The sequence below is a fragment of the Diplocloster agilis genome (assembly GCF_019042275.1).
In the GTDB taxonomy this organism is placed as follows: domain Bacteria; phylum Bacillota; class Clostridia; order Lachnospirales; family Lachnospiraceae; genus Diplocloster; species Diplocloster agilis.
The window spans coordinates 115,056-172,726 of sequence record NZ_JAHQCW010000005.1 but is presented as its reverse complement, the minus strand read 5'-3'; the positions used below and the strand labels follow the sequence as shown (position 1 = coordinate 172,726).

General features: G+C 49.0%; 49 protein-coding genes (2 of these 49 cut by a window edge). 8 read left to right on the top strand and 41 right to left on the bottom strand.

Annotated elements, in window-relative coordinates:
* The 16 genes from KTH89_RS05035 to KTH89_RS04960 all read right to left on the bottom strand — a co-directional run.
* Positions 1-891: the 5' portion of a phosphoenolpyruvate carboxykinase (ATP) gene (locus KTH89_RS05035; RefSeq protein ID WP_158348806.1), read on the bottom strand. Its footprint begins 783 nt before the window's first position; only the first 891 of its 1,674 coding nucleotides appear in the window; its start codon is at positions 889-891; its stop codon lies beyond the left edge, outside the window.
* A 730-nt stretch (positions 892-1,621) separates the two neighbouring features.
* Positions 1,622-2,995, bottom strand: a complete 1,374-nt coding sequence (hydA, locus tag KTH89_RS05030) for a dihydropyrimidinase (RefSeq protein WP_238720912.1) — start codon at positions 2,993-2,995, stop codon at positions 1,622-1,624.
* 30 nt (positions 2,996-3,025) lie between these two features.
* Entirely contained in the window at positions 3,026-4,210 is a 1,185-nt protein-coding gene (locus KTH89_RS05025; protein ID WP_238720911.1) for an AI-2E family transporter, read from the bottom strand.
* Between the two features lie 200 nt (positions 4,211-4,410).
* On the bottom strand, positions 4,411-4,959 hold the full coding sequence (locus KTH89_RS05020) for a biotin transporter BioY (RefSeq protein ID WP_238720910.1): 549 nt from the start codon (positions 4,957-4,959) through the stop codon (positions 4,411-4,413).
* 218 nt (positions 4,960-5,177) lie between these two features.
* On the bottom strand, positions 5,178-5,435 hold the full coding sequence (locus KTH89_RS05015; RefSeq protein ID WP_238720909.1) for an HPr family phosphocarrier protein: 258 nt from the start codon (positions 5,433-5,435) through the stop codon (positions 5,178-5,180).
* Between the two features lie 267 nt (positions 5,436-5,702).
* Positions 5,703-6,251 carry a BMC domain-containing protein gene (locus KTH89_RS05010; RefSeq protein ID WP_158344880.1) on the bottom strand — a complete coding sequence of 183 codons (549 nt, stop codon included), beginning with the start codon at positions 6,249-6,251 and terminating at the stop codon, positions 5,703-5,705.
* Between the two features lie 16 nt (positions 6,252-6,267).
* Complete coding sequence (locus tag KTH89_RS05005; RefSeq protein WP_158344878.1) at positions 6,268-7,596, bottom strand: SLBB domain-containing protein; 1,329 nt, start codon at positions 7,594-7,596, stop codon at positions 6,268-6,270.
* A 15-nt stretch (positions 7,597-7,611) separates the two neighbouring features.
* Positions 7,612-7,890, bottom strand: a complete 279-nt coding sequence (locus KTH89_RS05000) for a EutN/CcmL family microcompartment protein (protein ID WP_158344876.1) — start codon at positions 7,888-7,890, stop codon at positions 7,612-7,614.
* A gap of 38 nt (positions 7,891-7,928) precedes the next feature.
* Positions 7,929-8,570: a phosphate propanoyltransferase gene (locus KTH89_RS04995; protein WP_238720908.1), complete on the bottom strand. Its 642-nt coding sequence runs from the start codon at positions 8,568-8,570 to the stop codon at positions 7,929-7,931.
* Between the two features lie 208 nt (positions 8,571-8,778).
* Positions 8,779-9,057: a BMC domain-containing protein gene (locus tag KTH89_RS04990; protein ID WP_158344894.1), complete on the bottom strand. Its 279-nt coding sequence runs from the start codon at positions 9,055-9,057 to the stop codon at positions 8,779-8,781.
* Positions 9,058-9,155: 98 nt separating this feature from the next.
* Positions 9,156-9,449 carry a BMC domain-containing protein gene (locus KTH89_RS04985; RefSeq protein WP_158344872.1) on the bottom strand — a complete coding sequence of 98 codons (294 nt, stop codon included), beginning with the start codon at positions 9,447-9,449 and terminating at the stop codon, positions 9,156-9,158.
* 18 nt (positions 9,450-9,467) lie between these two features.
* On the bottom strand, positions 9,468-9,746 hold the full coding sequence (locus tag KTH89_RS04980; RefSeq protein ID WP_158344870.1) for a BMC domain-containing protein: 279 nt from the start codon (positions 9,744-9,746) through the stop codon (positions 9,468-9,470).
* Positions 9,747-9,812: 66 nt separating this feature from the next.
* Entirely contained in the window at positions 9,813-10,121 is a 309-nt protein-coding gene (locus KTH89_RS04975; protein ID WP_158344868.1) for a BMC domain-containing protein, read from the bottom strand.
* Positions 10,122-10,135: 14 nt separating this feature from the next.
* Entirely contained in the window at positions 10,136-11,350 is a 1,215-nt protein-coding gene (locus tag KTH89_RS04970; RefSeq protein ID WP_158344866.1) for a zinc-dependent alcohol dehydrogenase, read from the bottom strand.
* Positions 11,351-11,367: 17 nt separating this feature from the next.
* A complete protein-coding gene (locus KTH89_RS04965; protein ID WP_158344864.1) occupies positions 11,368-12,798 on the bottom strand; it encodes an aldehyde dehydrogenase family protein in 1,431 nt (476 codons plus the stop codon).
* 35 nt (positions 12,799-12,833) lie between these two features.
* Complete coding sequence (locus KTH89_RS04960) at positions 12,834-13,640, bottom strand: class II aldolase/adducin family protein (protein ID WP_238720907.1); 807 nt, start codon at positions 13,638-13,640, stop codon at positions 12,834-12,836.
* A gap of 160 nt (positions 13,641-13,800) precedes the next feature.
* On the opposite strand from KTH89_RS04960, the gene KTH89_RS04955 reads away from it, so the two are divergent.
* Both KTH89_RS04955 and KTH89_RS04950 read left to right on the top strand, forming a co-directional pair.
* Entirely contained in the window at positions 13,801-15,264 is a 1,464-nt protein-coding gene (locus tag KTH89_RS04955) for an FAD-dependent oxidoreductase (protein ID WP_238720906.1), read from the top strand.
* A 111-nt stretch (positions 15,265-15,375) separates the two neighbouring features.
* Entirely contained in the window at positions 15,376-15,717 is a 342-nt protein-coding gene (locus tag KTH89_RS04950; protein WP_158344858.1) for a helix-turn-helix domain-containing protein, read from the top strand.
* A gap of 77 nt (positions 15,718-15,794) precedes the next feature.
* On the opposite strand, the gene KTH89_RS04945 is transcribed toward KTH89_RS04950, so the two are convergent.
* On the bottom strand, positions 15,795-16,562 hold the full coding sequence (locus tag KTH89_RS04945) for a LytR/AlgR family response regulator transcription factor (protein ID WP_238720905.1): 768 nt from the start codon (positions 16,560-16,562) through the stop codon (positions 15,795-15,797).
* 288 nt (positions 16,563-16,850) lie between these two features.
* Between KTH89_RS04945 and KTH89_RS04940 the strand changes: the two genes are divergently transcribed.
* On the top strand, positions 16,851-17,198 hold the full coding sequence (locus tag KTH89_RS04940) for a winged helix-turn-helix domain-containing protein (RefSeq protein ID WP_238720904.1): 348 nt from the start codon (positions 16,851-16,853) through the stop codon (positions 17,196-17,198).
* 104 nt (positions 17,199-17,302) lie between these two features.
* Here the strand turns inward: KTH89_RS04940 and ilvA are convergent, their stop codons facing one another.
* The 6 genes from ilvA to plsX all read right to left on the bottom strand — a co-directional run bounded on the left by ilvA (position 17,303) and on the right by plsX (position 26,053).
* The gene (gene ilvA, locus KTH89_RS04935; protein ID WP_158344852.1) at positions 17,303-18,514 is read right to left on the bottom strand and encodes a threonine ammonia-lyase; all 1,212 of its coding nucleotides are present in this window, start codon (positions 18,512-18,514) and stop codon (positions 17,303-17,305) included.
* 3 nt (positions 18,515-18,517) lie between these two features.
* Positions 18,518-19,459, bottom strand: coding sequence for a signal recognition particle-docking protein FtsY (gene ftsY / locus KTH89_RS04930; RefSeq protein ID WP_158344850.1), 942 nt, complete (start codon positions 19,457-19,459; stop codon positions 18,518-18,520).
* A 34-nt stretch (positions 19,460-19,493) separates the two neighbouring features.
* Positions 19,494-23,054, bottom strand: a complete 3,561-nt coding sequence (gene smc / locus KTH89_RS04925; RefSeq protein ID WP_238720903.1) for a chromosome segregation protein SMC — start codon at positions 23,052-23,054, stop codon at positions 19,494-19,496.
* Positions 23,055-23,061: 7 nt separating this feature from the next.
* Positions 23,062-23,754, bottom strand: coding sequence for a ribonuclease III (gene rnc / locus KTH89_RS04920; RefSeq protein WP_158344844.1), 693 nt, complete (start codon positions 23,752-23,754; stop codon positions 23,062-23,064).
* Between the two features lie 1,040 nt (positions 23,755-24,794).
* Positions 24,795-25,025, bottom strand: coding sequence for an acyl carrier protein (gene acpP / locus KTH89_RS04915; RefSeq protein WP_158344842.1), 231 nt, complete (start codon positions 25,023-25,025; stop codon positions 24,795-24,797).
* 5 nt (positions 25,026-25,030) lie between these two features.
* Positions 25,031-26,053: a phosphate acyltransferase PlsX gene (plsX, locus tag KTH89_RS04910; RefSeq protein WP_238720902.1), complete on the bottom strand. Its 1,023-nt coding sequence runs from the start codon at positions 26,051-26,053 to the stop codon at positions 25,031-25,033.
* A gap of 233 nt (positions 26,054-26,286) precedes the next feature.
* On the opposite strand from plsX, the gene KTH89_RS04905 reads away from it, so the two are divergent.
* Complete coding sequence (locus KTH89_RS04905; protein WP_158344838.1) at positions 26,287-26,616, top strand: winged helix-turn-helix transcriptional regulator; 330 nt, start codon at positions 26,287-26,289, stop codon at positions 26,614-26,616.
* A 107-nt stretch (positions 26,617-26,723) separates the two neighbouring features.
* Here KTH89_RS04905 and rpmF read toward each other — a convergent pair whose 3' ends face one another.
* The 5 genes from rpmF to KTH89_RS04880 all read right to left on the bottom strand — a co-directional run bounded on the left by rpmF (position 26,724) and on the right by KTH89_RS04880 (position 31,254).
* The gene (rpmF, locus tag KTH89_RS04900; RefSeq protein WP_158344836.1) at positions 26,724-26,903 is read right to left on the bottom strand and encodes a 50S ribosomal protein L32; all 180 of its coding nucleotides are present in this window, start codon (positions 26,901-26,903) and stop codon (positions 26,724-26,726) included.
* A gap of 27 nt (positions 26,904-26,930) precedes the next feature.
* Positions 26,931-27,452, bottom strand: a complete 522-nt coding sequence (locus tag KTH89_RS04895; RefSeq protein WP_238720901.1) for a YceD family protein — start codon at positions 27,450-27,452, stop codon at positions 26,931-26,933.
* A gap of 68 nt (positions 27,453-27,520) precedes the next feature.
* Positions 27,521-28,717 carry an acetate kinase gene (locus KTH89_RS04890; protein ID WP_158344832.1) on the bottom strand — a complete coding sequence of 399 codons (1,197 nt, stop codon included), beginning with the start codon at positions 28,715-28,717 and terminating at the stop codon, positions 27,521-27,523.
* Positions 28,718-28,813: 96 nt separating this feature from the next.
* Positions 28,814-29,806, bottom strand: coding sequence for a phosphate acetyltransferase (pta, locus tag KTH89_RS04885; protein ID WP_158344830.1), 993 nt, complete (start codon positions 29,804-29,806; stop codon positions 28,814-28,816).
* Between the two features lie 515 nt (positions 29,807-30,321).
* The gene (locus KTH89_RS04880) at positions 30,322-31,254 is read right to left on the bottom strand and encodes a helix-turn-helix transcriptional regulator (protein WP_238720900.1); all 933 of its coding nucleotides are present in this window, start codon (positions 31,252-31,254) and stop codon (positions 30,322-30,324) included.
* 116 nt (positions 31,255-31,370) lie between these two features.
* Here KTH89_RS04880 and KTH89_RS04875 point away from each other — a divergent pair, with 116 nt between their 5' ends.
* Positions 31,371-31,856, top strand: coding sequence for a cysteine hydrolase family protein (locus KTH89_RS04875; protein WP_158344826.1), 486 nt, complete (start codon positions 31,371-31,373; stop codon positions 31,854-31,856).
* Between the two features lie 65 nt (positions 31,857-31,921).
* Here the strand turns inward: KTH89_RS04875 and KTH89_RS04870 are convergent, their stop codons facing one another.
* From KTH89_RS04870 to KTH89_RS04815, 12 genes are all read right to left on the bottom strand, one after another.
* The gene (locus tag KTH89_RS04870; protein WP_158344825.1) at positions 31,922-32,380 is read right to left on the bottom strand and encodes a C-GCAxxG-C-C family protein; all 459 of its coding nucleotides are present in this window, start codon (positions 32,378-32,380) and stop codon (positions 31,922-31,924) included.
* Between the two features lie 63 nt (positions 32,381-32,443).
* On the bottom strand, positions 32,444-33,196 hold the full coding sequence (locus KTH89_RS04865) for a YdcF family protein (RefSeq protein ID WP_238720899.1): 753 nt from the start codon (positions 33,194-33,196) through the stop codon (positions 32,444-32,446).
* A 1-nt stretch (position 33,197) separates the two neighbouring features.
* Positions 33,198-33,701: an SEC-C metal-binding domain-containing protein gene (locus KTH89_RS04860; RefSeq protein WP_158344821.1), complete on the bottom strand. Its 504-nt coding sequence runs from the start codon at positions 33,699-33,701 to the stop codon at positions 33,198-33,200.
* 90 nt (positions 33,702-33,791) lie between these two features.
* On the bottom strand, positions 33,792-35,027 hold the full coding sequence (locus tag KTH89_RS04855; protein ID WP_238720898.1) for a nucleotidyltransferase: 1,236 nt from the start codon (positions 35,025-35,027) through the stop codon (positions 33,792-33,794).
* A gap of 489 nt (positions 35,028-35,516) precedes the next feature.
* Positions 35,517-41,834: a discoidin domain-containing protein gene (locus tag KTH89_RS04850; protein ID WP_238720895.1), complete on the bottom strand. Its 6,318-nt coding sequence runs from the start codon at positions 41,832-41,834 to the stop codon at positions 35,517-35,519.
* Positions 41,835-41,894: 60 nt separating this feature from the next.
* Positions 41,895-45,059 carry a hypothetical protein gene (locus tag KTH89_RS04845; protein ID WP_238720893.1) on the bottom strand — a complete coding sequence of 1,055 codons (3,165 nt, stop codon included), beginning with the start codon at positions 45,057-45,059 and terminating at the stop codon, positions 41,895-41,897.
* Positions 45,060-45,077: 18 nt separating this feature from the next.
* Positions 45,078-46,247: a glycoside hydrolase family 99-like domain-containing protein gene (locus KTH89_RS04840; protein WP_158344813.1), complete on the bottom strand. Its 1,170-nt coding sequence runs from the start codon at positions 46,245-46,247 to the stop codon at positions 45,078-45,080.
* Between the two features lie 56 nt (positions 46,248-46,303).
* The gene (locus tag KTH89_RS04835; protein ID WP_158344811.1) at positions 46,304-47,125 is read right to left on the bottom strand and encodes a carbohydrate ABC transporter permease; all 822 of its coding nucleotides are present in this window, start codon (positions 47,123-47,125) and stop codon (positions 46,304-46,306) included.
* Positions 47,125-48,006, bottom strand: coding sequence for a carbohydrate ABC transporter permease (locus KTH89_RS04830; protein WP_158344809.1), 882 nt, complete (start codon positions 48,004-48,006; stop codon positions 47,125-47,127). The genes KTH89_RS04835 and KTH89_RS04830 overlap by 1 nt, the downstream gene beginning before the upstream one ends.
* 71 nt (positions 48,007-48,077) lie before the next feature.
* Positions 48,078-49,451, bottom strand: a complete 1,374-nt coding sequence (locus tag KTH89_RS04825; protein ID WP_158344807.1) for an ABC transporter substrate-binding protein — start codon at positions 49,449-49,451, stop codon at positions 48,078-48,080.
* 131 nt (positions 49,452-49,582) lie between these two features.
* Positions 49,583-49,972 carry a hypothetical protein gene (locus KTH89_RS04820; RefSeq protein ID WP_238720891.1) on the bottom strand — a complete coding sequence of 130 codons (390 nt, stop codon included), beginning with the start codon at positions 49,970-49,972 and terminating at the stop codon, positions 49,583-49,585.
* Positions 49,962-51,089, bottom strand: coding sequence for an L-arabinose isomerase family protein (locus tag KTH89_RS04815; protein WP_238720889.1), 1,128 nt, complete (start codon positions 51,087-51,089; stop codon positions 49,962-49,964). Before KTH89_RS04815 ends, KTH89_RS04820 begins: the two co-directional genes overlap by 11 nt.
* 294 nt (positions 51,090-51,383) lie before the next feature.
* Between KTH89_RS04815 and KTH89_RS04810 the strand changes: the two genes are divergently transcribed.
* Together KTH89_RS04810 and KTH89_RS04805 are read left to right on the top strand one after the other, a co-directional pair.
* Positions 51,384-53,267 (top strand): sensor histidine kinase, encoded by a 1,884-nt coding sequence (locus KTH89_RS04810; RefSeq protein WP_158344804.1) that lies wholly within the window; start codon positions 51,384-51,386, stop codon positions 53,265-53,267.
* Complete coding sequence (locus KTH89_RS04805; protein WP_158344802.1) at positions 53,261-54,814, top strand: response regulator transcription factor; 1,554 nt, start codon at positions 53,261-53,263, stop codon at positions 54,812-54,814. Before KTH89_RS04810 ends, KTH89_RS04805 begins: the two co-directional genes overlap by 7 nt.
* A 66-nt stretch (positions 54,815-54,880) precedes the next feature.
* On the opposite strand, the gene KTH89_RS04800 is transcribed toward KTH89_RS04805, so the two are convergent.
* Entirely contained in the window at positions 54,881-56,323 is a 1,443-nt protein-coding gene (locus KTH89_RS04800; RefSeq protein ID WP_238720888.1) for a GntR family transcriptional regulator, read from the bottom strand.
* Between the two features lie 406 nt (positions 56,324-56,729).
* Here KTH89_RS04800 and KTH89_RS04795 point away from each other — a divergent pair, with 406 nt between their 5' ends.
* Positions 56,730-57,671 carry the 5' end (the start) of a response regulator gene (locus KTH89_RS04795; protein ID WP_158344797.1) on the top strand. 1,491 nt of this gene lie beyond the right edge of the window, so 942 of the gene's 2,433 nt are visible here — the first part of the coding sequence; the start codon lies at positions 56,730-56,732; its stop codon lies off the right edge, out of view.

Here is a 57,671-nt window from a genome sequence, read left to right as displayed (position 1 = left end):
ATCGGTGTTGATAATGAACGCGTCGTCATGAAGCACCTGAATCTCATATTTTCCACCGTGTTTTGCATGGGTAAGAGTAGATTTTCCGGATCCGGACAGCCCGAATACGGAAGCAACATATTTGGAGCCGTCGGCCAGAGTGTATTCCTTCTGTCCGCCGTGGCAGGAAGCATAACCGTTACGGTTAGCGATCGCCCAGGCCATGGTCAGGGTTCCTTTTTTATGTTCACCGAAGTATCTCATACCAAGAATAGCGGCACAGTTCTGATCTGTATTGAAATAGCACAGGCATTTCGGATCATATCCGGGCTTGTCGGTGCCGGGCCACTGCGGATTAGAGAAGATATAGATGTCAGGCTCGTTTCCATTGCCTACCGGCACGGATTCCTTGTACATCTTTACATAATAGTCGCTCATATACTGGAAATTCAACAGCCAGGAATACATGATATTCTCTTCGCCTTCCGGAATCAGAAGGTGGGCTTTTACCATGAACTCAGGATCCAGTCCTACATATGCCTCTGCATGATACATTTTTTTCCATCTGGTATCATATACGGCATCCATGGTCATTTTATCTAATTCATCACAGTTCACATTGGGTTCACCGGCAATTCTTCTTGCTGCAGCGTAACGTCCGGTGATGGAACCGTCATTAAATAACAAAACTTTCGCGTCGGGCTCAAGACCAAATTCTTCGCCTCTGTAAACCGGCATGTCGGTAACAACCGTTCCGGGAGAATTCTTGGCCAGATTATAAGCCTCTTTTAAGGTGTTAACCTTAACCACATTGTTCCCGTAGAAAGCCGCTTCGATGATGGATCTGGTTTTCGCAAAACCAGGCTTGCCAGCGCCGATTTCGTTTCTGGGATAAAACGCTTTTGTCGACATATCTTGTCCTCCTTTAGTTCTATGTATCCGGCATCTTTTCACCCTTAACGGCCGGATTTTGCAACTGCGATAAGATTCGCAATTTGGGTCTATTATCTCATTTCACGGTTTAAAAGTCAAGCGATTCTGAGAGGGAATTGTGAAAAATTTGACAAGTGGTTGGAAGGGGCGGGAGGGGAGGGAAACGGCTGGGGCTTGTGGGGATGGGCGGAAATTCTCGCGGGGGCCAATCGCTTCGGCCGGGCCTAAGAACAGGTAACTACGATGGCGGGAGAACCTCTTATTGGCAGGGCCTGGAACAAACTCGCCAAAAGGCGGCTCGGACAGTGTTCCAGGCCCTGCGAGGTTCTCCCGTCATCTGCGTAACCTGTTCTAAGGCCCGGCCTCAAGCGATTGGCCCCCGCGAGAATTTCCGCCCATCCCCACAAGCCCCAGCCGTTTCCCTCCCCTCCCTTGGTTGCTTCTAGCGGATTTTCTATGTTCTGAAGGTGTGTTTTTTGTTCGGGTTTTATATAGAGTTTCGCGTGCGAAACTCTGCCTACGGCGGGATGTAAGCGGTTATACTTTCCGTGGCCGTGGAGCCGCGAGGGATTTTCATCCATGGGAAAGATTTCATAGAGGCACTTTCTATGAAATCTTTCCCATGGATGAAAGGAAAACCGCTTCATGATGATAGCTTTGGGGGCTGGTTTCATGAAGCGGTTTGAAGTTATAGTTTTTGTTATTGATTTTATAGTCCGCCTGGTTCGCGGTTGATGTAGATGCCGAGCTCAGGCTGCAGGAGCTTGCCGTCCCGGAAGACTTCCTGGCCGCGGAGGAAGACGTGTTTGGGTTTGCCCAGGATCTCGATTCCTTCGTAGGGAGTGTAGTCTACGTTTTGGTGCTGGGCCGCGGCGGTGATGGGTTCCCGGCAGTCCTGCCAGATGACGATGTCTGCGTCGCTGCCGGGTGCGATGACCCCTTTTTGAGGGTAGCAGCCGAATATTTTGGCGTTGTTGGAGGCCAGGATTTCACACATTTTTTCTTGGGTGATACGGCCGGTTTTGACTCCGTAGGTGTAGATCAGCTCCGGACGGTGCTCGATGCCGGGCAGGCCGTTGGGGATCTTGGAGAAGTCGTCGATTCCCAGGTCTTTTTGGCCGTGGAAGTTGTAGCTGCAGTGATCCGTGGCTACAGTTTGGATTTCTCCGTTTATGATGCCCTCCCAGAGGGCTTCCTGGTCTTCTTTTTTGCGGATCGGCGGGGAGCAGACGTATTTGGCTCCCTCGAAGTCCGGCTGGCTGTATACATGGTCGTCCATGAGCAGGTATTGGGGACAGGTTTCTACGTAGACGGTTTGGCCGTTTGACCGGGCTTTTCGGATTTCTTCTAACCCAAGTTTCGTGCTTAAGTGGACGATGTGGACAGGACAGTCGGCGAGTTTGGCTATGTACAGGAGGCGTGATATGGCTTCGGCTTCCACTTCTGCAGGTCTGGAGACCGGATGAGCGGCGGGGCTTGTGTTGCCTGCCGCCAGCTGTTCGGCTACCAGCTCGTTGACCAGATCGCCGTTTTCACAGTGGACGCCGACGATTCCACCCAGTTTTTTCATGTCACACAGCAGCTCGTAGAGCTCCCGGTCGTTGATCCGCAGGTTGTCGTAGGCCAGATATACTTTAAAGGAGGATACCCCGATCCGGAACATGTTGGCCAGTTCCTGCCTGGTTTCCTCATTCCAGTCTATGATGGCCATGTGGAAGGCATAGTCACAGGAACATTTCTGTTCTGCCTTTGCCATCCACTGATAGAAGGCCTCTCCCATCAGATGGCCCTTTTCCTGGGTGGCAAAATCGATTAACAGGGTCGTACCTCCCGCGATGGCCGCCCGGCCGCCGGAAGCGAAATCGTCTGCGGTTACGATTTTACCGTTATCCATGTCCATATGGGTGTGGGCGTCGATAAATCCTGGGAATATAAGGTTTCCCCGGGCATCGTAGACGGTGTCCTCCGCGGTTACCGGCAGGCTCTCCCCTACCTGCGCGATTTTTTCCCCTTCAATACGGATATCCTGCATGATGCTCTGTGTTGGTGATACTACGGTACCGTTTTTGATGATGATTGCCATTGTTATAACCTCCCTCTTAATTTATATAGCTTATTTCTTCGCTGCAGGGTCTTTTGCCGGAGCCGCCTTGCCGGCCGTTGGCTGTTCCTTGTCGCGGAGCCTGTGATGAACCGCTTCCCGGAACAGGCAGTAGAGGACCGAACAGAGCGGAACGAAAATTAACATGCCGATAACGCCGAACATGCTGCCGCCGATCGTCACCGCCAAAAGCACCCAGATTCCGGGCAGTCCGACGGAGGTGCCTACTACTTTCGGATAGATCAGGTTTCCTTCGATCTGCTGGAGCACCAGGAAGAATATGATGAAGATCAGGGCTTTGACCGGGCTTACGATCAGGATCAGGAACGCGCCCACCGCACAGCCAACGAAAGCGCCGAAAATCGGGATCAGGGCGGTAAGGCCGACCAGGGCTCCGATAACCAGCGGGTAAGGCAGCCGCAGAAGCAGCATGCCAAGCCAGCACAGTGTCCCCAGAATGACCGCCTCCGTACACTGTCCGCTGACAAAGTTGCCGAAGATCCGGCTGGACAGGCTGCATACATAGAGGAATTGATCCGCTTTTTTCGGATCGATGAAGGCCCGGAGGAATTTGCGGATCTGTCCGCCCAGTTTTTCTTTTGCCGCCAGAATATAGATGGCAAAGATGACCGCCAGGAAGAAATTGACGACTCCGTTTACGATGGAGGTGGTCACTCCTATGGTTGTATTCAGTACGGTGGTGGCTCCATCCTGCAGGAACGTTACCGCCGTGCTGATCATTTTATCCCAGTCAATAGAGACATTTCGAATGGTATCTGCGGATATGTCAAAATCTTCCGCCAGTTTAATCAGCCAGTTTTGAACATCGGTCACAAAGACCGGGATGCTTCTGCTCAGTATGGTGAAGGTCCGGACTAACTCCGGCAGTACCAGAAACATGACAAAGAATACAATCGCCACGATAATGACTATGGATAAAACCATGCAGACCGGACGGCAGATTTTATTCCAAACCTTCTTCCCTTTCAGGCCTGCGAATACTCTTTCTTCCAGAAGACGCATGGGAATATTTAAAATAAAAGCAATGCAAAGCCCCAGCAGGAACGGCCAAAACAGGCCCAGAATCCGGCCTGCAGCCCCGGCTACGGCGCCCAGGTTTTCCATCGCAACAAAAAGGATGATACCAAATGCAATAAATCCAAATATCTTTCGGGAATTTTTTTTATCCAGGTCCATACGCAGACTTCTCCTCATTCTTTTATGCGGTCTTATAATTACTGCTATCATACTACAATCTATTTCTTTTCGCAAGAATAGCCGGATTACAATTTATGGCGGGTAATTTATGGCGCACAATCAAAAACGGATATTTCCTAATTCCTTAGAAAATATCCGCTGAATCGTTTCATTTTTATGCTGTTGCCATGGAGTTTCTATTATACATAGATCAGAATACCGGCTGAAGCCAGCCTCTTCCTGAGTATCGCTCCCACAACGTAAGCAAGTGCAAGGGAAACCACGTCCTTGATCAGATAGGGGACAGATGCGATTAATAAGGCCTGTCCTATGGATGTAGAAGTGACGAGAGAAAATTGCAAAGCTCCTGCCAAATGGCAGACAGCCAGTCCGCCCAGGCTTAATAAACTTGCGAGGGGCTTATTTTTCTGTTTTCCACCAAGTCCGCACAGTATAACCATGCCCAGGAATCCAAAGATAAAGCCGCCGGTAGGTCCCACCAGGATCTGAAAACCTGCCGTTAAATTTGCAAAGACCGGAACCCCCACTGCCCCCAGCAGTACATATACACCAACAGCACCCAGTCCCCGCTTCCATCCCAGCACATATCCGGCCAGCGCGATTGCAAATGTCTGAAGTGTGATCGGCACCTGGGACGGCATGGGAACCGATATCTGCGAAAGTACGGCTATCACAGCGGCAAATACTCCCACGGCAACGATAGATCTGGTTGATATTTTCTGCTTCATAAATAATTCCTCCGTTTTATGTATCTTTTTGGTCGGTCAATTGTTAACCTTCTTTTTTCTAGGTTGATTTTATTATATAGATTTGTCTGCTGATTGTCAACCTTTTTTGTGTGCAGTTAACTTTACGAGTAATAATGAAGCAGTGCCTCTGATTGGTCAATCTGAATGCACTGCCCCATTTAAAATTCCATTGCGTCAAACTTACTCCATCTGAACGATTACAGATTCTCATCCATAAATTTGCGCAGAGCCTCCCCGGCTTCCTCCTCATCCTCGCCCTCTGCCTTAAGCATGATCTTTTGTCCCTGTTTTACGCCTAAACCCATCACGCCCATAATCCTTTTTACATCCACTTCCCGGTCGTTACAGCAGATCAATATCCGGCTTTTATATCCGGCTGCCAGCTTCGCCAGCATCCCCGCGGGTCTGGCATGAATACCTAATTCATCCTTTATTGTATATACAAATTCTTTCATTGCTTCCTCCTGTCCCGATTGAATCAAACTATTATTCAGTATATCCAATTCTTTCTCTTTTATTGACATGACTAAAAAAGAGTTTCGCCAGCGAAACTCTCCGCCTGCGGCGGGCCGCGTAAGCGGCAACTTCATTTCCGCCGCAGTGCGATCCCCCGGAGGGCTTTTTATTCCATAGGCGCACTTTCCTATGGAATAAAAAACCGGCCAACCAAACAGTTATCCTGTCGGGCCGGCCGGTCCCTCTATGCACAAACACAAACAAACCTAGATTAAAGTACGTACAAACTCTTTGGAAGGGCTTGGTATTACTGCGTAATCCAGTACCAGACCTTCCTCTTTTATCATGGAAACGCTGGATTCCACCGCTTCCGTCACTGCCGCTACCGATCCGGTCAGCAGTACATAGGATTTTCCGCACATACCTCTGGCGATCCGGATCTCGAAGATATCCACTTCCGCCGTCTTGGCCGCGTGATCGGCCGCTACGATTGCAGAAGCGCCCGTGAAGGTTTCCACAATGCCCAGGGCATTTACATCGTCGATCTCCGCTGTGCAGGACAGTGCCTTAAAGATGGAATCATGAGGATTACCCAACACGAATTTGTCTATCATGCTTTCCGGGAACTGACGTTCTGCTGCATCCACAGCCACGCGGACCGCACTGATATCACCGGAAAATAAGATAATGAACTTACCGGGACATACGGTCTGGGCCTCAATCAGCGTCACATCCGATGTCTTCACGATCAAATCCGCCGCCTGTATACCGGAAGAAACCGTTTTGTATTCTACCATTCCTATTGCTCTATTCATCGCTTTCATCTCCACACTATGCCTTAATGGTTATAAATTGATCCGTAACTGCCGTAACCTTACCGCCGATACTTGCATGCAGGCAGGTACCTAATGCTTCCTTCGGTGGTCTTGCGACGGTCTGTCCTTCCGTTACGGAATCTCCCACCTTGACCTCCGGAACACAAGGAGCGCCGATGTTCTGACGGAGCATCAGTTTCACCTCTTTGAATTCCTTCTCGCATTTTACCAGTGGCGCCGGAACATCAAACTGGTGTAATCCCAGACGGTGAACCAGACGATGCTCGGGGACTCTTCTCTCTTCCCGAAGCGGGCTTGCCACACCTTTTCCTGCTTTGTCCGGAATCTTGATTCCCTTGGCGCGCATCTTGCCTTTGTACTCATCCATCAGTCTTCTGGGGGACAAGTCCTGGTGGCAGGAATACATCTCACACAGGCCGCAGGAGCAGCAGAAGAATGTATTCAGATACGGTTCTACATTGTCCGTCAGGCCGTTTGCGATGGAGCGCATAAATTCATGGGGCTTGATGGACTGTCCCAGCAGATTTCTCGGGCACAGGCTTGTGCACATGGAACACTGGGAACATACGGACATCGCATTGCGGATATCCAGACGGCTCTCACGACGTCTCTTGGCGATCGGAGGGCAGTCAGGAGGCAATATAAGAATTGCTTTTGTAGTCTTGGTCACGATATCGTGGGCGGAACAGATCCGTCCCGTCATAGGACCGCCCATTAAGATGGCGTAGTCCTGTGTTGACACTCCGCCGGCCAGATCGATCAGTTCCTGTACGGTGATGCCTACCGGAACCTCTACGGTCAGGGGATTGTTTACCAGACCGGCTACCGTGACAAACTTGGATGTAACATCTTTGTCACTTGTTACCTTATTATATAGATTCAGCACTGTCTCCACATTGACGACAACGCAGCCTACCAAGATAGGTATTTTACCCTGCGGAACAATCTTGCCTGTGGTCTCATAGATCAGAACCACCTCGTCCCCGGCCGGATAGATATCGGGCAGTATATGTAACCGCAATTTCGGATATCCGCCGATGCGGCTTTGCACTGCCTCGATCGCCGCCGTATAAGACTTCTTAACTGCCAGAATGCCTTCTTCCGCTCCCATGGTGTCCACCAGCATCTGCATACCGGATAGAATCTCTTCTGCATGGGCCATGATCAGCTGCCGGTCAACCTTGATCAACGGTTCGCATTCCGCACAGTTCAGGATTACGGTTTGTGCTTTGTCCGACAATTTCGCGTAGGTCGGGAAGCCTGCCCCGCCTGCTCCTACGACACCGCCTTCATATAGCGCTTCCTTCATCTGTACCAATTCCATGTTATTCACTCCAACCTATTCTACAATAACGATTTTCTGCGGATCATCTACGATACCTACGACGCAGGCATCTACGGGAGAGTTCTCATCCCCACAGCCGACACGCGCCGCACTGCCTCTGGCTACCAACACGATTTCACCGATACCGGCTCCCACATTGTCCACTGCCACTATTCTGGATTCCATCTCAGATGCCATTTTCTCCATGGGATCTATTATGAGGAACTTATTCCCAACCAGATGATCATTTTTTCTGGTACAAATAACCGTACCTACAACCTTACCTATTATCATGTCATCTGCGCCTCCCCGGCACTCTTCCATTTAAAATCTTATTTTATCAGAATACCCATCTGCTTTCCGATGCCCAGTCCGTTTGCCTCATCGGTATCAATATGCATTTCCAGAGTAAAGGTCGGGTGCACCCGGATTAAAACATCTTCAAAAATACCGCCGCGCTCGCTGCCGAAACGTACTTTAACGATCTGTCCGTTTTCCACACCGAACTTTTTAGCGTCGTCCGGAGACATATGGATGTGACGCATGGCTACGATACAGCCTTCATTGAGGTAAACCACGCCTTTGGGTCCCACCAGGGATACCGGTGCGCTTCCCTCGATCTTACCGGACTCCCTGACCGGAGGATTCAATCCTAAGCGGATCGCATCGGTCTTGGAAACTTCCACCTGGGAAGCCTTTCGTTCCGGCCCGAGAATACGGACATTCTCAATGGCGCGCAGCTTTGTTCCCACCAAGGTTACACACTCGTTGGAAGCGAACTGGCCGCCCATCAGATCTTTTTTCTTTGTCAGCTGATAATCCTTGCCAAATAATATATCGATATGTTCCCTGCAAAGATGCACATGTCTTGCGGATACGCCGATGGGAACTTTGTTTTCCTCATTATACACGTCAACATTATGAAGCTGTTTTAATACGTTCTGGGTAATTTCCTGTATTAATTGTTCTTGCATCATTTCCTCCATGCGTGCATTTTTTTTGCACATCTAGGTATGGATGAACATTTTGTTCAGCCGTTCCTCCATGCGTGCGTTGTTTTGCACATCCAGGTATGGATGAACGTTCCGTTCATCCTTTTTAACCCTTCTTAGGGTTTGGTTACAATCCACAGAGAAGAAGGAGCTCTCCTTCTTCTCTGTTTCGTAACAATTGTCTTATAGATTATTTGATCTGGGGAAGAATTTTCTCCACATCCGAATGAGGTCTCGGGATTACATGTACAGCAATCACTTCACCTAATTTTGCAGCGTTGGCGGAACCTGCTTCTACAGCAGCTTTAACAGCGCCTACGTCGCCACGGACCATAACGCTTACCAGTCCGCTACCGATTTTCTCGGTACCAACTAATACTACGTTTGCAGCTTTTAACATTGCATCGGCTGCTTCGATCGATGCAACTAAACCTCTGGTTTCTACCATTCCTAATGCCTGAAGATCCATTCTTTTTTCCTCCTTAATTTCGATTTGTTTTTCTTGTCTCGTCTTAGTCTGTGCCATTTCGTTTCCTCGTGAACCGCCCGGAAATTTCATCTTTGCATTTAATCAAATTTGAATTTGTATTTCCTGCGGCTAGTTTCTACCAGCTTCATTGTTTCTTCATGAGGGTTTGCGATTACCGCGGAAGCAACGACCCGGCCTGTACCGCAGTTCTTAGCCCGTTCTACGGCTTCGGTGACGGCGGATACTTCCCCCTGGACGAAAATGGTCACTAACCGGCCGCCCAGTTTCTTTTCCCATGTAAGAAACTTCACATTCGCCGTTTTCAGCATCTGGTCTAACACGACGATTGCGTCCGTACAATTCGGTAATTCTACCAAACCTAAAGATTTCATACGCATTCCCTGCTTTTATTATTTAATGATCGGTAAAATTTTCTCAACGTCCGTATGAGGTCTCGGGATTACGTGTACAGCTACTAATTCTCCAAGTCTTGCAGCAGCTTCTCCACCAACTTCTGTTGCAGCTTTTACCGCGCCTACATCTCCGCGAACCATAACGGTTACCAGTCCGCTTCCGATTTTCTCAGTTCCGATCAGAGTAACGTCAGCAGCCTTTACCATTGCGTCAGATGCCTCAATCGCTGCTACTAAACCTCTGGTTTCTACCATTCCTAATGCTTCCTGTGTCATAATTAAAAATCCTCCTTAAGGGCGTTTGCTTTTCATTTACTATACATTCTATTTCAACATCATATCTTATATTGCACTGATTTTCAACATCTTCTCCGTATTCTCATCCGGAGCCGGAATAATATATTCGGTAACTACCCCGGTGATGCTGCTGGCTGCTGCTTTGGCCGCCTCCATGGCAGCTCTCACATCTGCAACCGGACCGCGGATTTTCAGGCACATGATCAGCGGTACGGGTAGTGCGTCTGCATTGGCCGGTTTGTTCTTATCCAGTGATTCAATCGAGACATTGCCCGCCTTTGCCGCTGCATCTGCCGCTACAAAAGCCGCTACACAGCCAAATACTTCTAACAATCCAACTGCCTGACCTGCCATTGCTCATTCCACCTTTATTCGTTGATGATGGCGATCTTAAGTCCTTCCATCCTCAGGTTCGTGTGATGCGCCTCATTGATCTGATCCAACGGGAACTTGTGGGTGATCAATTTGTTGATCGGAAGGCCAATCTGTTTCGCGCTCTTTAAGAAATCAAAGGTGGTCGCGTAATCTCTCAGGGTGTATACCCAGGAACCAACCGTCGTAATCTCTTTGGAGCAGATATCAAAGTGAGGATTGATGGTTGCGTCTCCGCCGTTGATGAAGAAGCCAAGCTCACAGAGTCCGCCGCCGTTGCGGATGAATTTGTAGATGTTCGCATGAGCAACCGGAGATCCGGTACACTGGAATGCGAAATCTGCCAGGTATCCGCCGAAAGCATCCTTCACAGCCTCGGTCAGCTCTTCAATTCCCTTGTGATCCTTGAAGTTGACACTTGCGGAAGCTCCCAGTTCTTTTGCGAAGTCCAGACGTTTCTGTTCCCCGTCGATAGCTACGATATTCTGGATTCCCATCGTCTTTAAGATCGCGATGCAGATCAGACCGATAGGTCCGCAGCCCTGTACGGCTACTCTGCTGTTGAATCTTAAGATGCCTGTGGTTTTCGCACGCTCTACTGCGTGAATCAAAACAGCGCAGGGCTCGATCAGAATTCTGGAATCCAGATCCAGATCGCTTACATTGAAGATACTGGACCCGCCTCTGACTACCAGGTAGTCGGCAAACCATCCGTTCAGATGGATATCGTCATCGGGAAGCAAGCCATATACATCGGCTCCGCCCACATTCTGTTTGTTCAGGTCGAACATGGTGATGTCCGGGTTGTCTTTGAAGATCATACAGGTAACAACCTTGTCACCCAATGCCAGAGGTTTTCCGGCGCTGTCCACTTTCACATTTTTACCCATCTTCACGATCTCGCCGGTACCCTCGTGTCCTAAGACAACCGGGATCAAACCGAAGGGATCTCTCTTGAATTCATGGGCGTCGGTACCGCATACGCCGCAGCCTTCCACTTTGACCAGGATATCGTCGTCGCCCAGTTCCGGGATCGGATATTCCTTGATGTCGTAGTGTTCGAGGCCGGTCAGCATCGCTACTCTGGATGTTTTCGGTATAGCGCCAGCAGGTGCTGCACTCTTTGCGGGAGCGGCTGCCTGGCTGCCGGTGCTTCCTTTCATCTCAGATAATACCTGTTTTACGATTTCTTCTATATTTACCTGTTCCATATCTGTCTTTCTGCCTCCTATCGTATGCACAATGCATCGCACATAACACAGCGTCTCATTTTGGTAAAGGTCTTGGCGGATGTCAATCCCTCACCGGTTCTGCTGGCGATCGTGAAGGTCGGATATCCTTCTCCCCCGAAGCCTAAGGCCGCGTAGGAAGGGCCGTTCTTTACGAAGATCGCGGTGTCGATCGCTTTACCGTATTTGGTCAGGTTCACGACACTGGTGGAATGCATATGCGCGGAATGACGGTTGCCGTGCTCCAGTTCCACTGAGGTGGCGATTCCTTCGTCCACGTTCTTGACACGAACGATTCCAAGGATCGGCATCATCAGTTCTTCCCAGATCAGCGGATTGGTCTTTTCCCCTTCGAAGATGATGCAGCGGATCTCATCGCCCACCGTAACACCGATCTTCTCCAGCAGTACCTTCGCGCTTCGGCCAACACATTTTCTGTTCAGAATCCTTCTTCCGTTTTTCTCTATGAATACGGTTTCGATTAACTTCTGTACTTCTTCCGGACTTGCTTTGTAGCATCCGGCCTGCTCCATATGGTAAATCAGTTCGTCCGCGATCAGATCCACGGCCACTACTTCTTTCTCCGCGATACAGGGCAGATTGTTATCAAAGGTACATCCGTTTACGATATCTTCGGCTGCTTTCTGCACATTAGCAGTTTCATCTACCAGAACCGGAGGGTTTCCGGCTCCCGCTCCCAAAGCTCTCTTTCCGGAGGAAAGAACGGTGGTTACCACGCCGGGACCGCCGGTGGCTACCAGAAGCTGAATGTCTTTGTGTTTGAAGATCACCTGGCTTACTTCCATCGAAGGCTCGTAAACCGCCGTAGCCAGATTCTCAGGTCCGCCGACTTCCACGCTGGCTCTGTTCACCATATCGATGGCCAGGTTGGAGACCTTCTTTGCTGCCGGGTGGGGTGCGAATACAACCGCGTTTCCGGCTGCCAGCATTCCGATGGAATTACAGATAACGGTTTCTGTCGGGTTCGTGGAGGGGGTAACCGCTCCGATGACTCCCCAGGGACCCTGCTCGATCAGAGTCAGGCCTCTGTCTCCGGACCATGCGACCGTACTCAGGTCTTCGGTTCCCGGTGTTTTCTCCGCTACCAGCTGGTGTTTCAATATTTTATGTCCCACATTACCCATACCGGTCTCTTCTACGCCCAATTCTGCAAATAGCTTCGCGTTCTCAAGCGTTTTCTTACGGATATTGGCAATGATCTTTTCCCGAAACTCTAAAGGCATCGGCTGAATTTCTTTCTGTGCTTTCTTCGCCGCTGCGATAGCATCTTCTACGTTCTCGAAGATACCCATGAGCTGTTTGGGCTGTGTGTTATGTACCGGCGCCGGATTTACAGTTTCTGCTGCTCCGGACATGTTGCGCAGTACGCCGCGTACAATATTTTGAATCTCCTGTTCACTTACAGCCACGGGAACACCTCCTTTATTTTTTATTTATACATCTTTTATCTCATCTGCTCGAGGATTTTTTTGGTTACTTCTGCAACGATCTTTTCCACATCCGCGGCATCCTCTTTCTTATCTGCGCCGCAGCTGCATGCGCCATGGCATCCGCCGTCACATTTGCCGCCTAATTCCGCACACAGGTTCGCGGGATGTTTTCCGGGCAGACCCATTTTTCTTCTGATCTCGTACAGTTTCGCGATCTGATCTTTATCGAATTCCTTCGGTCCGCCAAGCATTCTGGACTTGTACAATAATTCCGCATAGAATTCTACGGATTCCATCTTTAAATATGCGCTTAACAGATCTCCTGCATAGCTCAGTGCGCCGTGGTTCTCAAGTAATACTGCATCATAGTAAGGCAGGTATTTTTCAACAGCATCCGGGATCTCATCGGTAGAAGGGGTGCCGTACTCAGCGATCGGTACGCAGCCAAGAGCGATAACAGCTTCCGGCATGATCGGCTGGGTCAAAGGAATACCGGCGATAGCGAAGGAAGTTGCGAAAGTAGGATGAGCATGTACTACGGAACCTACGTCAGGTCTTAATTTGTACACTCTCATATGCATCTTGATTTCAGAAGAAGGACGGAAGTTTCCGTTTGCCTGCAGGCAGTTACCGTTTTCGTCTACTTTACAGATATACTCAGGGGTCATGAAACCTTTGGATACACCGGTAGGGGTACACAGGAACTCATGATCATTCAGCTTTACGGAAATATTACCGTCGTTTGCCGCAACCATGTTCCGGTTGTAGATTCTCTTACCGATATCACAGATTTGTTTTTTAATTTCATACTCGTTAGCCATGAAATAAATCCTCCTTAATATGTTTGTTTGTGTTGTTTTGTTTTGACTTTAAGCTTATTCTACCACTTGTTTATTCAAAATCAACACATTTATAAAGAATTTTCGGGTTTTTCGTATGAAAATATTGGCATTGTGTCATACTCTAAGCGAGGTGACTTACATGGACTCTCTATGGATTAAAAATTCCGGGAAATATAAAAAAGATTTTCCCGTTCTGGATCAGGATCTGGATACGGAAGCGGTAGTCATCGGCGCCGGTATGGCCGGGATCTTAACCGCCTATCACCTGATGAAACAGGGCGTCAAGGTAGCGGTGCTGGAAGGGAACACCGTCGGCAGCGGTATCACTTCCCACACAACTGCCAAGATCACCGCATGCCACGGTTTGATCTACGACCGGCTGCTACGACAAATTGGAAAAAAATCGGCCGGCAGTTATGCGATTGCAAATCAAAAAGCGGTCTTTGCCTACCGGGATCTGATCGAAACCGAACAGATAGACTGCGGATTTGAGATACTGCCCTGCTATCTCTATGCAACCGGGGATACCACTGCCCTTGAGGCGGAATATAAAGCTGCCGCGTCTTTTGGTCTCCCCGTGTCTATGGTAACCGGAACGGAACTGCCCTTTCCCGTAACCGGGGCAGTCCGATATGAGGACCAGGCGCAGTTTCATCCGCTTAAGTTTCTATGGCAACTGGCAGCACACCTGAACATCTATGAACATACTATGGCCGTAAAGGTCAAAAAAAATACGGTATATACGCAGGCAGGATATCAGGTACATGCCAGGCATATCATCATCACTACACACTATCCTTTTATCAATATGCCCGGACTTTATTTTACCAGGATGCACCAGGAGCGTTCCTACACGCTGGCCTTATCCGGCGTGCCCGCCTTATCGGGAATGTACGTGAACGCCTCCAAAGATGGCTGCACGTTCCGTTCTTACGGAGATTATCTGATCATCGGCGGCGGGAACCACCGCACGGGAGAAAATATTCAGGGCGGCTTCTACGACAGGCTGCGTGCAAAAGCAAGGCAGCTCTATCCGAACGCCAGGGAGGAATATCACTGGTCTGCTCAGGATTGCGTTACTCTGGACGGCCTGCCTTATATAGGAAGATATTCTCTGTTCACCCCCAATCTTTATCTGGCCACAGGCTTTCAGGAATGGGGAATGACTACTTCCATGGTCGCGGCCAAGCTTCTGACGGATATCCTGACCGGGCAGCCGAATGCCTGCCAGGACGTGTTTTTGCCGAAGCGCTTTGATGAACTCTCTGAGTTTGGGAATTATGCCAATGAGATCGGACATGCGGTACGCAGCCTGATCGGGCGAAAAGCCCGAAAGAACGCAGTTAAGATCGAAGATCTGAAAAATGGACAGGGGGGTGTGGTGGAAAAGGACGGCGAACTGCTGGGAGCCTACCGGGATGAGAACGGCAATGTATCGCTGGTCCATCTGCGATGTCCGCATCTTGGCTGCACCCTCAGCTGGAATCCCGATGAAAAGTCCTGGGATTGCCCATGTCACGGAACCCGGCTCGATTACAAGGGAAATATTATCAGCAATCCTGCGATTGAAGATTCACACCATACAGAAAAACACAATTCGTGAAAGTTCCATTATTATTCTATAGGGTATTTTATCATGCTCTATAGAATATTTTTTAATTACCTTTTTTTGTTACACTATATATGATGACAGGAACAAGTAAGGAGCGATCACGTGGAGATAAACAAAGATTTTAACCTATTAGTCGGACTCCGGATCCGGGAAGTCCGGGAAGCTCTTCAAATGTCAAGAGAACAGTTCTGTGAAATATGTGATATTTCCGAAAGTTTTCTGGCTGCGGTGGAGAGCGGTAAAAAAAGCATCACTTCAAAAACTATTTTTAAAATATGTTCCGGATGCAATATATCCGCCGATTACTTAATCTTTGGCAACCACGCCGGATATCAAAATGACATGATACTTGAATTATTGAATTCTCTTGACGACGCATCCCGGGAATCAGCGATACGCATATTGACAGAGTTTATCAATGCAATAAGGATGAAATCATCCTAGCAATTCCTGAATTTTGTCCCTATGATATCATAAACAAAAGATCCCGGATAAAATAAATTCTTTCTTATTATATACGGTTATTCATGCGCCGCTTTTTCAGACTCAGATACACATATTCGGATTCTTTTATCTTCCTGGTTTTCCAACATGTTTTCAAAATTCTCTTCCGTAAATTTTCTGACGGTCTTACACCGGTTTCTGCTCACCGGGATTCTCTTTGCACTATCCATCTCGATATAAGAGTTCTGCACTTCTTTTAATTTTTCCATATTGACAATCCAGCTCTGATGACAACGCAGAAAATACCAGGGGAGACGTTCCATCATCTCATCCAATTTTCCGTAACACTTCCAGATATTCTTCTGTCCATAAACAGTGACCGTATGTCTGCAGCTGCCAATACTCCATATCTCCTCACACGGGATGAGTTCCATTCCGGACTGATTTTTAACCAGCAGGACTTCCCTGTCCCTTTCCTTCTTTTCGTTCATCAAATGATCCACCGCCGCCGTCATTTTCACCGGCTGCAACGGCAGTTTCAGGCAGGCTGCGGTATTCACCTGAAAGACTTTCGCCAGTTCACAATAAGAATCCATGAGAAAAATAAACGGAATCCTCCCATATGCCTCCTGAATCTTTTTCGCTGTACCGATACAAGCATCCATATCAACGGCTATATTCAAAACCGCAATATCCGGCGGCCATTGCAAGAGAAGTCCTTCCCGGAAGGACTCCAGATCCGTGAATCCCCTGGCTGCAACCCGGTATCCATACCGCAATCTCAAAGTGCATAGAATCCGGTTTACCACATCGGTTCGTTGATCGTAAACTGCAATTTTAACCATAATCTCTCCACATTACCAGAACCTTTTCTTCTTCACCATTTTTAATGAAATTATATACCCATATTTTAGGGTTGTCAACTCTATGGAATATATTACTATACTCTATGGGATGTCATTTTATTCTTGTCTCACATCGGGCGGTCTATTATAAAATGGAGATATTTTCCCCGTTGATTTGACAAGCATCAACAAGTGAATTAAACTAGAGGATAGATTATAAAATAGCAGCGCAGCTAACCTATAAAACCGGAATGTTATAGCGGAACCGCACGAAAGACGAGGTACATTATGGCATCTATACCGTATCCCCGGAAATACAAATTAAAAATCCAGGTTTTTAACGAACAGCCCGACTTCGGGCCGGGAGTAGCCACCATACTTTCCCTGGTAAAAGAAACCCATTCCCTGCGCCAGGCCTGCGCATCCATTAATATGTCCTACAGCAAAGGCTGGAAAATAATCGGCCGCGCGGAGCAGGATCTGGGATTTTCACTCCTGGAAGGTACCATTGGCGGCAGCCAGGGCGGAGGGTCTCATCTGACGCCTGAAGCCGAAGAAATGCTGGAACGCTACAATGCTTTTATGGCCGAAGCCCAGAGCAGCGTCGACGCGCTGTTTCACAAATATTTTTCTTAATTTTAAAAAACACGAAGAGGGCTTACCGTCTCAGCAACGCAAAGACGAAAGCCCTCTTCGTATTCAGACTGTTTTTTCACAGCCTCTTTTGATAATCCAAACGCTTACAGGTTGGGCCGGATGATCTTCGGCCGGTAACCGTTCTTCTCCAGGGCCTTGACGATCTGGTTCTTGTGATCGGTGCCGAAGGCCTCCATGGTTATCTTTAATTCCACCGCCGCGTTCCGGTTCACAGCCACGAACTGGTTGTGATCCAGCTTGATAACGTTGCCCTGCTCTTTGGCGATAATGCCGGCCACCTGGACCAGCTCGCCGGGCTTGTCGGGCAGGAGTACCGATACGGTGAAGATCCGGTCTCTCTGGATCAGGCCGTGCTGCACCACAGAGGCCATGGTGATTACGTCCATATTGCCGCCGCTTAGGATGGATACGACTTTTTTATTTTTGGAAGGCAGATGTTTTAAGGCGGCCACAGTCAGCAGGCCGGAATTCTCCACGATCATCTTGTGGTTTTCTACCATATCCAGGAAGGATACGACCAGTTCGTCGTCCTCCACGGTGATAATGTCATCCAGATTCTGCTGGATAAAGGGAAAAATGTTGCTGCCGGGGGTTTTGACCGCGGTGCCGTCCGCGATGGTGTTCACGGCGGGGAGGCTGACCACTTTGCCCGCTTTGATGGATTCCTGCAGACAGTTGGCTCCGGCAGGCTCCACGCCGATCACCTGGATCTTCGGATTCAGGAGCTTGGCCAGTGTGGATACCCCGGTTGCAAGGCCGCCGCCGCCGATAGGTACCAGAATATAATCCACCAGCGGAAGTTCTTTGACGATCTCCATCGCGATGGTTCCCTGACCGGTCGCCACTGCCAGATCGTCGAAGGGATGGATAAAGGTATAGCCGTATTCTTCCGCCAGCTCGTAGGCCTTGGCGCATGCCTCATCATAGACGTCTCCCGCCAGCACCACTTCAGCCCCGTAGCTCTTCGTACGGTTCACCTTCATAAGTGGCGTGGTAGTAGGCATCACGATGACCGCCTTACAGCCGAACTCTTTTGCCGCATACGCAACACCCTGGGCGTGATTGCCTGCGGAAGCGGTAATCAGCCCCTTGCTTCTTTCCTCTTCCGTAAGCGTGCTGATCTTGTAATAGGCGCCGCGGATCTTATAGGCTCCTGTCACCTGCATATTTTCCGGTTTAAAATAAACCCGGTTCCCGGTTCTGGCGCTGAAATAGTCGCTGTATACCAATTCCGTGGCGGTTGTAACCTTCTTGACGACCTCTGATGCTTCCTCAAAACTTTCTAATGTTAACATAGCTTATCCTTCCTGCGTTTCCACATGGAATAACGCGTTTACAAATTCATCCGGGTTAAATTTCTGTAAATCGTCGATGCTCTCTCCAACGCCGATGTATTTCACCGGTATTCCCAGCTCAGACTGGATCGCCACCGCGATTCCGCCTTTCGCCGTTCCGTCCAATTTCGTCAGAATAATACCGGTAATATTTGCCACGTCCTTAAACTGACGTGCCTGGGAGAGAGCGTTTTGCCCTGTGGTACCATCCAGCACGACCAATGTCTCCCGGTAGGCGTCCGGGAATTCCTTGTCTATGATCCGGTCGATCTTGCGCAGCTCTTCCATGAGATTCTTCTTATTGTGCAGGCGGCCCGCCGTATCACACAGCAGCACGTCCGCGTTACGGGCCTTGGCCGCAGCGATGGCGTCATACACAACCGCTGCGGGGTCCGCCCCTTCCCCGGCGCTTACGATATCCACTCCGGCCCGGAAAGCCCACTCTTTTAACTGCTCTCCCGCCGCGGCCCGGAAGGTGTCCGCCGCCGCCAGTACGACTTTCTTCCCCTGATCCTTTAATTTGCCGGCCAGTTTACCGACAGAGGTGGTTTTCCCCACGCCGTTGACTCCGATGACCAGCACCACGGATCTGCGGTTTTCAAACTCGTAGGCGGTGTCCCCCACGTCCATCTGCTCTTTAATACTGTTGATCAGCAGCTGTTTGCACTCGGCCGGCTCCTTGATCTTAAGTTCCTTCACCTTCTCCTTCAGGTTTTCAATGATGGAGGTGGTCGCGTTGATCCCCAGATCCCCCATTACGAGAATCTCCTCTATTTCCTCATAGAAGTCCTCGTCAATCGCCGAAAATCCACTGAAAATATTATCAATTCCCGCTACAATATTATCTCTGGTCTTGGAAAGTCCATTTACCAGACGCTTAAAAAATCCTTTTTTTTCTTCTGCCATATCATTCTCCCTCCTGTAACCGCCGGTACTTCTTCTATTTGTCCAGGTTTCCTTCGATCAAATCTACGGAAACCAGAGTGGATACTCCCTTTTCCTGCATCGTGATCCCGTACAGCCGGTCGGCGGCCGCCATAGTACCACGCCTATGTGTAATAATAATAAATTGCGTGTTCTTTGTCAACTTGTGCAGATAATGGGCAAACCTGCCGACGTTGGAATCATCCAGCGCAGCCTCGATCTCATCCAGCAGACAGAACGGCGAAGGTTTCAGATTCTGGATCGCGAACAAAAGGGCGATGGCAGTTAACGCCTTTTCCCCTCCGGAGAGCAGAACCATGCTCTGAAGCTTTTTCCCGGGCGGCTGCGCGATAATGCGTATTCCGGCCTCCAGAATATCCTCATCCTCCGTCAGCGCCAGCGACGCCTTGCCGCCTCCGAACAGTTCCTTAAAAGCTTTGTCGAATTCCAGCCGGATCTGTTCAAATTTCTCCGTAAACTGCCTGCGCATTCCCTCGTCCAGCTCGGCGATGATCCCCATCAGGGATTCCTCCGCTTTCACCAGATCATCGTGCTGGGTTTTCAGGAACTCATAGCGCTCCGACAGATTTTTAAAATCTTCGATGGCGTTTACATTGACATCCCCAAGCTTACGGATCTCTTCCTTTAACCGGTTAATACCCCGCTTAATCTCCGCGGCCGACTTAAGCTCCTCATCGCGCATGGGCGCCGCCATGCCGTAGGTCAGCTCGTATTCCTGCCACATGTAGTCCGATTGCTGAAGGGATAAATCCTCCAGCTTCTCTTTCTGGCTGCCAAGTCTGTATGTTTCCTTATCTAACAGGCTGATCTGCTCACTTAGTTCCTCCCGCTTCACAAACAATGCTTTGTGCTGCTCATTCTGCTGTTCTTTTTCCCGGGTCAGCTCTTCGATTTTCTTATCGTATTCGTTAAAGGAGCCTTCCGTCTGTATGATCTTCTGCTGCAACTGCCGGATCTGCTCTTCCTTTTCCCGGATTCCGTCCGCTGTCTCGCCCACACTTTGTGAGAGCTCGGTTTTCTCACCCAGCAGTTTTTTCATTTCCGCGTCGATACGGCTCATATTCTGGGTGATAAATTCATCCTTCTGCTTTAAACTTACGTACTCCAGGCGAACCGCTTCCGCTTTCCTGCTGCGCTCTGCCTCCTGCTCACGGAATGCCTCCAGACGGGCCTGGCCGGCCAGAGTCTGGGCCTCCAGCTCTTTTTCCCTGGCTTCGGATTCCGCGATCTCTTTCTGGATTTCCAATTTATTTTTCTGGATTTCCTGCAATTGTACTTCGATCTGCTCACCCTCGGATTTGAGAGACAGGTATTTATTCTGGAGTTCTTCCTTTCTGGTCTCCGCCTGGCTCTTATTCAGTCCCGCCGTATTGCGCAGGATATACTGTTCCTGGATCTGCCCTTTGATCTCATCGATCTGCGCATACAAAGAGGTCCGGATCTTTTTTGCCTCTTCGATCTCCCGGCCTGCATTCTCCAGATCCGCTTTTAACAGCTTGACGTTGGCCTCCAGCTCCTCGATCTCCCGGCGTCTTCCCAACAGATTACTGCTGTTTTTAAAAGCGCCTCCGGTCATGGAGCCTCCCGGGCTTAAGGACTCTCCTTCCACGGTGACGATCCGCAGGGAATAGTGGTATTTTCTGGCCAGCGCGATCGCATGGTCGATATGGTCCGTGACAATGGTACGGCCCAGCAGGTATCCCGCCAGTTCCCGGTATCTGTCCTGCGTATGGACCAGATCGCTGGCCAGTCCGATTACCCCCGGCTCCTGCAGCGCTCTCTCGTTCTGGAACTGCTCCCGCCGCTTTATGCTGGTCAGCGGCAGGAAGGTGGCCCTTCCGTATTTATTCTGTTTCAGGTATTCGATCATCCGCTTAGCGGTCTCTTCATCATCGGTTACGATGTTTTGGATGCTGCCGCCCAACGCGGTCTCGATGGCCGTCTCATAGGTTTTCTCCACTTTGATCAGATCAGCCACAACGCCGCGGATTCCCTTTTCCTTGTCTTTTTGCTCCATGACACGGCGGATACTGTTGCCGTACCCGTCATAGCGCTCCGTAAGGTTGCGTAACGCTTCCAGCCTGGACATTTCCCGGTGATAGGCGCTCTGCCCAACAACCTGCCGCTCGTTCTGCCTGGTCAACTGCTCCTGGAGCTGTTCGATCTGTTCTTCCGCTTCCTGGCGCCTTGCGTTTAACTGTTCGATCACACCGGTGACCTGATTAAGCTCCTCCTGGTAACTATGTATCAGACTGTCCTGCTCCGTGTTATGGCTCCGGTTGCGCAGTAATCTCTGGTTTAACTCAGCTCTTCGGATCTGAATCTGCTCCGTCATGGTATCATACCGCTGCAGTTTCCCCTTCGTGGAGGCCCGCTGATTCAAAAGCTCAATTACTTCGCTTTTGCCCGCTTCGATCAATGCCGTCAGCCGGGCGATCTGCTCCTGGACTTCCAAAAGAGCCGCCTCCGCTTCCGTGCGCACCCGTCCGGCCTCCTGCAGCTGCTCGTCCATCCGGCTCTTGTCCCCGGCGAATTCAGACCGGGAGGCTTCCCGCTCCCCGATCTCCTTCTCTATGGCTCCTATCCGGTTTTGCAGATGCTCGTCATTCATCCGGTCCGTGTTGATCTGCTCTTTCAAAACGCCGATCTGCCCCTCCATCTGCTGTTTTTCCAGATGGGCCGTTCCGGCCTGTTCTTTTAAGGTCTCGACCTCACCGGCGATCTGCTCGATCTTGGTTTCGATCCTCTCATACTCCTGTTTGCTGCCCTCATACCGGCTTCTGGACTGTTCCAGATTCGTCTGGGCGTTCTTCAGATTCTCTTCTATTTTTGAAAGCTCCCCCCGGATCCGCTCAGATTCCATCAGGAACATATTCACATCGTATATTTTTAACTCTTCTTTTTTCTTCAGATAGGCCCTGGCGGTCTCGGACTGTTTCTCCAACGGCCCCAGCTGCTTCTCAAGCTCAGACAGAATGTCGTTTACGCGGACCAGATTCTGTTTCTCATCCTCCAGCTTCTTCTGGGCCGTAGCCTTTCTCCTTTTGAATTTGACGATCCCCGCGGCCTCATCGAACAGCTCCCGCCTCTCCTCCGGCTTTCCGCTCAAAATCCGGTCGATCTGGCCCTGCCCGATGATCGAGTACCCCTCTTTTCCGATACCGGTATCATAGAACAGCTCATAGACGTCTTTCAGGCGGCAGCCGGAACCGTTAATCAGGTATTCGCTCTCCCCCGAACGGTACACCCGTCTGGTAACCGTCACTTCCTCATACTCGATGGGCAGCTGATGATCGGCGTTGTCCAGTGTAATCGCCACGGAGGCGAACCCCAGCGGCTTACGGTTCTCAGTCCCTGCAAAAATAACATCCTGCATATTGGAGCCCCGCAGCTGCTTCGCCCGCTGTTCACCCAGAACCCAGCGGACCGCGTCGGCCACGTTGCTCTTACCGCTTCCGTTAGGCCCCACGATACCGGTGATGCCGTTGTGGAATTCAAACACGGTTTTATGGACAAAGGACTTAAACCCCTGTACTTCAATACTCTTTAAATACATAAGTCACCTACTTATTTCCCTTTAGTTTTACGATTGCCAGATAAGCTGCTTCCTGTTCGGCGGCTTTTTTCGTGCGGCCCGATCCCTCGCTGATCACCTCATCGCCGATCTTTGCCCGCACTACAAACTTCTTATTATGATCCGGCCCCTCTTCCGCGACCAGATCATAGGAGAGACTCTGGGTATAATTGCTCTGTACAATCTCCTGCAGGATAGTCTTGCTATCAAAAAAGAGCTGTTTATGTTCGATATCCGTCAAAATAAAACGATGGATAAACTCTTTCGCATTAGCAAAACCACCATCCAGATATATCGCCCCGATCAGCGCTTCCATAGCGTCGGAAACGATGGAGCTTCTCTCCCGTCCGCCGGTCATATCTTCCCCTTTGCCCAACAGCAGATACTTCCCCAGCTCGATCTCCCTGGTGCAAAAAGCCAGCGTCTGCTCACAGACGATACTGGCGCGCATCTTCGTCAGATCCCCTTCCGGCAGCGTATCATACTTCCGATACAAAAATTCACTGGTAATAATCTCCAAAACCGCGTCACCCAAAAACTCCAGCCGTTCATTATTCGTCAAACGGTTTAAGCGGTGCTCATTAGAATACGAGCTATGGGTCATAGCCTGCCGCAGCAGCGCAGCATCCTGAAAACAATAACCGATCCTATCTTCCAATTCCTTAAAATCTTCCTGATTCATAGTTACCTCCTTTTTAGCGTTTTGATTATATGTGAATATGGGGGCCGGGCTGAGAGGGGGCGGACGGCCTTGGGGGCGCGGACGGGAAACCTGCCGGGGACGAATCGCTTCGGCCGGACCTAAGAACGGCTAGCTCCGATGGAGGGAGAACCTCTTATTGGCAGGGCCGGGAACAAACTCGCCAAAAAGCGGCTCGGACAGTGTTCCGGGCCTTGCGAGGTTCTCCCTCCATCTGCGCAACCCGCTCTAAGGCCCGGCCTCAAGCGATTCGTCCCCGGCAGGTTTCCCGTCCGCGCCCCCAAGGCCGTCCGCCCCCTCTCAGCCCTGCTTTATCACAAGCTGATTTACATGTTCCGGCTGTAATTGTTGGTTCTGGCTGTGGTTGGAATGCCATTTACCTTTTACACGTGGATCAGGCATTACCAGAGTAGGGGCGGGCTGGGGCAATGGCGGGCCCTGGATGAAAGGGGCGCAAGGGCACGGGAGCGGATTTGACGGAATACGGCTCAGGCTGTGCCACGGGGTGGTTCTTCGCCGGTTTTGGGTATGCCCGCTGCTTGCGGCAGGGTTTTGGACAGCGGGCGGTATCCGGGTATGCTCCCGGCGGCCGGGTTCTTTTGTGTCTTGCCGGGAGTGCATAGGGCGGCTGTGTCTCCGCTTAGTGAAATTGGAAAGACGGGTTCAGGATGCACGGCGGACTTCACGTCCGACGGGCAAGAGCCTCTGAACCGGGAACACATCATGTGTTCCCGGTGAATAGGCTCGGTTCCTGAACCCGTCTTTTCGATTCCACTTAGCGGAGACCAGCGCAAGCCCTCCGCGCTCCCGGCAAGACACAAAAGAACCCGGCCGCCGGGAGCATGCCCGGATACCGCCCGCTGTCCAAAACCCTGCCGCAAGCAGCGGGCATACCCGAAACCGGCGAAGAAGCGCCGTGGCACTGCCTGAGCCGTATTCCGGCGAATCCGCTCCCGTGCCCTTGCGCCCCCTTCATCCAGGGCCCGCCATTGCCTCAGCCCGCCCCGGCCCTAAGTAAGAATCTAATTCAGCGCGTTCTTAATCTGCTCGACCGCATCGCCAACTGTAACGATCTTTTCCGCATCCTCGCTGGCGATTTCGATGTCGAATTCCTCTTCGATACCCATGATGATCTGGAAAACATCCAGGGAATCTGCACCCAAATCATCTACGAATGTGGTATCTAGTGTGATCTCATCTGTATCCACATTTAATACTTCCGCGATAATATGCTGTAATTTTTCAAATTCCATTGTTGTTACTCCTCCTTATTTTCCCTCAACACGATTTTTTCTTTGATTTTTTCGTTGATTTTCTGTTCTTTAAATACGACACACTGGATGATAGAATTCGTTACTTCTTTTGCCTTGGAGCTGCCGTGTGTCTTGACAACCAGGCCGTTTAATCCAAGCAGCGGCGCGCCGCCGTATTCTGAAGCGTCAAAAGATTTCAATACCTTTTTTAGGGAAGGCTTCACCAGGAGAGCACCGATCTTGCCTCTTAATGAGGACAGCATGGCGCCTTTGATCTTGCTGATCAGCGTGGCTCCCACCCCTTCGTAGAGCTTCAGTATCACATTCCCGACAAAAGCCTCGCAGACGATGACGTCCGCGCCTCCGTGGGGAATTTCTCTTGCCTCGATGCTTCCGATAAAGTTAATATCATCGCATTCTTTCAGCAACGGAAATGTCTCTTTTACCAGCGCATTTCCTTTTTCCTCTTCCGCGCCAATGTTGACGATCGCAACCCGGGGGTTCTGAATGCCCATCACATGTTCCATGTATACCGAGCCCATTTTGGCAAACTGCACCAGATGGGACGCTCTGGCGTCCACATTGGCACCGCAGTCGACTAACAGGGATACCCCGTTCTCTGTGGGGATCAACGGCGCCAGAGGCGGGCGTTCCACTCCTTTGATTCTACCCACAAGCAGCTGTCCGCCCACCAAAACGGCGCCGGAACTGCCTGCCGATACAAAGGCATCCGCCTCCCCCTTTTTCACCAGATTCATGCCAACGACGATAGAGGAATCCTTTTTCTTACGAATGGCCATAACCGGCGGTTCCGCCGTATCGATGACCTCTGACGCAGGAACGACCACTACCTGCTCTTTCTCATACGTATATTGTGCAAGCTGGCCATTCACTACCTCTTCCTGCCCTACCAGTAACACCTGTATATCTTTCCTGGTATTGACAGCATCCACAGCGCCTTTGACGATCTCGTCCGGCGCATTGTCACCACCCATGGCATCTACTGCCACCTTGATGAATTCCTGCATTTGTCTTCCTCCTTGCATATCTATTGTAAAATATACTATATCTGTTTCTATAAATCAATATGTAATTTGCCAATCCTAAGGATACTCCGGCTTTCGCTCTGAGGGAGATGGATCGAAGATGGATTTGAATAGTTGCCGTCGGGTACTATTGCAAAATTCTTCCCGTAAGTATATAATTTTTTCTAACAACTATATTGGCCGATACATTCGTTCTTATACTAAGGAGGATTACGATGGAGAATGAAAAAAAGATGCCCCAGTGTCCGGTGGAAATGACACTGCAATTGATCGGTGATAAGTGGAAGGTTCTGATTATCCGCGACCTGATGGAGGGTACGAAACGGTTCAATGAGCTGATGCGCTCTGTAACAGGGATCTCCCAGAAAGTTCTGACCAGTCATCTGCGGGCTATGGAAAAGGCGGGGCTTGTGAATCGAAAGGTTTTTGCGGAGGTACCGCCCAGGGTGGAATACTCCCTGACGGAAACCGGGCTTAGCTTAAAACCGATTCTGGATTCCATGGTGGCCTGGGGAATGCATTATAAAGAAACGCTGGAAAGTTAGGCGGAACTGTAGATAAGAAAACGCTTAATATGAAATAAATGGTTATAAAAATAGAAAAATCAAGTATTCAATTTTCATTGAACGCTTGATTTTTCCAGTTTTTTTAATTAATCCTGAGCAATGATCTCTTTCTTGTTGTAAGAACCACAGCTTTTGCATACTCTGTGAGGCATCATCAGTTCTCCACATCTGCTGCATTTTACCAGATTGGGAGCGCTCATTTTCCAGTTAGCTCTTCTTTTATCTCTTCTAGCTTTGGAAGATTTATTCTTCGGACAGATTGACATAGGTTACACCTCCTCATCATCGCGATTCTATCGTGAATTATTGAAAATATCAAGTATTTTGGCCATCCTGGGATCCAACTCCGTCATGTCGCAATCACAGGCGCCTTCGTTTAAATTCTTTCCGCATTTGCGGCAGATTCCCCTGCAATCCTCCCTGCACAGAACCTTCATCGGCCAGTTCAGAATGATCTCGTTGAAAATCATGAGATCCACATCCAACTGAAATCCATCCAGAAAACTGCATTCATCCAATTCCCTGCGGCGGGTTTCTCCTTCCACCTGCAGATCAAATCCTCTGCTGATGTTCAGATGAAATACCTTACCCACATCCGCCAGACAACGGTCACATGGAATACGAACCGTTACCTTTGCCTCTGCTTCAATCAGAACTTCCTTCTTGCCGACGTGGGTCACCGTCAGCGAGACAGGGGTCTTCGCAACAATCGGAAATTCCTCCTGCTGATACGTAATTGCGTTCAGCTCTAACGGGATTTCTCTCTGAATGACTTTATTTTCACCGGATAGTACTTCTGTCAAGTCAAATAACATGGTTATCTCCTACACACCTAAACAATTATACATAGCCCTGCTTCGTTTGTCAACATAATTTTCCGATCTTATTTCTGTACCAGGGCCAGAGTTTCCCGCGCGATGGCAAGTTCTTCATTGGTGGGGATGACCATAACCTTCACTTTGGATTCGGGAGTGGAGATCACCAGGTCCTCGCCTCTCTTCGCGTTCTGTTCCTGATCCAGCTCGATGCCCAGATATCCCAGATATGCGCAGATATCGTTGCGGACATAGCGGTTATTCTCGCCCAGTCCTGCGGTAAAGCAGATGGCGTCTACTCCGTTCATAGCTGCCGTATAAGCGCCGATGTATTTCGCCACACGGTAAGCGAATACCTTCATAGCGCGGATCGCATCCTGATTTCCCGCCAGATATGCATCCTCCAGATCCCGGAAGTCACTGGTCATCTCAGATACGCCCAGCACACCGGATTTCTTGTTTAATACGTTCATCATCTCATCGATATCCAGGTTTTCCTTTTTCATGATAAATTCCATGATAGCCGGGTCGATATCTCCGGAACGGGTTCCCATGATCAGGCCTTCAAGAGGGGTCAGGCCCATGGAGGTATCGACGGATTTGCCGTTCTTTACTGCGGATACGGACGCTCCGTTGCCCAGGTGGCAAACGATGGTCTTTAAGCTGTCATAAGGCTGTCCCAGAACTTCTGCCGCCCGTTTGGACACATAGCTGTGGGAGGTTCCGTGGAAACCGTATCTTCTTACTTTATATTTTTTGTAATATTCATAGGGAAGTCCGTACAGGTAAGCTTCCTCCGGCATCGTCTGATGGAAAGCGGTATCAAATACGCCGACCATGGGGGTATTGGGCATGATCTCCTGGCAGGCCGCGATACCGATCAGGTTCGCAGGATTGTGTAAAGGAGCCAGCTCGTTGCACTCTTCCACCGCTTTGATCACTTCGTCATCAATGATGGTGGAGCAGGCGAACTTCTCGCCGCCATGTACCAGACGGTGTCCTACCGCTCCGATCTCGTCCATGTTTTTCACAACGCCGGTCTCAGGGTTCGTAAGCGCCTCGATTACCATCTTAATCGCCTGGGTATGGGTCGGCATCGGGGATTCCGTCACAGTCTTCTCGCCGCCCGCCGGCTGATAAACGATCCGGCTGCCGTCGATTCCGATTCTCTCACAGAGACCTTTGGCAATTACGCCCTCGGTGTCCATATCGATCAACTGATATTTTAAAGAAGAGCTTCCGCAATTGATTACTAATATTTTCATTCTATCTTCCTCCTGGAATTCAGATCCTGTTTTCTTAATTTTGGTCTCCTGCCTCTATTTGTAAGGAGGCCTGCTCTGTGCTGTACGGGTTCTTAATTATACCTGTGCCTGTACGGACGTAATCGCCACAACTCCTACGATATCCTCCGCGGAACAGCCCCTGGACAAATCATTGACCGGTTTTGCGATTCCCTGGGTTACCGGGCCGTAAGCCTCCGCTTTCGCCAGCCGCTGCACCAGCTTGTATCCGATATTTCCGGCATCCAGATCAGGGAACACCAGTACATTTGCTTTTCCCGCCACCTCGCTGCCGGGCGCCTTGGAAGCCCCAACACTGGGTACGATGGCCGCGTCTAACTGAAGTTCTCCGTCCAGTTTCAATTCAGGATGGGTTTCTTTGGCGATCCTGGTCGCCTCCACCACCTTATCCACATCCGCATGTTTCGCGCTTCCCTTGCTGGAATGAGAAAGCATGGCCACGATAGCCTCTTTTTGTACCAGCAGTTCAAAAGATTCTGCGGAGGAAGCAGCGATAGCCGCCAGCTTCTCAGGGTCCGGATTTTGCTCCAGGCCGCTGTCCGCAAAAATAAACGTACCGTCCGCGCCATATTCGCAGTTGGGAACTACCATCAGGAAGAAGGCGCTGACCAGTTTGGTTCCCGGTTTCGTCTTTAAGATCTGAAGGCTGGGACGCAGGGTGTCTGCGGTTGAATGGCAGGCGCCGGAAACCATTCCGTCCGCATCTCCCATTTTAACCATCATAACTCCATAATATAAGTAATTATTCAATAATAATTTTTCAGCCTCTTCTCTGGTCATGCCCTTGGCCTGTCTTAGTTCAACCAGCTTGTCAATATATGCGGGCGTCTTATCCGACGTGGCCGGATCAACAATCGTAGCTCCGGTCAGGTCCAGGCCTTGTCCCATCTCTGCAACCGCTTTTTCGCTGCCAACCAGAATCAGGTCTGCAATCCCCTCTTTTAAAATCTGAGCAGCAGCTTCGTAAGTACGCCGGTCCTCTGTCTCCGGCAAAACGATCGTCTTTTTGTCCGCCTTTGCCCGCTCTTTAATCGTGTCAATAAATCCCATAATTATATATGGCTCCTTTCCTTTGAACCCTTTACAGGGCTCCTTTTCTCACAGTTATCAATATTATACCCCTTTTAAAATAGAACGTAAAGGCAAAACCTTGTATTTTTCGCAGTACGCTGTGGGATTTTACCTTTGCTGCTGTAGGGGGGCGGGAAGAGAGAGCAGCGGCAGCGGACCGGCTGGGAGGGGCTAATCCCGCGGGGGCATATCGCTTCGGCCGGGCCTAAGAACGGGTAACTGCGATGGCGGGAGAACCTCTTATTGGCAGGGCCCGGAACAAACTCGCCAAAGGACGGCTCGGACAGTGTTCCGGGCCCTGCGAGGTTCTCCCGTCATCTGCGTAACCCGTTCTAAGACCCGGCCTCAAGCGATTTGCCCCCGCGGGATTAGCCCCTCCCAGCCGGTCCGCTGCCGCTGCTCTCTCTTCCCTTGGGTCTTACCGGCCGGGTAATAGATGCAGATGTTTCGCATTTTTCTAAAAACCCGTTTGGCCTTTTGTTTTAGTTTGTGTTTCAGTTTTTGTATAGGTTTGCTAGATTATGGATTCTGCGCTTCATTTCCGCGCGGATATGTAACGGTTCTATACACTCGCATTTGTCTCCAAAGCTTAGAAGAATATCATAGTGGTATTCGTTTTCTATGAATGGGAAGTTGACTAGGTAGTGCTCGTCATCCTCTGGTGTAATATCGTTATAGGAGCAAAAATCAAGTATGCGGTCTATGATCGATTTGTGAATGCGGATTTTGATTCTTGATTGCAGGGTTTCTGCCATTTCGGCGAAGTTTAATATTGGTTTTTGGTACTCTCGTGGCGTAAATGTTTTTTCCAGTATTTGCAGGCCGGATATGCGGGATAGTCTGAATAGGCGGTAATCCTTTCTTTTGTGGCAGTATCCTTGCAGATACCAATGGCTGCTTTTTAATACAAGCTGATATGGCTCGACTGTCCGTTGGCTTTTGATTCCGTGATGGGCTATATAGGTGAACGAAAGCAGCCGGTTTTCCTGTAGAGCGGCTTTTATTATTTCTAGATAGGGCTGTATGTCTATGTTGCCCATCCATGGACTTATGTCTATGCTGATTTGGTTTGCTTTTAGTTCAATGTCTTTGGCTTTGTCGGCGGGGATGAAGCTTTGGACTTTTGAAAGGGCGTGTATCAGTTCTTCTCCTCGTATCATGCCGGATATACTGGTAAGACCTATTAAGAGGGCGGTCAGGTCGGCAGTCGAGAAAACTTTTTTGTCTAGCTTGTATTCCGGCATGATTTCAAAGCCGCCGCCTACTCCCGATGTTCCGCGAACGGGAATGCCCGCCATGCTGATCGCGTCTATATCCCGGTAGATTGTGCGGGGGGATACTTCAAATTTATCTGCTAACTCCTGTGCGCCAATGCGCTGCTTATCAAGGAGTATCATTATAATGCTGACAAGCCTGTCTATTTTCATGTGGTAACCGCCTTTCGAAATTCTTTTTTTATTTTAAGATTGTTGCCATATAGTTGTCAATGATTGCGGGTTATAATGAATTGATGAAATGAAACTGACTGGCAGGAGGAATAGTTATGCAGAAAAAAGCTTTGGTGGTAATAGATATCCAAAATGATATTACTAAGAATTATAAAGAGGTTATCGGTAATATCAATAGGGCTGTTGATTGGGCTGTTGGGCATGGGATTCATGTTGTTTATATTAGGCATGAGAATTTATCAGCCGGTACGAGAACTTTTAAGCCCAATACGCCGGGAGCCGAATTCGTTTCAGATTTAAAGATCGTGTCAAAAAATATATTTACAAAATATAAAGGAAACGCTTTAACCAGTGAAGAATTTGCGGATTTTATTTTGAAAAATGAAATATGTGATTTTTATATAGCAGGGGCGGATGCAGTTGCCTGCGTGAAATCAACCTGTTATAACTTATGCAAAGCAAATTATGGGGTTCATGTCCTGGCCGATTGTATTACCAGTTATGATAAAAGAAAAATTGATGAAATGCTGCGCTATTATGAGAGCAAAGGCAGTAAAATCATTCGTTTCCATGACTTATAAAACGATTATAAAAGGACTTATAAAAACCGCCCGGCGCTGTGGCACCGGACGGCTGGGTTATTGTACTATTCGATCTGATCTTTGAAAAGGGTGTCCTCTACGATCTGGGCAGCCATGGCGACCAGATCCGCACAGGGGCGCTTTTTGTAGTATTGGGGGGTGCGGGCTTCCGGGGTGGAGCTGGTCTCCGGCTTGGTCAGACCCAGGAGCTCGTGACAGACGATGGAACCGTTTTGTTTTTTGAATTCTTCCGCCATATGACGGACCAGGTCGTAGTTTTCTTTCTTGGCCTGCTGGTTTTTATTGTCGGGATTGCCATTCGCCATGCCGGCTAATAAGGTCATGCCGGAGACGGTGCCGCAGACTTCCCTCATGCGGCCAAAGCCGCCTCCGAAGCCGCAGGATATCTTAAGAGCGGTCTCCCGGTCTATGCCGAAAAGGTCTGCGTAGGTGGCGAAGACAGACTGGGAACAGTTGTAGCCTTCCTTAAACAGGCGGACGGCTTCGTTTACTCTGCTTTTCATTTTGTACCTCCATGGGTGCGTTTGACACACCTTTTCTTCTGTATTGGTTCTATAGCTGACCGGTTACATGTTGCCCGCCAGTTTGTCTTTGATGACTCCGAAGCACTCGCGGACCATGTAGTTGATCTGCAGGATCGGGTCTCCGGGTGCGGGGATACCGCTGATCCGGGTCAGGCCCTGTTTCCGGCCGATGCTGACGGCGCGGTAGATATGGAAGTTGTTGGTTACGATGCCTACGGATGGATGTTCGCCTTCCATGTACGCCATGCTGAATTTCAGGTTTTCTGCGGTATTGGTGGACCGGTTTTCCTGCACCATACGGGACGCCGGAATGCCTTTTTTGCAGAGATAATCGTACATAGCCTGAGCCTCGGAGATGTCTTCCCCTGTCCCCTGTCCTCCGGAGAGGATCAGGATCGTGTCCGGATGCTCCAGGTAGTAGTCGTAGGCGGTATCCAGGCGGCGGCGCAGAGCTTTGCTGGGGACGCTTCCCCTCACCTGGGCTCCCAGCACTACGGTATAGTCCACGGTATTTGTCGTCTCCTGGCTCATTCCTCCAATGATAAAACCTTCAATCACGCCGAAGATCAGGAGAACGGCAACGATGAAGGTTATAAGGCTTATGGCCGCCCAGTTTGGAAGCTTCATGGACAGGCCATGGTGTTTTTTATATTCCAGCAGCGCGTATATGCCGATGAAAATAATACCGCCGGCCAGCCAGAGCCAGGCAAAAGATGCCCGCAGGCCGGCGTATATAATTATGGTAATATAATATAGAAGGAACACTATGCCGGATAGGAGAAAGAAAAGTCCCATCTTATCTCCCGCAGCATTTCTTATATTTTTTACCGCTTCCGCAGGGGCAGGGGTCGTTGCGGCCGACTTTCGGTCCTTCGCGCCGATAGGTCTGGGCTGCCTTCTGCTCTTTATAGTATTGCTTTAACTGCTCCTCGGTAAAGATCTCATTCCACTGGGGCAGCTCATAGAGCCAGTCCGCTTTGGCGTCTACCATATTTTTGTAGAGCTTTTCTTTGTCAAACTCCAGGCTTACCTGGGTGTCCTCATCCATCTCCTCGATCGGGTTCGGATTCTTTAAGCTGTCGTTGATTCCATCCAGGAACCCTACCATGGTCATTACGTCGATCTCGTATTTTTCTGCCAGTTCTTTGACGGTTCCGGTTACCGCGGTGTCCGGGTCGTTCAGAAGCTGCTCATAGATTCCTTTTTCAATCTGGAAGTACTCGGTCCAGAAGTTCTGCAATTTCGCTTTGTCGGCATTCTGATCGTATGCCTTGTCTCTCCACTGATCTAATAATCCCATATTTCTTACTCCTTCGTGTCTCCTACGGCTGCCAAACGGCAGTCATAAGATTAAATTTTGATTAACGGTTATAGTATATACCATTTTACTCTATTTTTCAAAAGATATTTCACGGTTCAGCTCGCCTCTGAAATCTTTCCCATATTTATCCGTGACTGCGGTGTAGTAGACATCGGACGCCCAGATGTCCTGCTCCAGCATCCGGTAAAATATTTCGTCCATCTGGTTCCTGGCGCCGGACAGTTTGGTGACCATGGGAATCCCGCTATTTTCCTTGATGGCCGACAGCAGTTCCCGGGCGGAGCGGCGCAGGCCCAGGACTTTGGCGTAGCCAATCCAGCCGTTCTGCACCCAGTCAGCCACGTCGTCTTTTCGAATCTCCAGCAGGATATGAAGAAGCGAGCGGCAGACGCGGGTATAGGTCAGCTGTCTGGTTTTGATGTGATCCGCAAAGGAACTGAAACTTTTGTAACGGTTCCGTTCATTTTGGATGCGGGAGGACAGATCACCGGAAATATCCTGGTACTCACTTAAGGGAGCCTGTTTTCTCATAAGCAGCTTATATATTAACATGGAGGAGAAGTCGTCCTCGCAGACCGGACATGTGTTCTTGAATTCCTGTTCCAGGATTTCAAATACAGACTCCGGCACCTGTCCCCGAATATCTTCAGGGGTACCGCCCCTGTGCAGCGCCTCACGGATAGCGGTGGCGGAACAGATGGGCCGGCCGATCGACTTGTCGTGGTATCCGGCTCCGATGCGCCTGACCGGCACGGGAATGATCGGGCTCTTTCTATTATATAGCGCTTTCCGGTATTCCAGGGCCAGAATATTGTTCGGCTGTTCCAATATGCCGGTAAGCATTGGATCTTCCAGATATGCGGTAAGCGCACGGCTTCTCGCCGCCGGATAAGTCATTCCCTCCCTTAGCGCAGCTTTGATCAGTTCCGAGACTTCTTCCGGTTCATCCGCCAAGACTGCGGCCACTTTGCCAAGCAGAGCCGTATCCTCTGTCTCGCACCCAAAGCACAGGTAGTCCACCACGTGAAGTTTGTCCAAAAGGGCAACGGCGCCGGCGGCAAAATATTCGGCGCTGCCGGTAGCGTAACAGACCGGCAACTCGATCACCAGATCCGCGCCGTTTAACAGCGCCATCCTGCTGCGGGCATATTTATCGATAAGCGCAGGGACTCCGCGCTGAAGAAAGTTTCCGCTCATGATGACGATCACATAGTCGGCCCCGGTTTTTTCTTTGGCTGTCTGCAGCTGGTATAGATGGCCGTTGTGGAAAGGATTGTACTCTGCAATGATTCCTACCGTTTTCATGGTTACCCGCTCCGTTTCTGTCTGGTTGACTCAGGATGCAATGATCCTGAACCGAGGAATATGATCTGAGATGATCTTATCTTATTTCTTTCTATTTATGCTGTCAACGCGGGAAAAAATAAATTTTTAAACTTTTTTTACAACTTTTGTATAAAAGTCAAAAAATCTTCCTATAATATGATTAATCTCACAGATGATTTGGCAGCGAAGTCAGGTTGTTTGTAGATTAACAATTGCGTATGCTCTTTACCGCTGCCGCATCCCCCCCTTAGGCAGCGGGAAATACGAAAGACAAATTAATACTTATCCTCCCCTTTTTTTAGCGAAACCCTTGATTTATCAGGGGTTTCGTTGTTATGTGAACAACACATAAAATATACTCCCTCCCAGGTGACAATGTTATTTCAATTGTCTGCCTAGAAGGGAGCATATCATATCACATTTTGCACCAGCCCCTTTTTTCATTAATTTTCTTTTATTTATTGTCTTTTATAATCGGTTTCTGAGACGTCTATAGACTTGAATTCCACCCGTAATCCCTAAAAAACACCCAGTCAATATTAATACGATGATAGGTAAAACCAAATTATTAGTGTCTCCTGTCTCGGGTGTCTGGTCCATGCTTTGATCAGAACCTCTTATATGATTCCCATTGGATTCACTACCGCCTGGCTTATTTCCATCCTCACCCGGCTTATTATTATCTTCAGCCGGCTTCTCATCACCTTCACTTGGCTTATTGTCATCCCCTCCTGGCTTATTGTCACCGCCCGGCTTATTTTTTAATGTTACTGTGATTACAATCGAATCCTGCGGCATAACAAATCTGTAGTTACCATTCTCACCGGTAACTTCCACTTGCTGTTGGGCGGAACTTGTCACAATTACCTGATCAATTTCCTTCATTTGATCAGTCACTTCAACCATAAATTCTACCGCATCACCTTCCTCTGCCTCAGAGACATCATCTTTTAGCTTCACAACTGCGCCGTATACCGGGTCGACCGTTATCGCGTGAATTTTTTGACTGAGTAATACGGTAACTGTGACATCAGATTTCGGCATTTCAAAACTGTATTTTCCATTATCCCCATTAACAGCCACCTGGGTACCATCAGAAGCCGTTACAGAAACGGTATCGATCTTCATCAAACGATCAGTTACCTGAACAGCGAACTCTACCTGTTCACCAGCCAACGCTGTACGGATTCCCCCATGGATCGTCACTTCAGCGCCCGGGGCTGGATCTATGGCAATCGCATAGGCTTTTTCCCGCAGTATGATCGTAAAGAATACAGCCTGTCCCGGCATTTGGAAGGAATATTTTCCGTCCGTGCTTATTACATCCACAGGAGTACCATCTGCACCGGTAACCATGATCTGATCTAATTCCAGGTTATTATCGGATATTACAATCCCGAAGTTCACTTTCTCCCCGGCCGATGCGTCTGTTATCTCATCAGACATTACAATCGAAGCTTTCTCATTTTCCAGAACACCGAGCGGATATCTGGCCGGCTGACTTATGTCTTTCAGAGTCACTTTAATCGTAATCTCTTCTCCAGGCATACGGAATCTGTAAATACCTTCTCCCTGGTCGGTCAGCGGTCGTGCTCCGGATGCTCCGACTACCGCAACACTCTCTATCTCTTTGGTTTGGTCAATCACGTTTACTGTAAATCCGACTATTTCATCTTCAATTTCCTGTGTCATGTCGTCTTCCACCGTGATATAGGCCCCCTGTGAGGCTTCTACATGGATATTATGTGCGGCAGGCGCTACCGGTTTTGTTTTTGCAGCAGCCCGGATAACCACATCTCCATCCGGTGCAAGGAATCGATAGCTGTCTCCCCCCATATTCAGTAGTGTCAGAACAGTGTCTCCCACCGACACTTCCAGCACATCCAGTTCCGTGTTTTCAGGGTCATCCAGAGATACCTGGAATACTACCTCATCCCCCACTTTTATATCAGAAGGCAAATCTACTGTGGCACCATTTGTTTCATCCACCGTGATGTGGGCTGATGGTTTATCCTTCACTGTCACATTTACAGTCACAGCCGATGCAGGCATGATAAAACTGTAATTTCCATTATCCCCGTACAAGTTAACAGCTTCTCCATGATCTGCTACAACATTCACGCTTTCAATGCACTTATTCGAATCGGCTGCCTCCACCCGGAAAGCCATAGCCTCACCGGCGGCTGCCTCCATCTTTGCTCCTGTCACAGCTATGGAGGCACCTTCCACCTCGGGTGTACGAATTTCATAGGTTTCCCCCACCACGGTAACCATACAGTCCGCACTCTTTTCTCCCGACATAGCGGTTATGACCGTGGCGCCCGCCGCCACACCGTTTACATTTCCGTTTTCGACTGTGGCCACCTGGGGATTCCTACTGCGCCATGTTACCGTCTTATCCTCCGCATCGTCGGGCATAACTGTGGCCTTTATCTGGAAGCTGTTCCCGACTTTTATACGCCTGTCTGTGATATCCAGCGCCACCGATTCAACAATAACCGGAGGTGCCAATCTTTCGATTGCTTCTTCCAAATCTTTTAGCATGTCATCCAAAACAGACTGGGGAACTCTCTGGTCCAGTATCTCTTTCGCTTTGCCGAGTACTTCCCGGAATGTGTTCCAGGTGGTGTCGCTAAAACTCCCTTGTTCAATCTCCTCGGCTTCTTCCACTCTTTGTTGAAGTCCGGAATAATCCTGAGTATGTCCAAACACTTCAAATGCACGGCTGTTTGCCCAGTGTCCGTTATTAATTCCCGTTATGGTCATCTTTACATACCGGTAGCCGCCGTTAACTTCTTCCATGATGGTATCACTGGTTGTAATCCCCTGTTCCGTCCTGTCTGCAAGGATCTCCCACTGTTCTTTATCCAGGGAGCCCTCTATCTTATACCGGAAGATACTATTGTCCTTGTCTGCAAAGGTTTGTCTGATTGAGGACAGCTCATAAATATCACACAAATCCACCAGAAGCACTTGAGGAAAATTACCATTTCCTGCTACCCAGCCGCCATTGGTCGCTATTCCTTTCCCGTTAACTGCTCCTGACGGAGGGTTGTCTGCAGTTGCGGAAGATGCCTCTACCGGTTTGCCCATAGCAAGGTCGTCTATTTTACTGCCAAACACTTCAAATTCCTGGCAGGAGGCCGGATCGGAACCCTCAATATCAGTAATCGTCAGCTTTAAATAGCGATATAATTCCTCATTGGCTTTTTCCCTGATAATACCATCTACCGTAACGCCATCCGCTGTACGATCCACAATCGTGTTCCACAATTCCTGATCTTCTGATTCTTTATCAACACACATAGCACCTTCAATTTTATATCGATAGGTACTCTCTTGGGAATCGTCAAATTGAAACATGAATCCGCCAAGTCGGCATGTACTTCCCAGATCAAACAGAAGTTCCTGCGGCAATAATTCATCACCGGCAATCCAGGCAGTCGTGTCCGAACCATCTATGGCTTTTTGCGCGTCATTCCCATTTTTCTCAGTAGTCGCGCGAACCGACTGAATGGCAATAGAGACGCCTTTTTGCTCCATAGCTTCTGTAAGCCGTAGGAGCATATCGGTTATCTGAGACGGTGTATAGCTTTGTTCTAACAGTTTCTTCGCCTGTGTCAGCATCTTTTGCAGCTCACTCCATGCTAAAATACTATAATCCTTTTCGTCCAGCGCTTCTGCTTCCTCTATCATCTGCTGCAGTACGGAGCCGTCTACCGGATGGCCAAAGATTTGGAACGCACGGCTGTTGGCGTAATGATTATTATTGATTCCCGTTACTGTCATTTTGACATATCGATACGCACCTGTTACATCCTCGGTAATCGTAGTCTTGGTTGTTACACCGTCTCCGGTCCTGTCTGCAAGTATCGTCCAGTCTTTCGCATCCAGGGAACCTTCTATTTTATACTTGAATGTACTATTATCGATATCGGCGAACGTCTGCTTGATTGAAGTCAGCTCATAGACCCCGCACAGGTCCACCTGGAGATATTGGGGAAAGCTGCCGCTGCCTGCTACCCATCCACCTATCATTCCGTTCCCACTTACCGCCCCTTCCGGCGGATTATCAGGCATGTTGGATGAAGCTGTCACCGGCTTGTTAACTGCGATATCCTCGGTGGGTTTCCCATACACTTCGAATTCCCGGCAGGAGGCCGGACAGGAACCTGATACATCCGTGATGGTCAACCTCAGATACTGATAAAACTTTCCATTGATCCGGTTTTGTATCTTACCATCCGCCAGGACTCCCACATCGGTGCGGTCTACAAGTGCAGTCCATCTCTCCTTATCCACAGAGCCCTCTATTTTATATTTATAGGTATTTGTCTGTTCCTCGTCAAATGTATATTTTAACCTGTCAATTTTATAAGTACTTCCCAGGTCCACAATAAGGGACTGAGGATATTTTGCAGATCCTGCTGTCCATGCGGTTGCTAAGTCACCGTCTACCGCATTGGCCGCTTCCCCTCCGGCTTTTGCTGAGGAAGCTGTGACCGTCTTATTCAAAGCGACATTCTCTTCCGGCTCCGTTTCGGATATTCCGGTACCGGACTGCTGAACTTTCAGATCATCAAAATTCACGGACCGCTGGCCAGGACCAGCTACCACCCAGCATCCTACCACCAGTTTCCCGTCTGCATCCGCTTGTTTTGTAACAGCCATATTATTCCAGTTGCCGAATGCAGATGTCAAACCGGCACAGTAGTTCTCAATATTATTTTTCTGCTCTCCCGGCTGATGGGCGAACAACCGGTATCTGATGCTGTTCCCATCCGGTTTTCCGAATCCCGACAGCGTATAATAAAAACCCGGGGTAAGTCCTGAAATCGTTTTGGTTATAACGGCATCTTCGTTATCAGAAGCGTAAAGTTTAGCCGAATAGTTTCCGATTTTTTTCTCACCTCCGTCAATCTGCGCTTCACCAGAGACCGACCAGTCCGACAAATCTCCCTGTTCAAAATCCAGATTTGATCCATATTCCGGTGTTTTTTCATCATAGGTTACTTCAATATACAGCACACTGTGTCCGGGCAGGATTTCGGTCCAGGTCGCTGTTCCATCTTTTACCGCTACTTCAGTGCGGCTCGTTACTGAAAGATCCTCTTTTTCTTTATATTCCGGTATTTTAGAAAGCCATTCCTGATAGCCCGCGTCGTTGGTTGTTTCCCAGACTGTTTTATGTACTTTAGCATTCGCCTGGCTTAAACCGGCGCCATGTCCTCTGACTTCATAAGGGATGTTGTTTTCTTCCCTGTACTGTGTCCACTCGCTCCACCAGTTATTGTTGGTACTGTCGATCATATATCTCGTAACTGTTGCACTGGTACCGGGTATGCCTTTTAACTTTAGTTCCACCGCCTCTTCAGAGTTGTCATCGATATGGGGAGTCGTATTATATACCATCATCTTATACTTATTTCCCGCAGTATCGTCCGCAGTGGCGACACATCCAACCAGGTTCGCACCGGAAGCGGTGTCATCGGTTTTGTTTACGCAGAGCAGACGCTCATTCTCCATCATCTTGGACATTTTCCATACCTGAAAGGAAGGTGTCAGCATATTGTCGTCCCAGTTGTTTTTCACTCCATTTCCCGATTCATATACATCATCCCCTGTTGTGGTGTTGTAAAAGGAGACGCAGCTTTTCAGCCTTGGCATATCCGTATACTGTGCAATCCTCCATGCATAATAGGAAGCTCCATAATTTTCCGCATAGGTTACATCGGAAATCACCCCATTATTGCCCCATACCAGATAACCGCTCTCCATTGTTATGATATCCGTGTAATCCAGACTGGGGTATTTGTTCAGCTCATTTTCCAAATAATAATAATACTCGGAGAAGTTGTTTCCTGCCATAATTGTACCGGCCGATGTCCAGTTGGAAAATCCCACCCAGCCCAAATGCGAACCTGTCTCACCGGTATAATAGTTGGTTCCGGATGCGCAGTGTTTTATAAAAGGAATCAAACCGCTATTTGTCATGCGGTCAAAATAAATACCGGTATACAGTTCTCCCTTTCCCACGGAAGACTGTAACGCCTCCGACCAGTAATCATACATTTTGATAAATTCACTTTCATTGCTGCCTGTCTCCGGTTCATATGCGGAAAACTGGAGAAATGATTCTGACCACAGGCAGAATGCCCAGGTGGAAACTTCATCCGCACCAAAATGATCGACCAAATAATCCATCACTGCCTGCAGATATTGGAACCATTTATCATAATCGGACGGCTGTCTTTCATTATAACTGTATTCACCTGCCCGAAAACCGCCGGCAGATATTGGCTCCGGGACTCCCTGGAACATAAGCAGGGGTTTCAGACCACCGTCCACATACTTTTGGCATTGATCTGCCAGCCCATTCCAGTCCGTATAGGTGACAACACCGTCAACTTCTGAGTAGCCGCCGTCAGGACGGTTGATATTCGAAGTCACCGCCCAGTTATACAGTCCATATTGAAACACACTGTCATACCGTTCCTGCGCCCAGCCTTTACCGAAATCTGGCGCAGGATTTTCTGCCCACTTAAGCTTTCCGTCAATCACTTTCTCCCCGCTCTCATTCGAATGCGCATTGGACAGACAAATCAGATTATCCACATGGCGATATGTGGAGGCTCCCTCCTTTTGGGATGCCGCGTCAATCTGAAAAGATAGTCTGTTAAAAGCCTCTGCCTGAATCGGCGGTATCACTCCCATGACCATCACCAGGCATATCACTATGCTCAGACCTGTTGATAACTTCCTCTTTAAATACTGCCTTTTTCCCACGTTTACTCTACCTCCTCTTAGTTTCTAAACCTATCGCTCTATGATCCTTTCATAAGCTTCTTATTCCGTGCCAGAAAGAAATAACTCCGGAGATTTCAGAATCCCCTGTCTGCGGAACCGGTATTCATATGTCCACTCCTCCGCATCAGTCCGCCAGGAATTTGGCCCCCACCAAAGTCCGCGGTCTCTATTATTGCAATGCAGCTGTCCGAATGTATTCACCCGGTTCCCGAATAAACGTATATCAATCTTCTGTATGCCGGGTCTCAGCCCGTTTAACGGCAGCCGGTAGGGAGAATATATCATATGCCCTTTTGGCTCACCGTTCACCGAAAGATGCAGCAGTTGTCCTCGATAGCTGGTAACAGCCATCTCGGCGCAATCTTCCTGCACGTTCGTTTCCAGGTGATACACCAGGTTTCCCCCGTAAAACGGCAGGCCCTGCCGTGTAATATCCCCAAATGCCAATTTCTTCACCGGTTCCGTAAGCGTACAGCAGCATCCTGCCACTTCCACCCCGAAATCCCCCAGAAGATAGACTGCTTCCAGATCTACCTTACATCCGTAGCGCCAGCTTATTTCCAGCACATTCTTTCCCGGAAAAATGTCGGGCATTGGAACTGTCCGGATACATCTGTCCACATACCACCCGTCCGTCTCCACCTCCAGCAGTTCATTGTTCAACCGTATCTCCGCCAGATCCTCACGTTCCAGCGCAAGTCTTGTATTTTTAACTATGACTCTGCTGTGGAAGGTAAACCGGAGTCCCACGACGTGTGGTGTAGACGCATCTTTTTCCACGTATGGCTGGGCAAATGCCTCCATCCGAAGCGGCCATCCGATCTCCCTGCGCAGGATATTATCAAGGCGCAGTATCTCCTCCATAGGGCGATACTCTTCCTCATCCAGACGATACTCCGCCATGTCAAGAAGCAGCACATTTGGTTCTTCCAATGTAACCGGAACACTGTAAAGCCAGCGTTTGACCCGTGTTCCGGAATTCGCGCTTATACTGCTTTTCGGGATACAGGTTGTCTGAACCGGTGTCGCAATCGCTGTCTGGAAGTATTCTCTTGGAGTCCCCGTCTGTTCCTTTGTAAGTTTTAACATTAAACTATCGTGATCATAGAAAGGTACATGGATCTGTGTCCACCCCTCCTGCCATAAACTGTAGAAAGGTTCAATCTCACCGGACTGTGTATCATATTTGGTACAATACCACTCTCCCCGGATCCGGATACGCAGTACGTCTCCGCAGACCAGGTCCTTATTATCCGGATCCTTGCTATGGGCGATGAACAACCAGCGGTTATCCTTCTCTTCCCGAAGCTGGTAAATGAGATTCTGTGTCCTCTCTCCTGTTCCGGTACGGATATCCAACTCTCTGACCCCCTCCAGCAAATCCATCAGATCAGTAGACTCGAATTCTCCCCGTTCACACCGCTTGCTCAGATTTCGTCCCCGTTCTGTGGGGATGGCGTCCTGGAACTTCGGCGGCGCCCCGAGGAATATCACCCTTCCGCCCAGATCACGGAAACGTTCCAGAAGATCCAGGGTGGTGGAGCGAAGAGTTTCGCAGCCCGGGACAATCACTACATCATAATGCATCTCTCCCACAGGAAATATCCGTCCGTCTATCTGCTCCGGTACGCACTGTTCCGGTAAAAGCGACTCAGCGATGAAATCAAAATCCTGCAATCCCTCAAGCAGCCATTTTGTCAAATTCAGGAATTGTTTTTCCAGCCTGTTTCGGGAAGCCCAAGTATTCTCCCGGACTCCAAAATGCAGCCAATAACTCTCCACCGGGTGGATCACTCCGATGTGAACCACCGGATTCCCCCGAGTCATAGCCGTATTAATTCTGGCAAAATGATCCTCGATCAGTGGAAACTGATCGTACCACGGCGCCTGATAGTTAAACGTACCCGGATAGTCCCGTTTGGATTCTCCGTTCATACTCACCCAACTCAGATGGGGTACCCGCACGGTTACCCCCAGTGCGGCCTGCCAGTCTCCCTGAAGCTTATATCCCCGGAAATCATAGTCCCAGTTAGTGACCCCATAGATCTCACTCATCACACCGGGTGCCCACTTTTGTCGGCTAACCGACTGAGCCTGCTTTGCCGTGGTATATTCATGCCAGTTGCATACCATATCGATTCCGGGTAGTTGAAAACTCCGGTAGGAACGCATCGTCTCTCCCAGCGCTGTAGTCTGCTTTTCCAGGGTGGGTTCTTCCATCATGTGTCCGGTCAGGAGCAATCCATGCTTTTCACACCAGGCCCCGCATTGGTCGGCAAATGCCGCGGCAAATCGTTCGGCAATATGGTCGTGATATAAGTACCGGGTGCGGGATATCCCGTCTGCCGGCTCCCAGAGCAGTTCCGGAATGTGGGCTAACAGATCTTCACCATCATAGGCCTTCTGGAAACTCTCAGGCAGTGTAGAAGTCCACGGCAAAATCACATCCCGATCCTCCCATGCAAAATCCAAAGTAGTTTTATGCTCAAACTGCGGTTCATCGGTAAAAATAGCCGGAATCAGGCCGCCGAATTCTTTCCCAAATTTCTCATAATAGCGTTCATGAGTCCTGTGAAGGAACTCCGCCACTGTCCCCGGATTCAAGGTATCCGCATAGGTCTGATTATTAAACCATGGATTTGGCTCAGCAGTTTCTTCATAAGCATAGAGCCGGAATCCTTCCACCGGCTCCTCTTCCTCCACTTTTTTATAACCGTCCAGCCTACCGTCTGAATTCAGACGGATATCATAACAGGCCAACAGCCTGCCGTTCTCTGTTCTGAGCGAGGTTGCCTTGGATTCGGCTAGCCTTTCTAAGACTTTTCCCTGCCCATAGGGTGTTCTCGTCACCAAAAGATGGCGCACCCGATTTTCAGGATTCTTTGTCACGGTTCCTCCTGCCGTACCAGATGGCCAGCGGTCCTCATCATACAGCCACAGGGTCATTCCAAGCTTCCGGGCCTTTTCCGCACAGACAGCGATCAGATCCATATACTCTTTCCCAAGATATGGAGTGTCAAGTCCTACACGCACATGAATATGAAAACCTCCGAATCCCATCTCGTGAAGGATATCGATCTGTCTTAGCAGTTCTTCCTGATCCAGCCTGCAGTTCCAGGACCAGAAAGGTGCCCCCCGATATTCTTTTGTAGGATTACGGAAGAGTTCCTCGGTCAGCGGCTTTTCACATTTTGAGTACAGCAAATTGAATCCCTCCTCAAATTATTCTCCTGTCTCCTGTCGATCCGGTTTCGCCGGGAATATCTCCTTAAATGCCTGCAGATAGCCATAGCCGTTTATAATATCCGGCTCCAGATAGCTGGATTCGGTCCACTCATTCCATGCATTCACCGTGATAATGTCCCTGCACTTGGGATGGCTGTCCACAAATTCTTTTGCCTGTACCAGGGCTAATCTGAACTCATCGGGGGTGTTATCGGATATGGTAGGGGTAAACGGATAGCCCACATTCTCATACACATCCGATTGGACCGTACGTGGACTGGGGTCCCATCCCATAGTGATATTTGGATAATAAGGAAGATCCAACTGTTCACTAAATTTTATATAATCCGCCTTCATCTGCTCCCGCAGACGGCAGTAAGGAGTCGCCGGAAATTCCATCGTGTCCATATAGTGATGGATCCAGATATAGCTGGTCACACTGTCAAATCCAAGTTCCTTATAGTACTGATTCTGGCTGTCTCCCGCTTCGAATTGCCGCTCTCCCGGAAGGATTGGATAATCCTGGTGTATAATATTCAGATTCAGTTCACCCAGACCTGCACCGCGCACGCGGCAGCGGAATTCGTCTAATGCCTTCCTGGCCTTCTCCATATTCCCGAACATCTCCACAAGTTCCTTCATCTCATAAAACGAGAAGTATAGCTTCCCATCCGGGCGCCAATACGAGGGGTGTTTAAAATAATGCTCAATGATGTGATCGGTTGCTTTTAAAAATGCTTCATAGCTCAGCATACTGTTGGTTTGATAATAATGTGGCCGACCCCTGCCCTGGGGCTGCATTGCCGCCCAGCCATGATTAGCCCACATAATAGCAAATTTACATCTGTTGTTATTTTTTGCATGCAGATACCCCTCCTCCAAACATCGTTCGTGCATCGGGCCGTTCTCATACCAGTACCAGTCAAAGATAAAAGCATCGATGTTATGATCGGCCGCAGCCGCGATCTTTTTCTCCATCACTACGGGATCGGACTCATCTTCGTACCCCCAGAGCGGGACTTTGGGCTGCTGGTGGCCCTCAAACCGCTGACTTGCTGCCTTTAGCAGTTCCCACTCCGTCCATCCCTTTCCATGCCACTGTTCGTTATACTGATTGGGATGGAAGCCCGGGAAATAATAGGCACCTATGTTATAATATTTATTCATTGATACGTACTCCTTTTTCTTCTGATTTACTAATCCTTGCCGTTTTAAATTATTACTCACCCTTTTACTGCGCCGGCTGTCATTCCTTCCACCATCTGGTTCTGGGCAAACATATACACGATAAAGACAGGCAGCACCGTGACAACCACATCAGCAAACACCAGGTTCCAGTCAGATAAGTAGATCCCATAGAACCGATATACTGTCATGGGCATGGTCCATTTATCACCGGATGCAAAGAAGAGCTGGGTATTCACATCGTTCCAGATTCCCATAAAATTGATAACGAAAACCGTCACCGTTACCGACTTTAACAGCGGAAAAATCACGCGAAAAAACAGCTGAGGACCCCGGCACCCATCCATAATAGCCGCTTCATCGATCTCCTCCGGAATGCTCTTCATAAACCCAGTGTACAAAAAGATGCTCACCGGAATACAGTAGGTGATAAACATAAAAATCAGGCCGATATATGTATTGTTCAGTTTCAATAGCAGCAGGATAATATAGGTGGGTATCATAGCCACGGGTATAAGCATGCCTGATATAAAATACATATAAAATCCATTAGCCATTCTGTTTTTCGCCCGGGCGATATAAAAAGCGGCCAGTGAGGAAATGAGAATCACCGCTACCACGCCAACCGTAGCGATCAGCAAACCGTTGAAGAGCGACCGCATGATATTCCCTTCTTGAAACACTCTCAAGTAATTTTCAAAATGGAACTCTTTTGGCAGCCCCAGGTCGAACTTATTCGCTTCCTTCTTTTCTTTGAAGGAGTTCACCAGCACCATCCAGGCCGGGATAATATAGATCAGGCTGAGGACGACGGCCCCGATTTCCAGCAGAAGCTTTTGGAATCTTTTCTTGGGACTCATCAGTATGACACCTCCTTCTTTCTCATAACTGAGGTCAGCGTCAGGCTAACCACCATGATGACCACCGTGAACACCAAGCCCGCTGCTGAGGAATAACCCAGAAGCCCCTGGCTGAAATATTTGTATACAAAGGTCTGAAATACCTGTGTGGCATCCGCCGGTCCGCCGGAGGTAAGGGCATAGACCTGGCCAAATACTTTCAAGCCGTTTATAAGCGTCAGTGTTATATTTACCGTGAAGGTGGGGAGGATCAGAGGGACTGTGATATAGCGAAACTTCTGGAATCCGGTAGTCCCATCCAGATCTGCAGATTCATAATACTCCTTGGGAACCGTCTGAAGTCCCGCCAGATAGATAAGCATCGTAAGCCCTGTTCCCTGCCAGATTTCCATCGCGCAGATCGATGTCATGGCGATCTTTGGATTAGTAAGCCACTCCTGAGCCAAAAAGCCCAGCCCCACGTTATTCAGGAACCCATTTAAGATCCCGGACTGTGGATTATAGATGGCGGAGAATACAATCGCGACCACCATAGTACTCAGGATGGAAGGCAGAAAGAATACACTGCGCAGATAATTCTTAGTCTTGAACGGCCTGTTTACCAGCAAAGCCAGGGCCAGACCAATCACATTCTTGAACACTACCGTTACGATAGCAAAATAAAAGGTATTCCCTGCTGCTTTCAGTAACAGCCTCTCGCTAAAAAGCTGCTTAAAATTGTCCAGTCCAATAAAATTCACCTGATCGAATCCCACATAGAAGATGGACCAGTCCGTAAACGCAAACACTAACCCAAACAGGTTCGGCAGGATAAAAAACAGGGAAAAGAAAATCAGGGCCGGAGCGGCAAACCATTTTGAATAGATCTTTTTTCTACTCATTTATATGAGATCTCCTTTCAAAAACAGGGCTGTCGCGTAAGGGCGACAGCCCCATTCCGTCAATACAACAATTATTCAAAACCCGGCGTTTTACTGGCTTTATTTAACTGTGCGTAATCGTTATACCAGTCATCAAGTGCCTGCTCTACCGATTGGCCGGCCAGCATGGCCTGAATATAGTTACTGAAGTTACCCACATTAAATCCGGGCAGGTAACTTCCCTTGAAGTCGTCCTGTGTAGGGAGTGTCTCGGCATATTTTAACATTTCTTCATTCCAGGAACTCATGTTGACATCATATCCTTCAATGGGACAGATACCGGGAATCTTCTCATACATCACCTGCAGAACTTCTTCGCTCATGAAGATGTCGACGAATTCCAGCGCCGCCTCCTTGTGAGCCGCGTCGGTAGGAACCCACAGACCGTAGCCAGAGGAGCCGATGTCCGCAAAGATGTAGTCGTCAGCCAGCGTGATCGGCATGAAACCAATGTTAGATAGCTGATCTGCATAGTCTTTCTCATAGTCCGCATACCCCCAGTCACCATCCAGGAACATGCCGGCTTCACCGTTAGCCACGGCTGCAATACCCATGTCAAAGGTTGCAGAATTCAGATCGTCATTCATGTAACCCTTATCCTTGAGTTCTACCAGGCGTTTGCATAAATCTACGATTTCAGGCACCTGAGAAGGTTTGATCTCATTGGCCATAATCTTTTCGCCCAAAGTGCTGTCCTTCTCGAATACGGAGTTCAAGCTGCAAAGCATGAAAATCTGAGCAGTCCAGTTATCTTTATTGGGCATATAAATAGGGGTAACTCCGTTTTGCTTTAACTTTTCGCAGGCATCCAGAAGTTCATCATAGCTCTTGAGCGGCAGCTGGATCCCTGCATCTTCAAATACTTTCTTGTTGTAGGTCGCCCCCAGGCTTGAGCAGGCGCCGTAAGGCGCGGATACCACTTTGCCGTCACTCTCCCGAACTACATTGGCCTTGGTGGAGGGTAACAGTTTGTCGGCCCACTCCCCTTCCAGAGGCTCTACCTTGTCGATCAGGGCCGGCCACATGGTGGTATTGGGATGTATCCCGATAATATCCGGCACATCGCCGGTTGCCATCTTGGTCATGATCAGGTTCGTGAACTGGTCATCCGGGTAGACCTGGACTTCCACTTTGTTTCCGGAGATCTCTTCGTATTTTGCGATGCTGGCTTTGAGCCCGTCATTGTACCACTGGTTGAATGTGGAGAATGTCAGGGTCACCGGGGAATCACTCTTGCCCTGGGAAGCTGCCGTTTCGGCCGGGGCAACCGTCTGCTCTGTATCGCCTTCAGGCGCTGCGGCTGGTTGTTCTTCAGTCTTGGAGCCGCATCCGGTCAGAACCAGTGCCATAGTGAGCACGAGCGTCATCAGCAGCGATACCATGCGTAAATGTTTCTTTGTTTTCATGAAAATATTCCTCCTTCTCAATTCTGGCCGTCTGTGTGTTTGCCAGTGAATTTGTTATACTGATTATATTCGATCTGTCATCCGTATGGAATGGACTGATTTTTTTGAGGACATGGATTATTTTTACTCATTTACCGGTCCAGTACTACAGCCGGAATTTCTAACAATACCGCGATTTTTTCGAAAAGAGAGGCGTTATGGCCCACACTCATGGCGAAGTGATGAGTCGGCGCCTGGGCGAACCATTCGTCCATATACGCATCCGGATCTTTGTGGAATCTTACCGGAGTCTGGGTATTCCCTATCGTCATGATGCTACCGTTGGTGGCCTCTGCTTCCGTAATGATAAACTTAAGCTTTCCATCTATGGTCTGGGTACAGCCCAGATTGGTAATATCTCCGGCCTTTACTTTCGCCTCGACGGAAACTCCGGTTCCCTGTTTGCCATGGTACAGACCCATGCCCCGCAGAATGGGCTTGCCGTTGGCGATGGCCAGATGGAAAGGACCGTCATGACCCAATAGTATTTGTACCGTCCTCATAATCGGTGACGACGATCTCGCAGAAACTGCCGCCCCTGTTTACAATATCACAGATTTTCATGGCCAGACAGGTCTTTAAGTCTCCTTCCCCGGCACAGGGAATTCCTTTTGCGGTGAGCAGAGAGTGGCCTACGATAAAACCGCCCTGTATTTTTTCATAGTATCCGCCGCGCGTTCCATGATAGTAGTAGGTCAGAGCGTCCAGGTCGTATTCTTTCACCAGCTTTTCCTGAGCTGCAGCCACCTTCGCTGTCCATTCCAGCTGTTCTGGTGTAGGTTTTTTAGCCAAAGGATCTGAGGGAGAATCTTCGCTGATGATGAAAAATTCGGCGATTTCCTCTTTCTTGGCTTCCACTTCCTGATCGGTTACGGTTTCCAGCATACGGTTCAGATCACACATCTCCAATACTTCCAGGTGAGCTCCTGTCTGTCCCTGAAACATGGTGAAATCACTGTACATGTCCAGCATCCCATTGTACGTATTTCCCAGGAAACCAAACCTTGCATTGGCAAGTCCACTTTTCACACTGGCGGCAAGCACCCACTCCTCGATCTGTTTGAAGGCCCTGACTGCTTCCGGGCGTGAAGCCGTGTTCTCATCGGTCAGGGAGATCTCAGGAGTATAATTAAGGCCCAACAGCCCATTGATAATGTGGCAGTCGATACCAGAGCGATTGAAGGCATTCGATATCTCCGGTACCGGACATGCCCCACAGTGGGCCAGCCACTCGCCGGTAGTTGTTCTGGCATAGTTGATTTTAGCGGTGGGCTGCAGGTTCAAAATGACGACCGCAGCTTTGCAAATCTGATGAACCGGCAGAATGGAAGCGCTATCTATATAGGTGCCGGCATGAGCAAATATAAGATCTACGTTATGTGTATTAAAGTATTCTCCTGCCTCCACTCCCCGCTTAGCACAATCCACCAGACCGTAGAAGAAAACCCGGGTACCGTTGATTTCGCGGACCTTATCAGCGATAAATTCCGCATATTCGACCACTCGTTCCCGAAGCCCCGGAAACTGGTCCCAATAATGTTTTAATCCCATCGTATAGATTCCGATTCTTGCCGGTTTTGTTTGTTTCAATTTTTCCAATTTACATATCCTCCTGCTGTTCTGTTTTTTGTAAATGGTTGAATCCTATCACTCCTTCTCAATTCTGGTCATTTGTGTGTACCAGTATATTTAATATACTGATTATATCCATTCTGCTGTTCGTATGGAATGGACTGATTTTTTTCCGGCCATGGATTTTTTTAACTGCAAAGATACTTGACAAGATCCTATCCCGGGACATACAATTTTTTTATATTCTTTTTATGTACATGCAATTTGTATGGATTTTTTATATTATTACGCAGGAGATTAAGAGAGGGCAGGGTAACCCAGATGTCACGCAGGAACAGTTTTCAAAAAAAGATGTTCGTCTATTATTCCATACTGATTATTCTTGTAATCATACTGATAATGGTATTTTCTTTTGTGTATGTCAGCAGGATGCTCAAGGAGAAGGAAGACACGAATATGCAGCAGCGGATGGCAAATATCACTTCTCAGCTGGACAGTACTGTAAAGGAATTAGATCAGGTGACCGCCCAGGTAGTCTTCAGCAAGCAGATTCAGGATATTATGTACGATGCCCTGCAGTATAAAAGCACTGAGGGCAATTATTTTGATGAGAACCGGCCGTCAAAGTTCCGTGTTCAGGAAACTCTCATGTCGATCAACAGCCCCAAAGACATCAGCCGAAGGGTATCCGTCTTTAACAATGGCTGCAACTTTCTCTCCGTGGGATCCGTGGTGGAGAATTCAACCTCTATTCAGGAAGGGCTTAAGGGGGAATGGATCCATGAGGTGTTACAGTTGGACGGAAAATGCCTGATACGGACACCCCACATGGATGAGTGGCTCAAAGAAACAGATTCCGGCATGGTGATCTCAGTGGCCAGGACTATTAACGCCACCATGTCATCCTTTCCGTCGGATTCGGGAGAATCAGCCCTACGTTCTTACCAGACGGGGGAAACCTTGGGTGTGGTGGAGGTGCAGCAGTCTTATCGTAAAATCGAGGACATCTGCGGGGTAGATGATATAACAAATTTTAAAGTGATCGTACTGAATCAAAACAACGACCTGATTTATCCTATCGATGCAAATGCAGAAGAGATTTTGCATTTTAAAAACCTGGTCCGGGATAGTGAGATGGTTCCGGGAAGTATCGTACGAAACCCGGTTACGGATATAGATGAACTGGTAAACTTTACTTCTTCCTCATACACCGGATGGACCGTGGTAACAGCGCTGCCCAGGGCCGATTTTATGAAACCTGTCTATACGTTTCAGCGTCTGATCTGTATCGCCGGGGGGCTGCTTATTCTCATTACTCTGCTGTTAACCTCAGCGATTACCAAATCGCTCACGATGCCGATCCGTGAGCTGCGCAATTCACTCAGCAAAGTCTCGATAGACAATTTTTCCCTGGATATCGATAACCGGGGGGAGAACAATGAAATCATCCTGTTAAACCAGGCATTTCACGATACCCTGGAACGGTTAAATGAGTCTGTCAAACAGACGTTGCAGGCCCGTATCAGCGAAAGCCATGCACAGCTTCTGGCTCTGCAGGCACAGATGAACCCCCATTTTTTATTCAATTCCCTGATGGCGATCAGTTCCGTTGGCGTGGAGATCGACAACCGGCAGATTGTAACCATGTGCGCCCAGTTGTCCGACATGCTCCGGTACACTGCTTCCTACAAGAATACGCACATAACTCTGAAAGATGAGTTAAAACACGCGCAGAATTATCTCAATTTGACGAAATGGCGCTACCAGGATTTGCTGGAATTTTATTTTGACATTGCTTCAGATATGCTTGAGATCTCCGTACCGAAACTAATCCTGCAACCCATCATCGAGAATAGTATCAATCATGGATTTCAGGATACGGAACCCCCCTGGAAGGTATCGGTGGTGGGCCGGATCGAACACGGATGCTGGAAAATCACCGTGTCGGACAACGGCTCCGGGTTCGCACAAAATTATATGGACCATCTGAAAGAAGAACTTCATCACTACCGCGACAATATCATAGCAGGTGATGTTCCTATGCAGTTGGAAATGGGGGGCCTTGGACTTCTTAATATCTATATACGCCTGAAAATGTATGATCAGCATAATGCTATATTTGATGTCAGTAACAGCACCCAAGGCGGAGCGGTGGTGATCATTGGAGGATCTGTGGATCCTTGTGGGGAGGGAAAGATATGTTAAAGGTATTTGTGGTGGAGGATGAACCGTTTCTGCTGCGCACTATCAAACAGATGATTGTAAATTCACATCCGGGTTTTTCAGTAGTCGGTGAGGCATTAAACGGAAGGGATGCCCTATCTCTGATTGAAGAACTTCGGCCGGATATTTTATTTACCGATATCCGTATGCCCTTTATGGATGGTCTGACGCTGATAGGGGAGTTAAAAAAACGGGGGCTGGATCCGATCACGGTCATTCTAAGCGGATATGAAGAATTCGAGTATGCAAAAAAGGCCATCCGGCTTGGGACCTTCGAATATCTGTTGAAGCCTCTTTCCTATGAGATTCTGGAGGAACTTCTCACTAATCTCTATGAAAAATGGAATGACAAAGAGCACCGGCAGCAGACAGAACTTTTGCAAAGGGTCATCGTCACACGTGGGGATACACCGAATCTGGCCAAGACTGACCTATCCAGACACTTTGTTAAAATGAAATACTCCTATTTTCTGTTCTGTGCCGGCTCCTACTGTATTTTTCCGACAAACTGGATCACACAATCTAAAAAATTCTGGCTCACCGGCAGCTTTGAGTCCCGTTTAAACACTCTGCTGCCCTCTGTCCTCTCTCACTGGATGCTGGATGGGGCGGAGGGGTCTGAGAAGGTGCTGGTGATCGCTTCGCCGGAACTCACCGCAGATCAGATGGATGAGCTGGCGGTCCGGCTGCACCGTGACCTTTCCGGGCATGGTGAAACGATCACTACAATCTATGGACGCTGTACCGATAATATCAATGACCTGGTCTGCCTGCTGCCGCTGTCCAGATTATACTTAAGGCAGCATATCATATATGGCGTTTCTCAGGTCCAGTACGATACGGGGCAAACCGGCGCTCATCTGGAAACCGGATGCATCTCCCTGACGCCTTATGAAAACAGCCTGTCCCTGTATGCCCGAAATCATCAGCTTCAGAGATTTCTGAAGGAAATAAGATGTTTACTGGATGAGTGCAAAGAAAAGTCAACTACCCAGTTGGATCTGGAAAGGCTCCTGAAAAACATCATCCATCTTGTATCCCAGGTCTCCTCAGAGAAACTTCAGGGCCGTATACAGGAGAAATATCTGGAGCTGGACGAGCTGATCAGCAACACTTCCGATTATGATGTCCTTTACGAGGGAGTGGAGCTCCTTTTCTCAGATCTGTTTCACTCCCAAAAAGAGATACGCCATAACGAGGAACCTTTATTTTCCACCATCCAGGACGTGGAACGTTATCTGAAAAAAAACTATGCCAAACAGATCTCTATCCAGCAGTTGGCGGAACAGTTCGGTATGGTCTCATCCCAGCTGAGCAATACGTTCAAGAAACAGATCGGTATGCCGCCCAGCACGTATCTGACACAGCTTAGAATTGAGAAGGCAAAAGAGCTTTTGCTTATTCAACCTCCGGTTACTCTGAAAGACATTTCCGATGCCATCGGTTATGAAGACCCGTTCTACTTCAGCCGTGTATTCAAATTGAGTGTTGGCAAAAGCCCGTCTGATTACCGTTCGGAATCTCTTTAAGCAAAAGTACCCTAGTTGCCAAAGCATTGATGTCAGCCAGGAGGAGGATACGGCAAAATTATTATTCTAGAAAGAACCAACTCTGGATGGAAGGACAAGTTCTGCCGCTTCTTTTATACCAAGGCCGCTTAAAAATCGCGCCACAAAACCGGTCTCTGCAATCAGTAATTCTTCCAGGCAGGCGGAGAAGCCGACTGCGTCTGCACGTGCCAGCGCGTCAATTAACAACTCCAGATTAGGAAGAAAATAGAGGTTGGTCTGCTCTCTGTCCCCATGCAGATTCCGCAGCGGAAATCCCCAGAAAAGCTGGCGGTTCAGCTCGGCATACACCGTGCGGATCACCGGATAAGGAGCGTGCAGGCATATCATTTCATTACTGATATAGATGACCGCGTCATAGAGATCGGATTGTCGTACCCTCTCCATCTTTTGGAGCCACTGCTCCCGTAAGCTTACGCTGAGGGAATCTATGGTGGTTCGGGCGCAGTCACGGCAGGTGAAAGCTAAAATATGAAGGCTTTGCAGGAACTCCAGCAGCCGCTTTTGAATCATAGGGTCCGTGAAGTCGCAATTCACAGCGCCGTCCAAAGGCGGCAGCACCCTGGTTCCCACTCCGTTTACGGACTGGGTGGCGCCGAACTTATTGAGCAGCGCTATAGCGCGGCGGACGGTATTGAGGCTGATCTGTTTTTCCCGGGCAAAGGTCTGGGGCGGGGGCAGGTAGCTTCCGACAGGATATACCCCGGCCTGGATCGCCATCAATATTTCCATACAAAGCGAATAACAGATCTGGGAAGCTTTTTTATAAATACTCCAGCTAAAACCAATTTGCTTACAGCCGTTATCTTCAGGAATATTTTCCTCATAAAATTTGAGCAGGCCGTCCGAATAACTCTTAGCGGTCATAAGTCCGTCATCCCAGAGCGCATCGAAATCTTTTTCCCGAACGTCCCGGATCATATCAAGAAGAGGGCTGTCGGAAGTGTTTATTTGCTGCAAATTCTGACGGATGCTGACCAGAGGCGCTTGAAAGAACAGAAACATCTGCCAGAAAAGCCGCAGAATCAAATCGTTGCCCAGAGGACTGTAAAGCAGCTGTATCTGCCTGGACATTCTGTAAATTGGTGATATTTCTTTATGTATGGCAAGCCATTCCAGCTCGTCCAGGTTCTCCCCGGTGGCGGTCTTTAACGCAAACCACTGCACAAAATTTGCCAGCATCCCTGCCGACTGCGAAAATACCAGCATAGATTCCCTGCGGCTGGAAAAGTAATGTCTATAATTCTCCCTGATTTCCTCATCCGTGAACCGTATCTTTACCGTGGCTCCCACGCAGGTTCTCAGCGTTATATATCCTTCTTCTTTCAGCCGCAGGTATGCAAGACGCACGGTATCGACCGAAGCTAAGAAATAGAGGCTCGCTTCCTTGATCGTAGGAAGAGAATCCCCGCAGCGGTGCATCCCGAACTCGATCTGCGTCTTCAACAGCTCATATATAATTTGCTGCAACTCCCTCCCATTTGACAATATAATCCCTCCCTATATTTAAAAATCAAGGAAATTATACCATACCCAACTACTTTTTTGTAGGTGGGAAGGAGGATCTTCCACGGGTTTGGTATGCGCTCTGCTTTGGGCCGGCTGCTGCTGCGGTATTCGGGGACGCTCCCGGCGGACGGGGACTTTTGTGTCTCCCGGGGAGCGCGAGGGCTTGCGCTGGCACCCGCTAAGTGGAATCGGAAAGCCAGGTTCAGAGGCTCGAAACAGTTGCTATTTGTATCCTGTTTTGCTATACTTTATGATATACTTTATTGGTATGTGAGTAAGGAGTGGAAAATATCGATTTCCTTTTAAAAGCTTTTGCCTATGTCGCTGGCATGAGGCCTTGGGGAGATTTCAAAAAAGGAGGCCGCATATGGCGCAACCGTTAGAGAACAAATATGGAGTGGAACTTACCGGCGGTGATGTTTCTGAGGATTATGAGCTGCTGATGAACACTATGCAGGTGAGCGTCAGCAAGCATATTTTGGATGAACATTTCACCGCAATCTGGAGTAATCCCTTTTACTATGAGCTTATCCGCTATCCGAAAGAGGAGTATGAGGCGTTGTTTCAAAACCGTCCCGACCTCTATTATCCGTATCATCATTACGAGGAGGAGCTGCACAAAATCCAGGAAGTCGTTCTGGATGCCATTGACAAGGGCAAAACGGAATACAGCCTGACTACCCGGATGCCGGTTAAGGGCGGCGGCCATGTGTGGGTGCAGCTGCTCGGTGTGATCACCAAGAATATCTACAACGGTTATCCGATCGCCTATTCCGTATTGGTTAACATCGATAGCACCGTTAAGATGCAGCAGGCCCAGTCCATTACTTATAACAATATCCCCGGCTTTGTTGCGAAATACCTGTTCCGGGATTACCTCCACATAGAGCTTCTGGAAGCGAACAAGCAGTTTACCGATTTTTTTGGCTATACGCAGCCCAGGCATTCGGATGATCCCCTCTTTCGTATGAATGTGGAGGCCAATAAGGATTCGATCATTCCACAGATAGAACAGATAAAAAAGGGGGAGCATGTCCGGTTTCTGGCAAGGCTTGAAAACCGGGACGGAAAGGCTCTCTTTATGCAGGCCAACGGCGACTGTGTGGACTGGATCGACGGGGCTCCGGTCTATCTGCTGACCTATATTGACGTGACGGATTTAACGGAACTGCGCCAGATGCAGGATAAACTGGAGGAGCAGAAACAGCAGCTCCAGGATGCCCTGACCAGTGCGCAGAAAGCCAACGCCGCCAAACGGGATTTTCTGTCCCGGATGTCCCACGAGATCCGCACGCCGATGAACGCCATC

Bases quoted from the DNA above. Each gene is read 5' to 3' on its own strand.
- hydA (WP_238720912.1), bottom strand. From the start codon at position 2,995: ATGGCAATCATCATCAAAAACGGTACCGTAGTATCACCAACACAGAGC.
- KTH89_RS05025 (WP_238720911.1), bottom strand. From the start codon at position 4,210: ATGGACCTGGATAAAAAAAATTCCCGAAAGATATTTGGATTTATTGCA.
- KTH89_RS05020 (WP_238720910.1), bottom strand. From the start codon at position 4,959: ATGAAGCAGAAAATATCAACCAGATCTATCGTTGCCGTGGGAGTATTT.
- KTH89_RS05015 (WP_238720909.1), bottom strand. From the start codon at position 5,435: ATGAAAGAATTTGTATATACAATAAAGGATGAATTAGGTATTCATGCC.
- KTH89_RS05010 (WP_158344880.1), bottom strand. From the start codon at position 6,251: ATGAATAGAGCAATAGGAATGGTAGAATACAAAACGGTTTCTTCCGGT.
- KTH89_RS05005 (WP_158344878.1), bottom strand. From the start codon at position 7,596: ATGGAATTGGTACAGATGAAGGAAGCGCTATATGAAGGCGGTGTCGTA.
- KTH89_RS05000 (WP_158344876.1), bottom strand. From the start codon at position 7,890: ATGATAATAGGTAAGGTTGTAGGTACGGTTATTTGTACCAGAAAAAAT.
- KTH89_RS04995 (WP_238720908.1), bottom strand. From the start codon at position 8,570: ATGCAAGAACAATTAATACAGGAAATTACCCAGAACGTATTAAAACAG.
- KTH89_RS04990 (WP_158344894.1), bottom strand. From the start codon at position 9,057: ATGGATCTTCAGGCATTAGGAATGGTAGAAACCAGAGGTTTAGTTGCA.
- KTH89_RS04985 (WP_158344872.1), bottom strand. From the start codon at position 9,449: ATGAAATCTTTAGGTTTGGTAGAATTACCGAATTGTACGGACGCAATC.
- KTH89_RS04980 (WP_158344870.1), bottom strand. From the start codon at position 9,746: ATGACACAGGAAGCATTAGGAATGGTAGAAACCAGAGGTTTAGTAGCA.
- KTH89_RS04975 (WP_158344868.1), bottom strand. From the start codon at position 10,121: ATGGCAGGTCAGGCAGTTGGATTGTTAGAAGTATTTGGCTGTGTAGCG.
- KTH89_RS04970 (WP_158344866.1), bottom strand. From the start codon at position 11,350: ATGGAACAGGTAAATATAGAAGAAATCGTAAAACAGGTATTATCTGAG.
- KTH89_RS04960 (WP_238720907.1), bottom strand. From the start codon at position 13,640: ATGGCTAACGAGTATGAAATTAAAAAACAAATCTGTGATATCGGTAAG.
- KTH89_RS04955 (WP_238720906.1), top strand. From the start codon at position 13,801: ATGGACTCTCTATGGATTAAAAATTCCGGGAAATATAAAAAAGATTTT.
- KTH89_RS04945 (WP_238720905.1), bottom strand. From the start codon at position 16,562: ATGGTTAAAATTGCAGTTTACGATCAACGAACCGATGTGGTAAACCGG.
- KTH89_RS04940 (WP_238720904.1), top strand. From the start codon at position 16,851: ATGGCATCTATACCGTATCCCCGGAAATACAAATTAAAAATCCAGGTT.
- ilvA (WP_158344852.1), bottom strand. From the start codon at position 18,514: ATGTTAACATTAGAAAGTTTTGAGGAAGCATCAGAGGTCGTCAAGAAG.
- ftsY (WP_158344850.1), bottom strand. From the start codon at position 19,459: ATGGCAGAAGAAAAAAAAGGATTTTTTAAGCGTCTGGTAAATGGACTT.
- smc (WP_238720903.1), bottom strand. From the start codon at position 23,054: ATGTATTTAAAGAGTATTGAAGTACAGGGGTTTAAGTCCTTTGTCCAT.
- rnc (WP_158344844.1), bottom strand. From the start codon at position 23,754: ATGAATCAGGAAGATTTTAAGGAATTGGAAGATAGGATCGGTTATTGT.
- acpP (WP_158344842.1), bottom strand. From the start codon at position 25,025: ATGGAATTTGAAAAATTACAGCATATTATCGCGGAAGTATTAAATGTG.
- plsX (WP_238720902.1), bottom strand. From the start codon at position 26,053: ATGCAGGAATTCATCAAGGTGGCAGTAGATGCCATGGGTGGTGACAAT.
- KTH89_RS04905 (WP_158344838.1), top strand. From the start codon at position 26,287: ATGGAGAATGAAAAAAAGATGCCCCAGTGTCCGGTGGAAATGACACTG.
- rpmF (WP_158344836.1), bottom strand. From the start codon at position 26,903: ATGTCAATCTGTCCGAAGAATAAATCTTCCAAAGCTAGAAGAGATAAA.
- KTH89_RS04895 (WP_238720901.1), bottom strand. From the start codon at position 27,452: ATGTTATTTGACTTGACAGAAGTACTATCCGGTGAAAATAAAGTCATT.
- KTH89_RS04890 (WP_158344832.1), bottom strand. From the start codon at position 28,717: ATGAAAATATTAGTAATCAATTGCGGAAGCTCTTCTTTAAAATATCAG.
- pta (WP_158344830.1), bottom strand. From the start codon at position 29,806: ATGGGATTTATTGACACGATTAAAGAGCGGGCAAAGGCGGACAAAAAG.
- KTH89_RS04880 (WP_238720900.1), bottom strand. From the start codon at position 31,254: ATGAAAATAGACAGGCTTGTCAGCATTATAATGATACTCCTTGATAAG.
- KTH89_RS04875 (WP_158344826.1), top strand. From the start codon at position 31,371: ATGCAGAAAAAAGCTTTGGTGGTAATAGATATCCAAAATGATATTACT.
- KTH89_RS04870 (WP_158344825.1), bottom strand. From the start codon at position 32,380: ATGAAAAGCAGAGTAAACGAAGCCGTCCGCCTGTTTAAGGAAGGCTAC.
- KTH89_RS04865 (WP_238720899.1), bottom strand. From the start codon at position 33,196: ATGGGACTTTTCTTTCTCCTATCCGGCATAGTGTTCCTTCTATATTAT.
- KTH89_RS04860 (WP_158344821.1), bottom strand. From the start codon at position 33,701: ATGGGATTATTAGATCAGTGGAGAGACAAGGCATACGATCAGAATGCC.
- KTH89_RS04855 (WP_238720898.1), bottom strand. From the start codon at position 35,027: ATGAAAACGGTAGGAATCATTGCAGAGTACAATCCTTTCCACAACGGC.
- KTH89_RS04840 (WP_158344813.1), bottom strand. From the start codon at position 46,247: ATGAATAAATATTATAACATAGGTGCCTATTATTTCCCGGGCTTCCAT.
- KTH89_RS04835 (WP_158344811.1), bottom strand. From the start codon at position 47,125: ATGAGTCCCAAGAAAAGATTCCAAAAGCTTCTGCTGGAAATCGGGGCC.
- KTH89_RS04830 (WP_158344809.1), bottom strand. From the start codon at position 48,006: ATGAGTAGAAAAAAGATCTATTCAAAATGGTTTGCCGCTCCGGCCCTG.
- KTH89_RS04825 (WP_158344807.1), bottom strand. From the start codon at position 49,451: ATGAAAACAAAGAAACATTTACGCATGGTATCGCTGCTGATGACGCTC.
- KTH89_RS04810 (WP_158344804.1), top strand. From the start codon at position 51,384: ATGTCACGCAGGAACAGTTTTCAAAAAAAGATGTTCGTCTATTATTCC.
- KTH89_RS04805 (WP_158344802.1), top strand. From the start codon at position 53,261: ATGTTAAAGGTATTTGTGGTGGAGGATGAACCGTTTCTGCTGCGCACT.